Source organism: Agitococcus lubricus, assembly GCF_003051055.1.
Taxonomy (GTDB): Bacteria; Pseudomonadota; Gammaproteobacteria; order Pseudomonadales; family Moraxellaceae; genus Agitococcus; species Agitococcus lubricus.
The window spans coordinates 1-46,882 of the sequence record NZ_QAON01000020.1; the positions used below are offsets into that span (position 1 = coordinate 1).

General features: G+C 43.2%; 45 protein-coding genes and 3 tRNA genes. 26 read left to right on the forward strand and 22 right to left on the reverse strand.

The features are described from left to right. Positions 1 to 86: 86 nt before the first annotated feature. From C8N29_RS14565 to C8N29_RS14605, 9 genes are all read left to right on the forward strand, one after another. Complete coding sequence (locus C8N29_RS14565) at positions 87 to 1,037, forward strand: hypothetical protein (protein ID WP_107866806.1); 951 nt, start codon at positions 87 to 89, stop codon at positions 1,035 to 1,037. A 103-nt stretch (positions 1,038 to 1,140) separates the two neighbouring features. After that, the gene (locus C8N29_RS14570) at positions 1,141 to 1,530 is read left to right on the forward strand and encodes a hypothetical protein (protein ID WP_107866807.1); all 390 of its coding nucleotides are present in this window, start codon (positions 1,141 to 1,143) and stop codon (positions 1,528 to 1,530) included. Between the two features lie 137 nt (positions 1,531 to 1,667). Then, positions 1,668 to 2,060, forward strand: a complete 393-nt coding sequence (locus tag C8N29_RS14575) for a hypothetical protein (protein ID WP_146164478.1) — start codon at positions 1,668 to 1,670, stop codon at positions 2,058 to 2,060. Between the two features lie 129 nt (positions 2,061 to 2,189). After that, positions 2,190 to 2,690 (forward strand): hypothetical protein, encoded by a 501-nt coding sequence (locus C8N29_RS14580; protein ID WP_107866809.1) that lies wholly within the window; start codon positions 2,190 to 2,192, stop codon positions 2,688 to 2,690. A gap of 125 nt (positions 2,691 to 2,815) precedes the next feature. Then, positions 2,816 to 3,397 (forward strand): hypothetical protein, encoded by a 582-nt coding sequence (locus tag C8N29_RS14585; protein ID WP_107866810.1) that lies wholly within the window; start codon positions 2,816 to 2,818, stop codon positions 3,395 to 3,397. Positions 3,398 to 3,562: 165 nt separating this feature from the next. Further along, a complete protein-coding gene (locus C8N29_RS14590) occupies positions 3,563 to 3,805 on the forward strand; it encodes a hypothetical protein (protein WP_107866811.1) in 243 nt (80 codons plus the stop codon). Between the two features lie 462 nt (positions 3,806 to 4,267). Then, on the forward strand, positions 4,268 to 4,792 hold the full coding sequence (locus C8N29_RS14595; protein WP_107866812.1) for a hypothetical protein: 525 nt from the start codon (positions 4,268 to 4,270) through the stop codon (positions 4,790 to 4,792). Positions 4,793 to 4,869: 77 nt separating this feature from the next. After that, the gene (locus C8N29_RS14600) at positions 4,870 to 5,454 is read left to right on the forward strand and encodes a hypothetical protein (RefSeq protein WP_107866813.1); all 585 of its coding nucleotides are present in this window, start codon (positions 4,870 to 4,872) and stop codon (positions 5,452 to 5,454) included. Between the two features lie 222 nt (positions 5,455 to 5,676). Beyond that, positions 5,677 to 6,027: a hypothetical protein gene (locus C8N29_RS14605; RefSeq protein ID WP_107866814.1), complete on the forward strand. Its 351-nt coding sequence runs from the start codon at positions 5,677 to 5,679 to the stop codon at positions 6,025 to 6,027. 127 nt (positions 6,028 to 6,154) lie between these two features. On the opposite strand, the gene C8N29_RS14610 is transcribed toward C8N29_RS14605, so the two are convergent. The 7 genes from C8N29_RS14610 to C8N29_RS14640 form a co-directional block, all read right to left on the reverse strand. Then, positions 6,155 to 6,231, reverse strand: a tRNA-Met gene (locus tag C8N29_RS14610). Positions 6,232 to 6,320: 89 nt separating this feature from the next. Then, positions 6,321 to 7,547 carry an alpha/beta hydrolase family protein gene (locus C8N29_RS14615; RefSeq protein WP_107866815.1) on the reverse strand — a complete coding sequence of 409 codons (1,227 nt, stop codon included), beginning with the start codon at positions 7,545 to 7,547 and terminating at the stop codon, positions 6,321 to 6,323. Between the two features lie 211 nt (positions 7,548 to 7,758). After that, positions 7,759 to 8,769: an RNA 3'-terminal phosphate cyclase gene (gene rtcA / locus C8N29_RS14620; RefSeq protein WP_107866849.1), complete on the reverse strand. Its 1,011-nt coding sequence runs from the start codon at positions 8,767 to 8,769 to the stop codon at positions 7,759 to 7,761. Between the two features lie 118 nt (positions 8,770 to 8,887). Beyond that, positions 8,888 to 10,108, reverse strand: a complete 1,221-nt coding sequence (locus tag C8N29_RS14625; protein ID WP_107866816.1) for an RtcB family protein — start codon at positions 10,106 to 10,108, stop codon at positions 8,888 to 8,890. Between the two features lie 633 nt (positions 10,109 to 10,741). Then, positions 10,742 to 10,831: transfer RNA gene (locus C8N29_RS14630), tRNA-Ser, on the reverse strand. Next, the gene (locus C8N29_RS16795) at positions 10,793 to 10,963 is read right to left on the reverse strand and encodes a hypothetical protein (protein WP_170107007.1); all 171 of its coding nucleotides are present in this window, start codon (positions 10,961 to 10,963) and stop codon (positions 10,793 to 10,795) included. The genes C8N29_RS14630 and C8N29_RS16795 overlap by 39 nt, the downstream gene beginning before the upstream one ends. A 53-nt stretch (positions 10,964 to 11,016) precedes the next feature. After that, positions 11,017 to 12,573: a TROVE domain-containing protein gene (locus tag C8N29_RS14640; RefSeq protein WP_107866818.1), complete on the reverse strand. Its 1,557-nt coding sequence runs from the start codon at positions 12,571 to 12,573 to the stop codon at positions 11,017 to 11,019. 417 nt (positions 12,574 to 12,990) lie between these two features. Here C8N29_RS14640 and rtcR point away from each other — a divergent pair, with 417 nt between their 5' ends. Further along, on the forward strand, positions 12,991 to 14,568 hold the full coding sequence (gene rtcR, locus C8N29_RS14645) for an RNA repair transcriptional activator RtcR (RefSeq protein ID WP_107866819.1): 1,578 nt from the start codon (positions 12,991 to 12,993) through the stop codon (positions 14,566 to 14,568). Here the strand turns inward: rtcR and C8N29_RS14650 are convergent. After that, complete coding sequence (locus tag C8N29_RS14650) at positions 14,565 to 15,440, reverse strand: metal-dependent hydrolase (RefSeq protein ID WP_239987185.1); 876 nt, start codon at positions 15,438 to 15,440, stop codon at positions 14,565 to 14,567. The genes rtcR and C8N29_RS14650 overlap by 4 nt on opposite strands. Positions 15,441 to 15,617: 177 nt before the next feature. On the opposite strand from C8N29_RS14650, the gene C8N29_RS14655 reads away from it, so the two are divergent. Then, a complete protein-coding gene (locus C8N29_RS14655; RefSeq protein WP_107866820.1) occupies positions 15,618 to 16,298 on the forward strand; it encodes a TetR/AcrR family transcriptional regulator in 681 nt (226 codons plus the stop codon). A gap of 66 nt (positions 16,299 to 16,364) precedes the next feature. Here the strand turns inward: C8N29_RS14655 and ychF are convergent, their stop codons facing one another. Then, complete coding sequence (ychF, locus tag C8N29_RS14660) at positions 16,365 to 17,456, reverse strand: redox-regulated ATPase YchF (protein ID WP_107866821.1); 1,092 nt, start codon at positions 17,454 to 17,456, stop codon at positions 16,365 to 16,367. A 74-nt stretch (positions 17,457 to 17,530) separates the two neighbouring features. Between ychF and C8N29_RS14665 the strand changes: the two genes are divergently transcribed. Continuing rightward, a complete protein-coding gene (locus C8N29_RS14665; protein ID WP_107866822.1) occupies positions 17,531 to 18,289 on the forward strand; it encodes a glutathione S-transferase family protein in 759 nt (252 codons plus the stop codon). 57 nt (positions 18,290 to 18,346) lie between these two features. Here C8N29_RS14665 and pth read toward each other — a convergent pair whose 3' ends face one another. From pth to C8N29_RS14700, 7 genes are all read right to left on the reverse strand, one after another. Continuing rightward, a complete protein-coding gene (gene pth, locus C8N29_RS14670; RefSeq protein WP_107866823.1) occupies positions 18,347 to 18,931 on the reverse strand; it encodes an aminoacyl-tRNA hydrolase in 585 nt (194 codons plus the stop codon). A gap of 13 nt (positions 18,932 to 18,944) precedes the next feature. Next, positions 18,945 to 19,523: a 50S ribosomal protein L25/general stress protein Ctc gene (locus C8N29_RS14675; RefSeq protein ID WP_107866824.1), complete on the reverse strand. Its 579-nt coding sequence runs from the start codon at positions 19,521 to 19,523 to the stop codon at positions 18,945 to 18,947. 131 nt (positions 19,524 to 19,654) lie between these two features. Further along, a complete protein-coding gene (locus C8N29_RS14680; protein ID WP_107866825.1) occupies positions 19,655 to 20,605 on the reverse strand; it encodes a ribose-phosphate pyrophosphokinase in 951 nt (316 codons plus the stop codon). A 30-nt stretch (positions 20,606 to 20,635) separates the two neighbouring features. Next, positions 20,636 to 20,710 (reverse strand) — tRNA-Gln (locus tag C8N29_RS14685). 15 nt (positions 20,711 to 20,725) lie between these two features. After that, a complete protein-coding gene (ispE, locus tag C8N29_RS14690) occupies positions 20,726 to 21,580 on the reverse strand; it encodes a 4-(cytidine 5'-diphospho)-2-C-methyl-D-erythritol kinase (protein WP_107866826.1) in 855 nt (284 codons plus the stop codon). Next, on the reverse strand, positions 21,574 to 22,254 hold the full coding sequence (gene lolB, locus C8N29_RS14695) for a lipoprotein insertase outer membrane protein LolB (protein ID WP_107866827.1): 681 nt from the start codon (positions 22,252 to 22,254) through the stop codon (positions 21,574 to 21,576). Before lolB ends, ispE begins: the two co-directional genes overlap by 7 nt. A 3-nt stretch (positions 22,255 to 22,257) precedes the next feature. Beyond that, complete coding sequence (locus C8N29_RS14700; protein ID WP_107866828.1) at positions 22,258 to 23,928, reverse strand: tetratricopeptide repeat protein; 1,671 nt, start codon at positions 23,926 to 23,928, stop codon at positions 22,258 to 22,260. Between the two features lie 291 nt (positions 23,929 to 24,219). On the opposite strand from C8N29_RS14700, the gene hemA reads away from it, so the two are divergent. From hemA to C8N29_RS14725, 5 genes are read left to right on the forward strand one after another with little or no spacing between them, the layout of a single operon-like run. Then, positions 24,220 to 25,479 (forward strand): glutamyl-tRNA reductase, encoded by a 1,260-nt coding sequence (hemA, locus tag C8N29_RS14705; RefSeq protein WP_107866829.1) that lies wholly within the window; start codon positions 24,220 to 24,222, stop codon positions 25,477 to 25,479. Positions 25,480 to 25,505: 26 nt separating this feature from the next. Further along, on the forward strand, positions 25,506 to 26,591 hold the full coding sequence (prfA, locus tag C8N29_RS14710) for a peptide chain release factor 1 (RefSeq protein ID WP_107866830.1): 1,086 nt from the start codon (positions 25,506 to 25,508) through the stop codon (positions 26,589 to 26,591). A 6-nt stretch (positions 26,592 to 26,597) separates the two neighbouring features. After that, complete coding sequence (gene prmC / locus C8N29_RS14715; RefSeq protein ID WP_107866831.1) at positions 26,598 to 27,422, forward strand: peptide chain release factor N(5)-glutamine methyltransferase; 825 nt, start codon at positions 26,598 to 26,600, stop codon at positions 27,420 to 27,422. Next, positions 27,416 to 28,177, forward strand: a complete 762-nt coding sequence (locus tag C8N29_RS14720) for a HesA/MoeB/ThiF family protein (protein ID WP_107866832.1) — start codon at positions 27,416 to 27,418, stop codon at positions 28,175 to 28,177. Before prmC ends, C8N29_RS14720 begins: the two co-directional genes overlap by 7 nt. Then, on the forward strand, positions 28,177 to 29,502 hold the full coding sequence (locus C8N29_RS14725; protein ID WP_107866833.1) for an ABC1 kinase family protein: 1,326 nt from the start codon (positions 28,177 to 28,179) through the stop codon (positions 29,500 to 29,502). Before C8N29_RS14720 ends, C8N29_RS14725 begins: the two co-directional genes overlap by 1 nt. A gap of 34 nt (positions 29,503 to 29,536) precedes the next feature. Here the strand turns inward: C8N29_RS14725 and C8N29_RS14730 are convergent, their stop codons facing one another. Then, positions 29,537 to 30,730, reverse strand: coding sequence for a fatty acid desaturase family protein (locus C8N29_RS14730; RefSeq protein ID WP_107866834.1), 1,194 nt, complete (start codon positions 30,728 to 30,730; stop codon positions 29,537 to 29,539). A gap of 74 nt (positions 30,731 to 30,804) precedes the next feature. Beyond that, positions 30,805 to 31,410, reverse strand: coding sequence for an HvfX family Cu-binding RiPP maturation protein (locus C8N29_RS14735; RefSeq protein ID WP_107866835.1), 606 nt, complete (start codon positions 31,408 to 31,410; stop codon positions 30,805 to 30,807). A gap of 121 nt (positions 31,411 to 31,531) precedes the next feature. Between C8N29_RS14735 and C8N29_RS14740 the strand changes: the two genes are divergently transcribed. Further along, positions 31,532 to 32,599, forward strand: coding sequence for a calcium/sodium antiporter (locus C8N29_RS14740; RefSeq protein WP_107866836.1), 1,068 nt, complete (start codon positions 31,532 to 31,534; stop codon positions 32,597 to 32,599). 45 nt (positions 32,600 to 32,644) lie between these two features. On the opposite strand, the gene gatB is transcribed toward C8N29_RS14740, so the two are convergent. The 3 genes from gatB to gatC all read right to left on the reverse strand — a co-directional run bounded on the left by gatB (position 32,645) and on the right by gatC (position 36,063). Beyond that, positions 32,645 to 34,084 (reverse strand): Asp-tRNA(Asn)/Glu-tRNA(Gln) amidotransferase subunit GatB, encoded by a 1,440-nt coding sequence (gene gatB / locus C8N29_RS14745; protein ID WP_107866837.1) that lies wholly within the window; start codon positions 34,082 to 34,084, stop codon positions 32,645 to 32,647. 144 nt (positions 34,085 to 34,228) lie between these two features. Next, a complete protein-coding gene (gatA, locus tag C8N29_RS14750; protein ID WP_107866838.1) occupies positions 34,229 to 35,686 on the reverse strand; it encodes an Asp-tRNA(Asn)/Glu-tRNA(Gln) amidotransferase subunit GatA in 1,458 nt (485 codons plus the stop codon). Between the two features lie 89 nt (positions 35,687 to 35,775). Next, positions 35,776 to 36,063, reverse strand: a complete 288-nt coding sequence (gatC, locus tag C8N29_RS14755; RefSeq protein WP_107866839.1) for an Asp-tRNA(Asn)/Glu-tRNA(Gln) amidotransferase subunit GatC — start codon at positions 36,061 to 36,063, stop codon at positions 35,776 to 35,778. Between the two features lie 369 nt (positions 36,064 to 36,432). Between gatC and C8N29_RS14760 the strand changes: the two genes are divergently transcribed. The 8 genes from C8N29_RS14760 (at position 36,433) to C8N29_RS14795 (ending at position 46,362) form a co-directional block, all read left to right on the forward strand. Further along, entirely contained in the window at positions 36,433 to 37,476 is a 1,044-nt protein-coding gene (locus C8N29_RS14760; protein ID WP_204509370.1) for a rod shape-determining protein, read from the forward strand. Further along, entirely contained in the window at positions 37,476 to 38,378 is a 903-nt protein-coding gene (gene mreC / locus C8N29_RS14765; RefSeq protein WP_107866841.1) for a rod shape-determining protein MreC, read from the forward strand. The genes C8N29_RS14760 and mreC overlap by 1 nt, the downstream gene beginning before the upstream one ends. Beyond that, positions 38,375 to 38,848 carry a rod shape-determining protein MreD gene (gene mreD / locus C8N29_RS14770; protein WP_107866842.1) on the forward strand — a complete coding sequence of 158 codons (474 nt, stop codon included), beginning with the start codon at positions 38,375 to 38,377 and terminating at the stop codon, positions 38,846 to 38,848. Before mreC ends, mreD begins: the two co-directional genes overlap by 4 nt. Positions 38,849 to 38,897: 49 nt before the next feature. Continuing rightward, positions 38,898 to 39,467, forward strand: a complete 570-nt coding sequence (locus tag C8N29_RS14775; protein ID WP_107866843.1) for a Maf family protein — start codon at positions 38,898 to 38,900, stop codon at positions 39,465 to 39,467. 89 nt (positions 39,468 to 39,556) lie between these two features. Then, entirely contained in the window at positions 39,557 to 41,029 is a 1,473-nt protein-coding gene (gene rng, locus C8N29_RS14780; RefSeq protein WP_107866844.1) for a ribonuclease G, read from the forward strand. Beyond that, positions 41,010 to 44,861: a YhdP family protein gene (locus tag C8N29_RS14785; protein WP_107866845.1), complete on the forward strand. Its 3,852-nt coding sequence runs from the start codon at positions 41,010 to 41,012 to the stop codon at positions 44,859 to 44,861. The genes rng and C8N29_RS14785 overlap by 20 nt, the downstream gene beginning before the upstream one ends. Positions 44,862 to 44,919: 58 nt before the next feature. After that, positions 44,920 to 45,747: a carbon-nitrogen hydrolase family protein gene (locus C8N29_RS14790; protein ID WP_107866846.1), complete on the forward strand. Its 828-nt coding sequence runs from the start codon at positions 44,920 to 44,922 to the stop codon at positions 45,745 to 45,747. A gap of 150 nt (positions 45,748 to 45,897) precedes the next feature. Further along, positions 45,898 to 46,362 (forward strand): cyclic nucleotide-binding domain-containing protein, encoded by a 465-nt coding sequence (locus C8N29_RS14795; RefSeq protein WP_107866847.1) that lies wholly within the window; start codon positions 45,898 to 45,900, stop codon positions 46,360 to 46,362. On the opposite strand, the gene C8N29_RS14800 is transcribed toward C8N29_RS14795, so the two are convergent. After that, positions 46,363 to 46,767, reverse strand: coding sequence for a pilin (locus tag C8N29_RS14800; RefSeq protein ID WP_107866848.1), 405 nt, complete (start codon positions 46,765 to 46,767; stop codon positions 46,363 to 46,365). It lies immediately after the preceding gene. Positions 46,768 to 46,882 lie beyond the last annotated feature (115 nt).

A 46,882-nucleotide genomic window follows, 5' to 3' on the forward strand; every position in this document is an offset into this window, starting at 1 on the left:
GAACAAGGCGAATGGCGGGAGACCGCCAAAGCAAAAGCTGGCTCTAGTGGCCTAAACCTCTACTTTTAACTTCGGTTAAAAAGGGGATGATTACCGAGCAGCTTCATGCAACTCATCATTCAATTTCTAACTTTGAAAGAGATTCCTTAGAATACCTCATATTTAACAACCAAACTCATGAGTTTTATCGTGAATGCAGCTTATCTTTACAAAAAATTATTGAGCTGTGTAATCGCCTAACAAGAGATGGTCAATATCATGTTCTTGCCGGCTTATTTACTGATATATATGCCTCAGTTCTTCTATTTAAGGGTATACATAATTCAAGAGGATCAAAGGAATCTATCGAGTTCTTAGGTTTTTGGCATGAAAGTATGGCTTCGCTGGTGATGGCATATTGCATCATCACGAAAGACTTTTTTAAAATTAAGCGTTTATACCTTCTAATGTCGACGTCGCTTAAAGAAGACCCGCAAGCGACACAAGAAGCGCGGAAATTAATACTTTCTAGCTTGCCTGATTTTGAAGAAGCTTTAGATTCTATTGAAGAATCTATTTTATCTGTTGATGATAATAAGGATTTTTACTCTCTAAGTATTGAGGAACAAAAAGCTTATTTTACCAATATGGCTAAAAATCTTGGAATGGACCCGGATGATCCAGAAAGTGAATATGGTCACATTGTAGAGATGGGTCTAAAAAACTATGATCCCAGCAGTATTATGAGGAACTGCGAAAGCTTATTTGTTCATTATCGCCCAGGTGGAATTATAGCTCAGTCTCTTAGGATGCACTCTACTGGTGGAATGCACTTATTAGTATGCTTGAAACACGGTTATGCTCACGGAACTGGAAATCTATTAAGCAGGCTATATGATGATTCAGATGGCCCAAGTTTTGGGCATAGTTTTAAAGAACAGCATTGTGATAAATGCTCTGATTGCAAGCCAAGACCAAAAGAGTGGAGATGGAGTCTTAAATGGTATGAAAGTGCTGTAGAAGATAACAGAGATATTTTAAGTAAGTACAAGTTCTAGTAGCGCAATAAACACATAACAAGTTGCTTCACGCGGAAAAATTACTCGCTGCGCTCCCAATTTTCCGGTGGGCAAGGCGTTAGGTTCCTGCAAGGAGGCTGGGGTGCCAAAGATATATTCTTACTATTCCGAAGAACTTCTCTTTAAGTTTTCTATTGATAACGTGGTCGGAGCTGATCAGCCTTCATGGCCAGAAACTGAAGATTACCCTCCATTACCACCTCGTGAAGCCATCGAAATATCTAAGCGTACTCTATTGGTTCTCCTCAATGATTACCCATGGGCAGAGCCTGAATTTCATTCTTGTGCATTGAAAAGAACTAGCAAATACGAAGGTGGCTGGTGGTACTACGATATAGACTGGATGGTTTGGCCGCCTGAACAGGATGGTAGCGACAGAAGCGGAGTAAATGTGCCAGTAATGTTAAATGGTAAAGTTCCTCCATATGAGGTTTTTAAATACGAAGATCGGGCTTTGGCATGGAAAACCTAACTTTCGGTTCAAGTCTGATAACAACCCAGCCACTTATGGGGCAGTTTTTGATGGTTCTGAGGTACGTCTCAGTTGTTTATTTTGCTGTGGGGACGTTACCCCTTAGCGCAGGTAGTTAGAATTTAATGGAATGGAAAATGAGTGAGAATAAACAAGAATATTTTCCATATATTGATGGTTTGCCATTGTTAAGTGGCTTCTTGGGATGGATGGTTCTTTCTCTCATCACATCTTTTGGTCTTGATATTATAAAGGCTGCTTTAATTTGTTTGCCATATGGGTTTGGTTTTTACTGTCTGAGTCGAGTAAGAGCTAATAAAAGAAAAATATTGAACGAAAAACAGAAGATTAGCCTGATTTTTATACTTGTTCCAGTAATGGTTGGTATAGATGAATTTAGTCGTAATATTTTTGGTATTAACGATACGAGTATTCGTTTAGGCTTTAAGATATTTACGATTGGTATGTTGCTTTGGTCTTTCTCGTTGGGAATATTATTTTCTTCACATTTAGAAAATAACCAAGATTAATTCTAACTCAACGCTCAAGTAGGATAGCACCCCGCGCGGTTTTGGTGTATTTTTCAATGGTTCTGAGGTCAATCTCAGGTTGTAGTTTGTTGAGGGGTGCTACCTCTTAGCGTTAAAGTTAGGCATTTTATGAATCGCCCGAAATTTGATTTCATAACCATTGAGCGATGGGCATACTCTTCGGAGCTTGATGAAGAGTTTGAGTCGTATCAGGATACAGATGCTGACTGGTTTGATCGTGCAATTGGTAATGAGTGCACAACAGAAGATTTGTTTCGCTTCGCGGCTGATTCTAGATGTCTGAAGAGGTTTTATTTTGTTCAGCTATTAATTCCACAGCTTTGCTGGATATACAGAGCCAACAAAGAACTGCCATTTCATTTTTCTAGACTGCAAGGGATTATGAAGTACGATGAATATATTGCCAAAGTCACAGAACATGCCAAGGAAGTATATGAAATAGCTGCAATTATTGAAAAAATGAGGCTTTCTAGTGATCCTGCACTTCAGGCACTTGCAAAAGCACTTTTAGACTATCGCCATGAATTATTAAAATCTGAAGCGAATGAGTATACGAATTTACTTCGTTCTATTTATGAAAATGTCCTTCCGTTGTTTGAAAGTGCCTAACTCGCACTTCAACAAGGACAATGCCCCAGCCAATTATGGGGCAATTTTTGATAATTTTGGCCACCTCGCACATTTCCATTTTGTTGCGGGGCATTGCCTGTTAAGTTTTAAGTTAGAAATTTATTATGGATGCTCATATTAAATGTCCAAAGTGTAATAGCATTTTTGTAAGTGAAAGTTCTCCTTTGTCGAAATTTACAAATAAAGAAGGGAATTTTATAAAGCATTACTACGAATGTGAAAAATGTTCAGAGAACTTCAGCGTTGATACTAAGGATGTTTATACGATTTTAGATTTTCTTATTGGGCAAGCGCGAAGGGCAGTGTTTGGCATTTTTGCTTTATCATTTGCGTTTCTAATAATTAGCTTTTGTATTCCAACTATTTGGGGTTTATTATCAATTGGTATCGGGATTTTTGTAGTAGCAATAGTGAAAATTGCGACATTAAAACTTAAATGTCCTAAATGTGATGCTTCTCTTACGTTTGCTGCAACTGAATTAGCTTCGATAGGGTTAGAAAGACGAAAAATTAACTATTGTCCTTGTTGTGGCTTATCGCTTCATGATGAGTTCAAAACCGAAAACATAAATAAAAATAGTCGCATGCCACAGTATTTTTTAAGTGCGAAAATGCCTAAACTGATTATTGTGTTGTTTGTATTTGTAACAATTACTGTGATTTTTTGGAAAGACCATTTATTGTAGTTAGGCTTTTTATTAAGTGTTTTGTATATTTCTAACTTTTGCGTCAAGTGTGACAAGCACCCAGTCGATTATGGTGTTATTTTTTACGGTTTTGAGGTACTCTCAGTTTTTAATTTTGTTATGGCTACAATCAATTTTTGTTACTAAGTAACAAGAGTAAAAGCTATGGCCAAAACCAACGCAGAACGACAAAAAGCCTATCGAGAAAATAAACAAGGGGATAAAGCCCTACACGTTTGGATTAGCGAAGAAGCCAGTCTTGCCCTAAAACGGCTCTCCTCTCATTATGATGAACCTCAAAAAAATATCATCCAAGAAATGATCTTATTAGCCGATAAAGCGATTATTAATTCACTAGAAACAGACTCTTACCAGTGGCAAGACTATTTTTCGGTAGATGATAAATAGCTGTTACTTAGTAACGTATATTTAGGGGTGTGTCCAGTTTTGGACGTGCCTCTTTTTTATGCCCTCATGTTTATTTACTGGCTCAAAATCGACACGTTTTAGGCTTATCTTTACGGCTTAAACATAGCCTAATCACTGGAAAAAACAGGGGTCAAACTAATAGTGAGCCTTTTTCCAATTTTTCGGTATTTTTCAAGTGCTTTTTTCGGTATCAAACCCTTAGCTATCAATACTTAGACCACTATTGAAATACTGGAAAAATCAACTATCAGTTAAAAACAATCAGTTTGCTTGTTATTTTTATCCTATCTGTAAAAAAGCCTTATTTTTCAATACTTATAAGCCTACCTGATGTTTTGGTGGCGGTGTACTGGAACACCTATGAGGGCGGTGTCCTTGACCCATGCGAAAATATCCTTAGACCCAAACTAATAGTTATCTTTTCGGTAAAAAGGTGATGTCATGCCTAGACGTACTTGGACAAACGAACAAAGAGCCGCGCAAGCTGAAAAAATGCGTAAACAAAAAATATGGGAATTATCGACAGGGCCTAAAACCACCAAAGGCAAACAAAAGGTTGCTCAGAATGGCCGTAAAAATGCCACGGGTAAGAATTTAACCAAAGATGAATACATTGCCCTCATTAAGCAAATGAATCCTAAATTGGTTGAAGATTCAGAACTACTGGAGGAGATGCTTAGCGGTATTACCTTTAAAGACGACAAGGCCACTAAAAAGCCGAATAAAGACATGACGGTGGTTAATGGTGTGTTTCGAGAGGTTAAGCGCGATATGTGGACGATTAAGGACGTAGAGACCGCACGTAAAAAAGTTGATGTGATTATTAAAAGGTTATCTCAAGTCGTGAATATGACGATGGATACTTGCCAACAACTGCATAACCTACACAAAAAATATGAATATGAATATGAAGCGGCACAGATTAAAAAAAGAGCCTCGTTTAACAATCCATTCCCTAAGTGCTAACTGGAACTATCAGCAAACTGGTAGAGACAAACTGAGTGACAATACTTGCACCTAAAGACCTTTAGAGAGTTATTTTTATGTCCGCTTATATGTCCACTTACCAATCAAACCATCAAGCAGGTGAAGCCTACGCCTTTGCAGCCATGCTATTAGAGCAGCAAGCTAACATTACTCGTCTTGGGGGTTATCATCCGTTGGTTGATACCTTACTGGCAATCGTTAAAGAAAAGAACATTGCCACCGTTGAAGCCTTTTATATTGTGCAAAACCAACAAAAGCAGCTATTTGCTAAAACAGAACAGGACGCACAAAAAGCAATGGCGGCTTATGATGAATATATTGCCAAGCACGCCGAGCCTCTCAAGTTTTTACGCGCTAAGAAAAACGACCTAGAGGCAAAACTACGCGCGGTGATTGGCAAAATAAAAAGCTATCCAAACGTCAAAAAGAACAAAGAGGCGATACTCAATCAACAAGGCTTTAGCAAAGAGCAAATTATTCAGATTATTAGCCTAGATGATACCTTGCCCCAGTTACAGCAAGAACAACAGGCCATTAGTCAAGAGCTGGCAGAAGTGTCGGCAGACTTTCAAGGCATTTATGACACGGCTAATAAAATTAAGAGTGACTTGTTTTACAGGCTATCGAGAGAATCCGCTTAATGGCTAAGGGTCGCGTTTGAAACGCGACCCTTTGGCTAGTTTTTGAATCTAAGCAAGTTGACGGTAGGCAACCGTCAACTCAGCGTTGCTACCATTGCAGCCATTGATAATACTCACTTTAGCCGTTTTTAGTTGACGGTGTAACCCTCATCTTAGTTGACGCTAATCACACCTTAAACTCTATTTTTAAAACAAACTGATAGTTATTTAGTGGGGTGAGTCATGGCTGCAAGACAATGGACAGAGGAACAGCGTAAGGCGCAAGCTGAAAAAATACGTCAACACAAAATATGGCTTAAATCGACAGGGCCAACCAGTGAACAAGGTAAAGCCATTGTTTCTCAAAATGCGTTTAAGACTGGAGAGCATACTGCTGATAAAGTGGCAGAGCGAAAACGTAAGGCGGCTAATAAGAGACCGCTATATAAAGGCGGTATGATTTTAGACACGTATGGTGATAAGCGTTTTAGATGGAATAGATCAATAAATTATTTTGGTTCTTTTAAAACAATCAAAAAAGCGGATAGAGAGAAAATGATAAGTAAATTAAGGGCTGTGGCTTATCCATCTTAAGGAGTTTGCATATAAGCCTAAAAGGATGTTTTTCTTTCTACTGTAGCCCCCGTGTAGCCCAGAAAAAAACAACTAAAAATAAAAAAGCCCTGCATATTTGCAAGGCTTTGATATATATAGAGAATTCTGGTGGCTATGGCGAGACTCGAACTTGCGACCCCAGCATTATGAGTGCTGTGCTCTAACCGACTGAGCTACATAGCCAAGAGAGGCGCATATTCTCTTTAGCAATCGACTTTCTGTCAAGTCTTTGTTGTTGTTATTTTAGGCAATGACATCAAAAAAGCTAAAAATTAGCGATTAAATTCAATGTCGCGTAAAAATTGTGCCATATCGCGTAAATATTTCCCTTGGTCTAAGTGCAAAATGTGATTCCCCGGAAACCAATGTAGACGACATCTATCCCAATGTTCCCATAACAGGCGACTATGTTTGGGTGGCGCTAGTCTATCTCCCGCACCACTAATAATCATCAGTCGCTCTTTGGGTAGTTTAGGTGCGTAAGTCAGTGGACATTGTACCGACAGGGTATGTCTGGCTTCGTGAATGTTAATACCCGCAATGCGTAATCCTGTTTTTACTAAAGGTGCAACAGGAAACCATTCATATAACAAATCGACTAAGCTGACGACAGGTACATTAGGCATCGAAAATTGTAATCGATCCTCAACAGCCGCTAAAATTGCACTGGTATAGCCACCCAAGGATATCCCTGTGACGCCTATTTTTTCTACGCCTGTGCTTTCTAAGTAATCCATAAACAGCCTAAAGTCATAAACAGCATGAGCTACGGCCTCGTTAATGTGCAAAATACCGTGTGCAAAGTAACCATAACCCCCAAATGGTTCAGTCGGTGCGCGACGGCGACCATGAAAAGGTAAGGTATACAGCAAAATATCGTAACCTTGTTTATAAAACCAAGGCAATGCTAACCACTTACTATTAAACCAGTAAGGGTCTGCCATAAATCCGTGAATCATACAGATAGTGGGTCTAGGTTTATCGCCATGTCGCCAATGTTGCGCCCAAGCGGTTTGGTTATGTGTCAGACTGGCATACGCAACTCTTTTTTTGGGATTGACGGCTTCAAATGGGCTGCTAAACGACAATAACTCACAGACACCACCATCTGTCGGTTTGTATGCCATCATGCCAGCAGAGTGTTTGTGTACCACTACTTTTTCGCTTGGTTTTTTGAAAAACTGAGTGGGGTCATGGGTTTCACCAATTTTTTGATAAAAATGGCGGTCGCTAAAATCTTCAGCTAATTGCTTGGGTGCGAGTGTAAAGGGTAAACAACAGACGCTGGCTAAGGATGCCATAGCGGTGCGTAGTCCAATATCTAAAGCGGCAGTCCCTTCGACCATCATCTGGGTTTTGAAATCAAGATAAAAGTCATCAGGAAATTTATGAAAACTTGGTTCTAAAGAATTCCACCACGGCTGTTGTGGGGCAAAATGGCGGGATTGGCCATACGTTTGATTGGCGACTCGCGAGACGATAGAACTCAATTTTTCCATAATATACCTACGATAATGAGCTATTGTGGACGAGAAATCATCTGGCACTGAATAGAAGCCTTTTTCTATATAAAGTTTTATCTGCATAAAACCATGATTGGCATCAGTTCTGGGTATTAGGCGTTGGATGTTCTCGTCTTAGAATGTAACTTTTTGGACGATAGTACGGTAAAATAGCGGGAAAAAGAGAAACTAGCAAGAAAAACGGGCGCTATAAACTCATTTTTACTAAGTCTGTGCCAAATCGCTCAATGATAAATTGACAGTCCAAAAATTGTTCAATCACATGAATATTACTTAAGCAATGGTTGCTGAGTATGTGGGTGGTAAAACTCCCACCGTTGGCTAAAGCGATGGGGAGTAATAATTGGTCGGCCAAATATTCATCAACAGCCGCTGAGCTGCTCAAAAAATGTTTGGCTTCTTTGGCTAATAGCGTTGCGACTTTTTCAGCACTAACTCCATATTCGCCAAATCCTGTAAAAACATTAGTCACATGTTCATTTGCACACGCTAATAACAAGACATTGCCATGACCTAAAGCCCGTACCGTTTGGATGCGACATTGTTCCGCAGTTAAACCCAATGTAGTTTGTAAACTGGCTAGTTCACGTTCAGCAATATGGCTTGGCAAATTACTCAAAACACTGATGGCAAAACGTTGTTGTTCTTGGCCACGTTCAATTAACACTAAAGGTTTTAATTGTTTACAAGGATGAACCGTGACATTAATCTCGCCGCCGCCCGCAGGAAAAAAGCCATGTCGGCGAATAGTTAACTCAATATGCGCACCCATTTTGGCGAGTTGTGGCAAAAAAGCTAACTGTAAAAAATCAGCAGGTGGCGCAGATTGGTTGTGTGTGCCACCTGTAATGGTAATGGTGCTAATATCATCGGCAAATAATAAAGCAGGCAATATGGCTTGTAAGACGAGGGTCGTGCTACCCGCTGTGCCAATCTCAAATTTATAGTTGCCGTGTTTAATCGCTTGCGGAATAAAGGTGAGTTGTAGGCTGTTGAGTTCTGCACCTGTGACTTCGGCAGAGCAAATTTGTTGGGCTGCTTTTACCGCCGTTAAATGTTGGCGTAATAAACCTTTTTTACTACGTTTGGCACGAATGCTGTGCATGGTAAAGGCTTGGCCAGTTACCATACTTAAGGCAAGGGCAGAGCGGAGCATTTGACCACCGCCTTCACCATAAGAACCGTCGATTGTTATCATAAAAAATCCTTTGTATTCATCATCATGGTTTCGACTACGCTCAACCACCACGACTAAGCTCAACCACCAAAATATCCTCCGCTCAACGAGTGAATGCTCCCTGAGCGCAGTCGAAGGGTTACCCCTTTACACAAACCACTTGTTTTAAGGTATGAACCACTTCCACCAAGTCACGTTGAGCGTGCATAACTGCCTCAATCGGTTTATAAGCAGCAGGGGTTTCATCGACCACTTCTTTATCTTTACGACACTCCACGCCCTCAGTCGCTTTGGCATGATCCTCTATGGTAAAGCGTCGTTTGGCTTCAGCGCGTGACATGGTTCGTCCTGCACCGTGTGAACAGCTCTGAAAACTTTCTTCGTTTCCCAAACCACGGACAATAAACGAGCAAGCACCCATACTCCCTGGAATAATCCCTAATTCATCTTTGCGCGCACTTACTGCACCTTTACGCGTCACTAAGACGTTTTCACCATAATGCATTTCACGCGATACATAGTTATGATGACAATTCACCGCTAACATATCGGCACTAAACGGTTTGCTAATAATAGCACGAGCTGCTTTAATCACATTTTGCATCATTAACTCGCGGTTAGCCTTAGCAAAACGTTGCGCCCAGTCAACCGCATAACAATAATCATCAAAATGTTCGGTTTGTTCGGCAAAATAGGCTAAGTCTTTATCGGGTAAATGAATAAACCAACGTTCCATATCGCGTTTGGCTAAGGCAATAAAATGCTCACCAATCGCATTTCCCACACCGCGTGATCCACTATGCAACATAAACCAGACTTGCTGATTTTCATCTAAACACACTTCAATAAAGTGATTACCTGTTCCTAATGTCCCAATATGATTACGGTTATTGGTGTTTTTTAAGCGTGGATATTTATCGGTGATTTTTTTAAAATCATCGGCTAACACTGACCATGCCGCATCCGCTTCAGCAGGTGGATTATGCCATGCACCTTCATCACGTTTACCAAAGGTTTTTCCGTGTGGCACTGCTTTCTCGATAGCAGCGCGTAAGGGGGCTAAATTATCGGGCAAATCTGTGGCATGTAAGGAAGTTTTAACCGCAATCATTCCACAACCAATATCCACACCCACCGCCGCAGGAATTATTGCCCCTTTGGTTGGAATCACACTACCAATGGTTGCGCCTTTACCTAAATGTACATCAGGCATAGCCGCAATCCATTTATAAATAAAAGGTAAGTTTGCTGCATTTAACAGTTGTTTTTTTGCGGCATCTTCTACGGGCACACCTTGTGTCCACATTTTAATCGGTGAGCTTTTATCGTGTTGTAATACGTCATAGTTACCAGTTTTCATGTTGATTTCCTTTTTAAATAAAATAGCGACTAAGGGTAATGAGATGTTTTTGCCATTTTCGCCACTTGCTAAGCAAGTCGGGATTCGAACCCGAAAAGAGAGGGATTTTTAGTCCCTTGCGTATGTAATCCCATCAAAGCATTCGCTATAATTCATTAACTAAGGACAGAAGTCGCTTAGCATAAACATGACTTACGCATTTCATCTAAATTACCGCGTAAGTCCTAAAATAGATGCAACAACGAGTTTTATGTGAAATTTTTACACTAACCAAATGTAATTCCACAGGCATTTGCTGCAAATTGAGAGTGATGACTAGAGTTGGTGAGATACGCGTACCAACGGCACACTGATTACGAGTCAGATGTATTCCCACCGAGCATTCATCACCTATTTAATTAACTAGCAACTAGGATTAATGAAACAGTCCTGCTCTACCTGCTGAGCTACAGTCTTATGCCAACTTGGTGATAAGACTGGCGGGAATTGAACCCGCGACACGGTCGTTTTCAGCGATGTAGTTCCATAAGCATTTGCTAGTTAAACTTTAAGAATACGACTAAAAGACTTAGATCGTCGGTACGCTCGTTCCGACTAATAGCGATGTAATCCAAGCTGCATTCGTATTCAATTTGGCGGAGACGGTGAGATTCGAACTCACGAATCCCGTTAGGGATTAACTCTTTAGCAAAGAGGTGTGTTAAGCCACTCCACCACGTCTCCAAATTTAGATGGTGCAACAAATAGGCGTGAGAGTTTCACCTTGCCTAAAACAAGGTGTTGGATTCGAACCAACAATACACCAATGTACTCCCACAAGGCATTTGCACCACATTCTGTCGTATAGGTAGCCATTGTAGCTATCCTACAAAATAGTTGTCTTAATTGGGCAGCCATAAGGGCTGCCCTTACAACACCACTTTATCAATGACCTCAACCCAATGATTGGCACTCAATTGATTGTTGGCGAATAGCCCAATCAACTTAAATACTTCATCACTAAAGCCGCCAATGTTTAAAACATCCTCACCATCTAAAGCTTGTGTGCTGGCATAAGGTTGGATATCAATACAAATCAATTTGGCTTTTGGATTGCGTTGTTTGATGATGGCCCACTGACGCATGGTTTCGCTTGCCCCATAAGCATAATTGCGTAGCCAAGACTCGTTATCAGAGACAAAAATCACCACATCAACCGCCGATTTTTGCTTGTTTAACCAAGTCAACGGTGCGCTACAATCTGTGCCACCACCCCCAATACTTGCCAAACGTTTGGCATTGGTTAGAACGCTATCACGGCTATTCAAACGTATGTCTACCACCTTGTTTTCAAAAGGCAACACAACGGTTTGTGGGTTATTACGCAACATTGCCGCAGAGACCAAACCCGCCACATCAATACAACGTACAGAACTGGTTGCGCCTTTGCGATAACCTGTGACTACCGATTGCATTGAACCTGACACATCAGGGCAAACCACAACTTTCTTTCCTTGCAAGTCTGGGACATTGCTTAAAGCAACTTCCAACGCATCTTGCAAAGCATCGACAATGGGAGCAGGCATCTCTTGTTTAGCCGCTTGGTAAGCCATCATCAGTTGATAGGGGAAAGCATTGCTTTTGCGAATGCTCTCTTTATCACGCAAACGATCAGCGACCCAATTCACCATCTTCGCATCATTAAACACGCTATGACGTAGCAGGGTGTTTAGATTGATACGCAAGGCTTGCCAACCCATATTTTTGCCAATATTTGTCCATTGCTCAGTGTTCAAGGTCAAATGAGTCAACATTTGAAAAGGCACATCAGGCAAATCGATGCTGACACCACGTTTAACTAATTCATAATCTTGAATCACTTTAGGCAAGGCGTTGACATCAAAAGGCTTGCCAATTAACCAAGCAAAAACAGCGGCTTGCTCTGCATTTTTAGGTTGAGGGTGAACCATCTTCACCACATCAGCCAACGAAGGATCATTACCCACAGCCGCATTAAGCAGTTTTTGGGTAGAGGCTTCGTTTAACCATGTTTGCACCAAACGTTTTGGGCGAGAACCCAAGGATTTTCGACCAGTTACGCCAGAACGCACGATTTGTACAAAGTTACGCAACATCTTGCCGTTGTTAACCACACGAGCAAAAGCCACTGCAAAATAAGCACTTTGACGTGCTGCCAAGATCGCCAACAACACGGCTGGCATATCTTTCATTGCCCCTTGTTCGCGGCTATAAATCGCCAATTTAGCCAAGAACTCATCATCAATTTCTTGCGCTGTGGTTAATACCTTTTCCAACTGCATCTCGGCAGAGCTATAAAAGGTATGACTCAAACAACCTGTCATGGCATATTGTGCAAGGGCATGACGAGGGGTGAAAGCATAAGCATTGCCGCCTGCTTCATTTTTTGTATTGGTTGATGGCAACAACTTTCCAACCATTGATTTAAACAAGTTTGCATTTGCCATGTTAAAAACTCCTGTTTTTATAGACTTTGTATATTTAAGTCATTTTGAATTTTTTGATTTTCGCTTGCTGTATAATTTGCATGGCATGTGCCAACTTTGAAAAATTATCAAAATATAATTTGTAAGATATTGATTTTTAATAATTAAAAATTTTATTTTTTCTTGTTTAAGGTTTTTTGTGCTGTTTAAAAATTTAATTTTTATATATTTATAGATAGTATATTATAAAAATATATAAATCTTTATGATGGTTGAGCGGAGTCGAAACCATTAAGATTAGATACAGTCGGTAGCCTGTGTGGAGTGTAACGTAACACAGGATTACTCAATTTAACGCGTTGTTTTTCCTGTATTTCGCTACGCTGCATACAGGCTACAAATATTTAACGTAACTCTGAGGAATGGTATAAAAAAGCCATGAAAACCATTGTTTTTAGTTTTTTAGGTTCACAATTAGATGCAGCCAAAGGTCGTGGACGGTGGGAGAAATGGCGGCCAAATGTGGCCTTATGTCAACATGATGATTTTATTATTGATAAACTGGTTTTGTTTTATAACGAGCAATATCTCGATTTATTAAACGTGGTGATGGATGATATTGCCTTTATTTCGCCAGAAACCGTGGTTGAACCCTATTTAATGCCTTTGGAGAATCCTTGGGATTTTCAAGAGGTTTATGGCGCATTGTATGAGTATGCGCGTGCTTATCAATTTGATATTGATAAACATCAGTATTTGGTTCACATCACCACAGGCACACATGTCGCGCAAATTTGTTTGTTTTTGCTGACCGAAACGCGTTATTTCCCTGCCAAAATTTTGCAAAGCTCACCACCACGTAAACAACAAAATGGCGAAAGTGGTCGTTTAGATATTATTGATTTGGATTTGTCTCGCTACAACTTATTAGCTAGCCGTTTTGCCGATGAACGTTTAGAAATCCAAAATCACTTAAAATCGGGTATTGCCACCAAAAATCCGACTTTTAATGTGATGATTGCCGAAATTGAGCAAGTGGCATTGCGTTCACGTAGTCCTGTGTTGTTGTTGGGGGCAACGGGGGTTGGTAAGTCATTTTTGGCACGGCGTGTCTATGAGTTAAAAAAGCAGCGTCATCAGTTGCGCGGTGAATTTGTTGAGGTCAATTGTGCGACTTTGCGCGGTGATAGTGCCATGTCTACCTTGTTTGGTCATGCTAAAGGAGCTTTTACAGGGGCGGTGAGTGCAAGGGCGGGTTTGTTGCGTAGTGCTGATGGTGGCTTGTTGTTTTTGGATGAAATTGGTGAATTGGGTGCAGACGAACAAGCGATGTTGTTAAAAGCCATTGAAGAAAAACGTTTTTATCCTGTTGGGGCAGATAAAGAAGTACAAAGTGATTTTCAATTAATTGCAGGTACGTGTCGAGATTTGGCGGAAGAAGTGCGTTTAGGCAATTTTAGAGAAGATTTGTATGCACGATTGAATATGTGGACGTTTCATTTGCCACCTTTAAGCGAGCGTCGTGAAGATATTGAGCCAAACATCGAGTTTGAATTAGCGCGTTTTGCCCGTGAACAAGGCCGAGAAGTGCGTTTTAACAAAGAAGCACGGCAAGATTATTTAGCTTATGCCTTACAGCCAAAAGCCTTGTGGTCGGGAAACTTTAGGGATTTATCGTCATCAGTGAGTCGGATGGCAACCTTAGCGAATGGTGGACGTGTCACTTGTGAGGATGTGAATAAAGAAATTCAGCGTTTAGAAAAATTGTGGTCAAATCAACAACAAGAGGCATTTAGCTTATGTAAGCAATTTTTACCCAATACATGGCAAACATTTGATGATTTTGATTTGTTTCAGTTGGAAGCGGTGTTAGCGGTTTGTCAGCAAGCAAACAGTTTATCAGAGGCAGGCCGACAGTTGTTTGCTCAATCACGGCAACAAAAGGCCAGCACTAATGATGCTGACCGTTTGAAAAAATATTTGGCAAAGTTTGATTTGCAGTGGGGTGATATTTAATTGATGGTTGATAGTTTAAGACGTTGGTGCCATGTTTTTTCTAAGTCTTTAGTGTCATGATTAAAGGGATGAAAACTGGGTTTATAATAATCTATAAAGGCTTGAATCGTTTGCCAAGTGAGCAAGCCCCCTTTGCCAGTAAAGTCTTTAATAAACTTAGCGATGCCTTTGACTGATAAAGCCTTATCAGCTCTTAATAAACGCTGCATATTGTTAGCAATCAAAAAGGCGAGCGCACTGCCTGCCATTGTCATATAAAACACTCTGGACAAATAAGTGCCGTTACAAGCGACGTAGGCATCAAAAAATACCGCTTTATGTTCATTTTCTTCTACCGCATGCCATAACCATAATTCGCCAACCGCACCGTGTAAGCGATGATTCCAGTCATCACGGCGTAACAGTTCTGCGCCTAAGGTGGCGGTAATATGCTCAATCGCACAACCAATGGCCATAATATGCATTGGTGGCAAAAGTTTTTGCATCCATTGATATAACACCTTTACTTCTTTTTGCAGACTGTCGAGGTCAATTTGTTGCGCTTCGGCATAACGATTAAATGCCATATGCTCTTTGGCATGCATTGCTTCTTGACCAATAAACGCACTGATTTCTGCTTGCAAAATAGGGTCGTTAATACTGCTTCTAATATTGCGTAACGCTTCAATCAGCATCAATTCACCTTGCGGAAAAATAGCTGACATCGCATTCATAAAATGCGTGTAATAAACATTGCCATCAAACCAATAACGCTCTGAGTGCTGAAAATCAAAACTTAACCGTCTGACGGGAAAAGAGGCTTTTAAGCGATTTGTCATAGAAGAAAAACTCGACACGGTTGCTTGTACTGGATTTAAGTTTGTGTTCATCATGCACCTTAATCTACAAAAGAACTATATGGTTCTTTTGTAGATGGATTTTGCCCATAAGTCAAGCCTAGGTATGGCGAGAGGATAAAAAATCTTCAAAAAGTCAACAGCCCCTAAACTTGTACTATCAACACGAGAGTGCTAATTTTGCGTTTTTCTAAATGAGAAAGAAGAAAAACTGTGGAAAAATTATCTGGCATATATGATGCGCAAGCTGTGGGCTTACCTAGAGGACGCACCAGTAATTTATTAAGTTCAGAAGTGCGTGAACAGCAACGTAGACGCTTGGTCAAAGCAGCGATTCATGTGTTTGCTGAAAAAGGTTTTGTCGCAGCCACGATTGCCGATATTGTCAAAGGGGCGCGTGTCTCTAGACAGGTATTTTATGAGCTATTTGACAGTAAAGAGGATTGTTTTTTAGCGGCTGACCAATTGGGACGAAAAGCACTCATTGAGACGGTGTTGATAGATTTGCAAAAAACTCAATCTGCATTGGCAGATGATAGGTGGTTGAGGTCAGCAGTACGTGCCTATTTGCAACTGTGTACACAAGAGCCAGAGTTTGCCAAAGCATGGGCAATTGAGTTTCCTAATGCGGGTGCAAGATGTCTGATACAGCGTAACCTATTCTTTACTGAACTTGGTCAACGACTCAAAGTGATGCACAGTCGCATTAAAACCAGCCAACCAGAACAATGGCGTGATGTACCTGATTTATTTTATCAAGCGGCCATAGGTGGTGCTTACGAAATTGTCTTTCGTTGTATTTGTCAAAACAGATTTGAGCAGTTACTAGCCTTAGAAGATGTTTTAGTTGATTTTATTAACTGTGCGTTGGGTTATCGTCAGCCTATCGCCTAAGCAGGTAATAGCCAACAACAAATCAGAGTTATATCTGATTTGTTGTTATGCGCAACAGCAAAAAATTTAGACATTAAATCTAAAATGAACCACGTCGCCGTCTTTCATAATATAGGTTTTACCTTCTAGACGCCATTTGCCTGCGTCTTTTGCGCCTTGTTCACCTTTGTATTGAATATAATCATCATAGGCAATGACTTCGGCGCGAATAAAGCCTTTCTCAAAATCGGTATGGATTTTACCTGCGCCTTGAGGGGCAGTTGCGCCTACAGGAATCGTCCATGCACGCACTTCTTTAACGCCCGCCGTAAAGTAAGTGTGTAAGCCCAACAGGCCATAACCCGCACGAATCACGCGGTTCAAACCCGGTTCATCCATGCCGACGGCTTCTAAAAATTCGGCTTTTTCGTCTTCTTCAAGTTCCGCAATTTCGGCTTCTAATTTATTGCAAATCGGCACAACAATGGCATTTTCACTGGCCGCTAATTGGCGTACCGCATCGAGATGAGGGTTGTTCTCAAAACCATCTTCATTAACGTTGGCAATATACATGGTGGGTTTTAGGGTAAGTAAACCATAGACTTTTAAGGCTTTTAAGTCATCGTCGCTCAAGTCGGCGGCACGTGCAGGACGACCGTCATTGAGCAAAGGTAATACTTTTTCTAAGCTATTTTTGAGGATAATCGCTTCTTTATCACCGCCTTTAGCACTTTTGCTCACGCGCAATAAGGCACGCTCTACGGTGTCTAAATCCGATAAGGCTAATTCGGTATTGATGGTGGCGATATCATCTAAGGGGTCAATACGGCCAGCCACGTGAATGACGTTTTCATCTTCAAAACATCGTACCACATGGGCAATGGCATCGGTTTCACGGATATTGGCTAAGAATTGATTCCCTAAACCTTCACCTTTAGAAGCCCCAGCCACTAAGCCCGCAATATCGACAAACTCCATAGTCGTCGGAATAATACGCTCAGGTTTGACAATCGTGGCCAACGCATCCAAACGTGGGTCGGGCATAGGCACAATCCCTGTATTGGGTTCGATGGTACAAAAAGGAAAGTTTTCGGCAGCAATTCCCGCTTTAGTCAAGGCATTAAATAAGGTAGATTTACCCACATTTGGCAAACCTACGATGCCACAGTTAAACCCCATGAAGGACTCCTCGTGTTAATTTCACAATGGCGCGCATGGTACACCAAAACCCCTTTTTTTGCTGAGGTATCTGCATGAATCGCACGCTCTATCAGTTTCCCTTATCGCATTATTGTGAAAAAGCACGTTGGTTATTAGATTTTAAGGATTTAGACTATAAAGTAACGAATCTTTTTCCGGGTGCACACCGTGTCTTAACTGTTTGGAAAGCCAATAGCACCACCGTTCCCACACTCAACGATGGTCAGGAGTGGATTGGTGACTCTACAGAGATGGCCTTTTATTTGGATGCAAAATATGTATTGCGGCCATTATTACCCTCAGACCCCGAGCAACGCCGACAAGCGATTATTTTAGAAGAAAAAGCCGATAAAGCAGGTATTCATGTGCGGCGGTGGGCATATAGTCAACTCTTGGCAACGCCACAAGTCACCGACTTATTGTTTGATGATTACCCGTTGATTAAACCTTTCAAAAAGCCCTTAGCGCCCTTTATTCGACGGGGGATTGCGCAAATGTACCAAGTGAATCCCGAAAAAGGCGCACAGTCATTTGCCAAAATGATGATGATGGCAGAGGAATTTGAGACAGTATTATTAAAAAACGGTGGACGTTATTTGGTCGGTCATCATTTAGGCTTAGCGGATATTGCGGTTGCGTCTTTATATGCGCCACTCATGACGATACCCGAAACGCCGTGGGCGAGTTTGCACGCAAGTACGGAGGCTGTGCAACAATTACAACATGAGTTAAGTGCACGTCCATTGGGGCAATGGCTATTACGCCTATACCGTGAAGAACGCCATGCGCGGGGGAATTGGCGCGGGCAATAGCGTGAGGGACTCTAACAAACGAACTTCTGCATCATAGACTGGCATGTAAAAGGTCGATTAGGCTTTAAAACCATTTAACTGATTCATAGCTTTGTTTAGATTGCCGTTAATCATTAAATCGCTGACTTTCACGGCAGCTAAAATAGCCGATTCTATTTTTTCTTGTTCGGCAGTAGGCGCTTTGCCTAATACATAATTAGACACCAGTTTTGCATCACCAGGATGTGCAATGCCAATGCGTAAACGGTGAAAGTTATTTTGATTGCCTAAGCAACTGATAATATCGCGTAGACCATTGTGCCCACCATGACCACCGCCCGTTTTGAGCCGAATACTGCCCACAGGTAAATCCAGTTCATCGTGAGCAACGAGCATATCGCTTGGCGGAATTTTGAAAAAATTGGCTAAGGCAGAAACCGCTTGGCCAGAACGATTCATAAACGTGGTGGGGATGAGGAGACGAACTTCTTGTCCATTGATTTGACCTCGACCGACTAAGCCAAAATACTTACTGTCAGAGGTCATGCGGATATTGAATTGGTCAGCTAAAGCCGCCACATACCAAACACCCGCATTATGACGGGTTTGCGCATAGTCTAGTCCTGGATTTCCCAAGCCAACAATTAATTGCAAACCCGCCATCGCTTAATTCACCTTAGGCTTTGTGAACGTTAGCAATAGGTTGGTCATAGTCATGACCTTGAGCTAATAACGGAATCTCTACGCCTGCTGGTAAAGCGATATCAGATAAGTGTAAGGTTGTACCAATATGTACCGCAGCAAAGTCTACCGTTAAGAACTCTGGTAAGTCTTTTGGCAAACAGGCGATTTCAACGTCGTTAGCAATAATAGAAATTGCACCACCTTCGGCTTTTACACCCACACAAGACTCTTGGTTGATGTAGTGTAAAGGCACTTTCATGGTAATTTTGTGTGCAGCATCAATACGTAAGAAGTCAGCATGCATAGGAATGTTTTTAGCAGGATGACGTTGTAAGGCTTTGATAACCGCTTGTTGTTCTTGACCATCAATAGTTAAGGTCAAAATATGAGAGTAAAACGCTTCGTTTTCTAAGGCTTTAACCAATTCTTTGAATGGAATTGCGATAGATTGCGGGGCTTGACCTGCACCGTAAATTACAGCAGGTACTTGTTGCGCGTGGCGAAGGCGGCGGCTCGCACCTTTCCCTTCGTCTTTACGGCTAACAGCCGTTAAATTGAAGTTTGCGGACATGATAGTCTCCAAAAATTCAGTAGCTTGCGACCAGATACTGAGGGTTAAGCTCACCATCTATAAAGGGTATGGTGAGCTGTTAAAAACTAAGGCACTGTAAAAACAGTGCCCTAGCAAAATACATCTTTGTGTTAGAACAAATCAAACATGGCGCTGATGGATTCTTCGTTGTTAATACGACGAACTGTCTCAGCCAACATGGGCGATAGCGATAATTGACGAATACGACCTGTGGCAACGGCTTCCGCAGATAAAGGAATCGTATCGGTCACGACCAATTCGTCCATGTCTGAATTTAAGATATTCGTGATGGCTGCACCTGATAATACAGGGTGAGTACAATATGCCACGACACGACGCGCACCGTGCTCTTTGAGTGCGGCTGCGGCTTTACATAGTGTGCCTGCGGTATCGACCATATCATCAACAATCACGCAGTCACGGCCAGCAACGTCACCAATAATGTGCATGACTTGTGATTCGTTAGCACGGGCACGACGTTTGTCAATGATGGCTAAATCGACTTCACCTAATTGTTTGGCAACAGCACGCGCACGTACCACACCCCCCACGTCGGGCGAGACAATCATCAAATTATCAAAGGCACGTTTTTGTAAATCCGTTAATAAGACGGGCGAACCGTAAATATTATCAACAGGGATATCAAAAAAGCCTTGAATTTGGTCAGCATGTAAGTCGACTGTCAATACACGGTCGATACCGACGGAGGTAATCATATCGGCAACTACTTTGGCGGTAATCGGCACACGGGCAGAGCGTGGACGACGATCTTGGCGAGCATAACCAAAGTAAGGAATAACGGCAGTGATACGGCCTGCACTGGCGCGACGTAACGCGTCTGCCATGACAATGAGTTCCATTAGGTTGTCATTGGTGGGTGCGCAGGTAGATTGAATAATAAAAACGTCTTTACCACGCACGTTTTCATTGATTTCAACAGAGATTTCACCGTCAGAGAAGCGTGTCACTTGCGCAGAGCCGAGCGGGACATGAAGGTGAGCAACGACTTTTTTTGCAAGCTGAGGATTGGCATTGCCAGTAAAGACGACCAGATTAGGCATTTTTCTTTACACTGCGAGCTAGAATAAGAATGGCAGGGGCGGCTGGATTCGAACCAACGCATGGCGGGATCAAAACCCGCTGCCTTACCGCTTGGCGACGCCCCTATAGCGTACAGCTTTTTAGCTGCTGTTTTTAGATATAAGCGCAAGTGCTTGGTGAGTAGGTGATATATTCTGACCTGTTGCAACAAACCCTGCAAAGGGACAAACATGTAACAATGTTTGTGCATGTTGTATTGAGTCACATGCTAGAAAGACACAAGAACCTGTTCCTGTTAACTTTCCATCACCGTACTGCCTTAGCCAACACAAGGCATCATCTACGGCAGGATAAAGTGCTTTTACGACACTTTCGCAGTCATTTCGACCACCCTGCGCTTCGGAGGCCGCTAATTTAATCGGGACGGAGTCTCTTGTCAACGCTGGATGCGAAAAAATTTCACGAGTGCTTATTTTACAATCAGGTGTGATGACTAAATAAGCAGTTTCAGGCAGTTGCAGTGGGCTTAGCACCTCGCCAACACCTTCTGCCCATGCAGAAACGCCCTGAATAAAGATGGGTACGTCTGCGCCTAAGCGCAATCCCAACGCGGCTAATTCGGTCAAAGAGTATGTTAAGTCCCATAATACATTGAGTGCTAAGAGGGTAGTGGCGGCATTAGAAGAGCCTCCACCAATCCCTCCACCCATCGGTAAGATTTTATGTAGTTGGATGTCTACACCAAAACGGCAACCACTGTCTTGCTGTAACATCCGCGCCGCTTTGACAATAAGATTATCTTCATGGGGTACATCGGTTAAGTCTGGGCTTAAATGAATCTGACTATCATCGCGCCAACTAAAATCTAAGGTGTCGCCGTAATCTAAAAACTGAAAAATCGTTTGTAGATTGTGATAGCCATCTTGACGGCGACCTGTAATGCGTAGCATCAGATTTAATTTGGCGGGTGAGGGTAAGCTAAACCGAGTTACCATTTTTCGGCCTGTGGTTTCCAATCACTGACTAAAACTGTCATGGTCAAATTAGGGCCTGTGATAATGATTTTTTGCGGTAAAAACGCATTGTTGACATAACGGTAGTTTTTGAAGTCTGCTTGCCATGCGCCTTCTTGGGAGCTTTGTAGCGTGCCATTTTCGGCATAAATATCTTCTGGATGCGCGGTTGCAGGTTTACCATTTAACCATTGACGCAAATAAGACACGGGAGCTGTCCAGCCAAAGGCTTGTTCAAACAAGGCTTCGGGGGTGTCGGCTTCTAAATAACCCGTTTTTTCGCTGTCGATACTGATGTTATCGGTCGAGCCATTCAGTACGGTACGGCCTTGCCCCAAAGGGCCACTGAGGGTAATCCGATAGTCTGTCATCAGTTGTTGCCAAACAAAATAGGCACTACCGCCTTTTTTGCTACCATCGGCATCGGTCATTTTGACAGAAAATTTGCCCATCGCTGTCCATGCTTCGGTAGGTTGCGGCGCTGGAAATTGTGCGCTATCTACGTCGTCTTTGATATCCATTTTAGCCAATGGAATGGCTTGTTGCTCGGTATAAGGCGTCGGTACTGGCACAGGTTTTTTAAGGCTGAGTACCGCAGATTGACTCGCACAGCCACTTAACATCACTAAAGCTGCTGTCGTGTAAAAAATTCTCACGCTTCATTTCTCCCATTGCGCGCGGTGTTTTAACACAGGTTCACTGTTTGGCTTTTTTTGCAGAAGTTTTTGCCATACTTGCTGTGCTTCTGCTTTATAACCACTGACCCATAAAATTTCGGCCAGATGTAAACCAATCTCCTCATCGGCTGAGGCTTGAAAAGCCTTTCTAATATACGATAATGCTTCAAATAAACGCCCTTGTTTGTATAACAACCAACCCACACTATCAATAATAGCGGGGTCATTGGGTTTGAGTTTGATGGCTTGGCGCAAATAAGGCTCAGCTTCAGCAAGACGATTTGTTTTATCCGCTAAAGTATAACCATAGGCATTCATATAACTGGGATTTTGCGGGTCACGTCGCAATAATTCCTGCATATCGGTTTCGAATTGCACCAAGTTATTGAGTCTTTCGGCCATTAAGGCACGGCTGAATAATAGCAAATTATCTTGGGGAAATTTGTTGATGGCATCGGCAAGAAGCGCATAAGCCAGCTCTGTTTGTTTATTATCGTTCAAAACTTCAGCTTCTAGCGCATAGAGCGTATTGGCTAAATCGGGATGATGTTGCCGTGCTTCAGCAAATTGTTGGCGTGCTTGATTGAGACGATTATCGTGTATACGTAGGGTGGCTAGTTCGACTTGTGCGGTTAAAAAACGGTCGCCTTCATTGATGTGGCTGAGGTAGTTTTCGGCGGCACTGATTTGTTTTTTACGTTTAGCAATTTGGGCAAGGTAGTAATAGGCTTCATCTTGATTACTTTCCAAACCAATCAGTTTGTTGAGGCTGTCGCTGGCAGCGTCATCGTGTTTGTTGTCGTAAGCCAGTAGCGCATGCATCAACAAAATTTCCGTATTGTCGGGCATACTGACCAATAAATTCGCTAGTTTAGTTTCTGCACTTAAATAGTCACGGTTGGCAATTAAGGCGCGAATATAGTGTAGATTTAATTGTTGACTCGTGGGATAGAGTGTTAACGCCTCAGCTAACACTTGCAATGCCTTTTTTTCTTGTTTGTTGAGTGTCAGTAGCCTTGCTTCTAATAAGACAATAGGAATACTCTTTTTCTTAGCATAAGCCTGCTCTAAATAGTTTAATGCAAGGGCATAATTTCCATTTTCACCTTCTAATAAACCATGGGCAAACAACAAGTTAGCATTGTCAGGAAAGGTTTTTTCAAGTTGAGTGAGGGCAGTCAGCAACTCTTTACGCGCACTGACTTGTGCGGGATACGCAGTCAGGAAGAGTGTTTCTAGTTGTGCTTCGGGCTCTAAAATGAGCAATTGGTCAATTGCTTTCATGGCCTGCTCATATTTTTGTTTTTTGAGCGCATGATAGGCTAACTGATAATAAGCCTTCGCCGATTTATTATCGCTACTTACCCATTGTTCGGCTAAGGGTAAGCCAATCTCACTGTTTTGTAGATAGTTAGCAATTTGCATTGCTCGTTCAATCACCCCGTTGTCTTGAGTGCTTTTGCTCTGTTGATAATATTCGTTTAGTGCAAATTGTGTTTGGCCACGTTGTAGCGCAATTTCAGCGAGTAGGAGGTGATATAGACTATCAGCGCTAAACTGAGGACTGCGCGTAGGTGTCACCGTCGCTGCACTCAAGCAAGGTAAAGAAAGGAAACCCACCAACACAGCATATCGACTAAATAGAGACGGCATAGTAATCAAATAAAAATTAAAGTGGTTATAAGCGGCTATTTAGGGGCAGTTGATGCCAAGTGACTATGACCATAGTCCCTAAGTCGCTGTTGCGATGTCATTGACTCAGCCAAATAGACCCTAACATGAGCAGTGTCTAAAACGCTAGTCTTTCTGTCGAGTACAATTGCGTTTCAATTCGTTGATAAACTGTGATGTTAAGAATTTTCAACTTTATTGTGAATCAATTTGAAAAAAATATCATCATCGCGCACAATATTGCACCCTAGCCAATCTTAGTTTTCCCCTTCTATGGGTCTTATCGCGCTCGGCATCAATCATAAAACAGCGTCTGTGCAATTACGCGAGAAAGTCGCCTTTTTGCCAGACACCTTAACACAAGCTCTACAGGCGGCTTGTGATAGTACAGGTGTGTCTGAATTAGCCATTTTATCCACCTGTAATCGTACAGAGTTTTATGGCTTTGGTGATAACAGTCAGGCGGTATTATCGTGGTTAAGCCAACAACGGCATTTATCTTTGCATGAATTAAAAAGCAGTGTGTATGTCTATGAAGAACAAGATGCCCTCCGCCATTTGATGCGAGTCGCTTCGGGTTTGGATTCGATGGTCTTGGGCGAACCGCAAATTTTTGGTCAGGTCAAGGTGGCCTATCAGCACGCGCAGCAAGCAGGCACATTAGGCCAAAAGTTAGATAGAGTATTTCAGCAAACGTTTTCGGCAGTAAAACGGGTACGTACAGAAACGGCGATTGGCGCCAATCCTGTTTCTATTGGGTTTGCGGCAGTACAACTGGCCAAACAAATTTTTAGTGATTTTCAACAAACGAAGGCCTTACTGGTAGGCGCAGGTGAAATGATAAGTTTGGTGGCAAAACACTTAAAAGAGCAAGGGGTGCAACAAATTACCATTGCTAACCGTAGTTTAGAACGTGCAGAAAACTTAGCGCAGGAACTCGGTGGTGCGAAAGTTGTTTTGTTATCCGACTTGGCTGATGTGTTGTCTCAAGCCGATATCGTGATTAGTTGTACAGGCAGTCAACTGCCTGTCATTGGTAAAGGGATGGTGGAGCGAGCGCTCAAAAAGCGTCGTTATCGTCCGATGGCCATGATAGATATTGCCGTGCCTAGAGATATTGAGCCTGAAGTTGATGACCTTGATGATGTCTATTTATACACCGTTGATGATTTAGAAAGCACCATTGAAGAAAATCGTCGTGCGCGTCAACAAGCAGCACAACAGGCTGAACAACTGATTGAGCAATGTGCGGCGCAATTTTTACATGAGCAAAGAGCACAAGCTGCACAAGGTTTGGTGACGGCTTATCGGCAACAAGCAGATGAGTTTCGTGTCGCAGAGTTAGCCAAAGCGCAACAAGCCTTAGCACAGGGCGCTAATCCTCACGAGATACTGGAGCGTTTGTCGCGTAGTCTGATGAATAAATTAGTGCATAGTCCCAGTGTGCAATTAAAACAGGCCGCTGCACATAATGAGCATGAAAAGCTCAAATGGGCAGCACAATTATTAGGCCTGAACTCCAAAGATAACTAGCCTAGATTTTAGATAGAGTATTGATGATGAAAGCATCTATCCGCGCGCGTTTAGAGCAATTAAGCGAACGCTATGAAGAAGTCACTGCCTTATTATCCGACAGTAGTACGATTAGCGATAATGACAAGTTTCGTAAATTATCGCGCGAACACAGTGAGTTAGGTGAAATTACCCAAGTATGGCAGGCTTTTGGTCAGGCCGAAGCCGACTTAGCAACAGCGCATGAGATGAAATCTGACCCAGAGTTCAAGGAAATCGCGGAAGAGGAAATTGATGCTGCCTTAAAACGTATTGCACAATTAACTGAGCAGCTCAATGTTTTAATGATTCCCAAAGACCCTAACGATACCTGTCCTGTATATTTGGAGGTTAGGGCTGGAACGGGTGGCGACGAAGCCGCTATTTTTGCGGGCGATTTATTTAGGATGTATTCGCGTTTTGCCGAGCGTCAAGGTTGGCAAGTAGAAGTGATTTCCTGCAACGAAGGCGAACATGGCGGCTATAAAGAAGTCATTAGCCGTGTCAGTGGCGAAGGCGTTTATGGAACACTCAAGTTTGAGTCGGGCGCGCATCGGGTGCAGCGTGTGCCCGAAACGGAGTCTCAAGGCCGTGTACATACGTCAGCATGTACGGTGGCGGTGATGCCTGAACCCGAAGAACAAGCCGCGATTGAAATTAATCCTGCCGATTTGCGTGTTGATACTTACCGTTCGAGTGGTGCGGGTGGTCAGCACGTTAACAAAACCGACTCTGCCATTCGGATTACGCATATACCGACAGGTATTGTAGTTGAGTGTCAGGAAGAGCGTTCACAACATAAAAACCGTGCTAAAGCGATGAGTTGGTTAGCGGCCAAATTAGAGTCACGTCAACGAGATGCGCAACAACAAGCCACGGCCAGTATGCGTCGCGATTTGGTGGGCAGTGGTGACCGCTCGGAACGGATTCGTACCTATAATTTTCCACAAGGGCGTTTAACTGACCATCGTATCAATTTAACCTTGTATCGTTTAGATGCGGTGATGGAAGGGGATTTAACAGAGGTAGTGCAAGCCTTAGCGCGTGAGCATCAAGCTGACCAATTAGCGGCATTGGCCAATGATGAAAGCTAATCAGGTATGACTTTAGGTATTCAGCAATTCCAACATCTCGCCCGTCAACGTTTAAGCAACGAAGATGCTGCTTTAGAAATAGAGCTCATGTTATGTCAAGTGCTCAAGAAGAGTCGTATTTTTTTGCGTACTTGGCCAGATACGCTACTCACAGAAGCGCAAGTTACTCAGCTTGATGCCTATTTGCAACAACGAGAACAAGGTGTGCCCTTAGCCTATATTCTAGGTGAGCGCGCGTTTTGGACGCTCAATTTAAGCGTCTCTCCAGAGGTATTAATTCCACGACCAGATACCGAGTGTGTGGTCGAAAAGGTGTTGGCACTGGCGCAAGGTAAACAATGGCGTGTCGCCGATTTGGGCACAGGCAGTGGCGCGATTGCTTTAAGCCTTGCCAAAGAACATCCCGAGTGGTCCATAGTCGCAACGGACTTATATCCACAAAGCCTAGCGATTGCCAAACACAACGCCCAAAAAAATCAAATTCGCCATGTTGAGTTTGTGCAGGGTTCATGGTTTGAGCCATTAACAGGTTTATTTGATTGTATCGTCAGTAATCCCCCTTATATTGTTGCCAATGACCCCCATTTAGCCCAATTGCGTCACGAACCACAACGTGCCCTTGTTGCGGATAAAGAAGGCTTAAGTGATTTGGCACATTTGGTGCAGCACGCTGCTGACTATGTGGTGCAGGGGGGGTGGTTAGTATTGGAGCATGGTTTTGACCAAGGCGCTGTGGTGCGACAGTTGATGCAAGCTGCGGGTTGGATACACACGATGACAGGCCAAGACTATGGTGGAAATGACCGCTATACGGTAGGACAACGATGCTAAGTGATGTTGAATTGTTACGTTATAATCGCCAAATTCTGCTTGGGCAATGGGATATTGCCGCGCAAGAAAAAATCAAGGCAAGTAAAGTCTTGATTATTGGCATGGGAGGATTGGGCTGTCCTGCGGCGCTGTATTTAGCCAGTGCAGGCGTGGGTGAGCTGCATCTGGTCGATTTTGATACCGTTGAATTGAGTAACTTACAGCGGCAAATTTTATATCGCCTCAGTGATATTGGTCAGCCTAAAGCAATCGCTGCCGCCCAGCACTTGCAGCAAGTCAATCCACATTGTCAGATTAAGCCAATGTCAGTGGCTCTGAATGACGATAACCTATATGACATTATCCAGCAGGTCGATTTGGTACTGGATTGTACCGACAATTTTGCCACCCGAGATGCCATCAATCGTGCCTGTGTTTTGGCCGATAAGCCCCTGATTTCAGCTGCTGCCATTGGTCTGAATGGTCAGTTAGCTAGTTTTTATGGTAGCCGTGAATGGCCGTGTTACCGTTGTTTATATCCCGAAGCCAATGAGCAAGCATTAAGCTGTAGTGAAGCGGGGGTATTAGCCAGCGTTGTCGGTGTGATGGGTAGTTTACAAGCACATGAGGCGTTAACATGTTTAAGCGGATTAGGAAGCGGATTGTTCGGCAAGTTAACGATTTGGGAAGCCGATATACCCGCATGGCGCACCGTCAAATTGCGCAAAGACCCCCATTGTCCCGTTTGTGGGCCACTAAAAAACGAGGTGAAGTGATGAATCGTTATGCCACATTTGCTAATGCCTTAAAGGGTATTGTCCGTATTGGTGAAACCAGTGCGGTATTGGCTACAACTGGCATGAGTTGGTTAAGAGGTAATCGTCCGCCAACGCCCCGATTAGTCCGTCAAACATTTGAGCGTTTGGGCGCAACCTACGTTAAGTTAGGTCAATTTGTGGCGAGTTCACCGTCGTTGTTTCCTGCGGACTATGTTAACGAATTTCAGTATTGTTTAGATAAAACGCCTGTCTTGCCATTTAAGTACATCCGTCGCGTCTTAGAGCAAGAGTTAAAGCAGCCAATAGACCAAATTTTTGCCTCGATTGACGAAACCCCATTAGCATCGGCTTCGATAGCGCAGGTACATGCAGCGACCTTAGTGACAGGCGAATCCGTCGTGATTAAAGTTCAAAAGCCCGATGTTGAAAATATTCTATTAACAGACCTCAATTTTATTTACTGGGCAACCCGTATTTTTGAGCGCTTATTTCCCAAAATCAAATTTGCTTCTTTGTCGGCGATTGTCTCCGAAATTCAAGAATGTATGATGGAAGAAGTCGATTTTTATAAAGAAGCTGAAAACATCAAACAATTTAATGAGTTTCTTAAGGCGACCAGTAATCCTTTAGCCATTGCCCCGCAAGTCTATCCACAGGCTTCTAGCCTACGCGTATTAACGATGGAGCGTTTTTATGGCGTACCCTTAACCGACTTAGAAACCATCAAAAAATATGCCAAAGACCCTGCCAATACGCTGGTGGGGGCGATGAACACGTGGTTTTCCAGTCTCATGTTTTGTGAGTCATTCCATGCGGATTTGCATGCAGGTAACTTAATGGTGTTAACCGATGGTCGGATTGGTTTTATTGACTTTGGCATTGTTGGGCGCATCAAACCCGATACATGGACAGCGACTATGGCGTTTATGGAGTCGATTGGGACAGGCGATTTTGAAAAAATGGCTGATGCGATGATGCGTATTGGCATGACCAGCCAAAAAGTCAATATTGATGATTTAGCCAAAGATTTGGAAGTGATTTACCAAGCCTTTACGGTGGTAGACCCTGCTAGTGTGCTGAATGGCTCAGTCAATGATAATGAAATCAATCAATTGATGTTAGAAATTGTCGCTGTTGGTGAAAAACATGGTATTCGTTTTCCCCGTGCGTTTGCCTTGTTATTTAAACAAATTTTGTATTTTGACCGTTATATCAAGATTTTAGCGCCAGATATGGAGTTGTTTAATGATGACCGCTTACAACTGTTTGGTCAGCTAGAGCAAACGGCTAAAGCCAAACCCAAACCACGTACGTTACACTGATGATAAAAGACACGCCAAGGCGTGTCTTTTTTACTTATAGGCTCGTTGCTGCAAGCACTTGGGCGTCGGCAGTCGTTTTACGCACATTACGACTGACTGATGTTTGACGTGGCATAGAGCTATTACCCACCATCACATCAACAGTTTTCTTTAAGCGTTTCCAAACCGATTCTTGTACATAAGGAATACCATATTTTTCACACAAGGCTTTGACCTGTGGCTGTAAGCGCTGATATTCACTCATCGGTAAGTCTGGCCATAAGTGGTGTTCAATTTGATAATTTAACCAACCGTGTAAAAAATCATTGAAGTCGCCGCCTGTCTTAAAATTCGCAGAGCCTGTAATTTGTCTTAAAAAGAATTCACTTTTGTTGGTTGCCGCTTCTTCGAATAATAAAATATCGTCACCGACATGGTTAGGCACAATCACTAAAAACGCGTGTAGGTTACTGATAATTTCGGCTAGTAGCGTATTTATCCAAACATTGATGACCGCAATAGGCCCAAGAGGGATAAATAATAGGGGAATCAATACAAACTTAACAAAAATATAGGGTAATAAACATTGAGACCATAAGTCACGCGCGGCAGGATTTAAGGGATTCCATAACGCTAATTGGGTTAAGGTGGCAGAATCGCGCTCTTGGCCTAACACGTTATTTTTATTGCTGCGTAAGTGTTTTAAGGTATTAGGCGCGTAATATAACGGTTTCCATGTTGCGGCAAATAAGCCAACAATCGCATAACGTACAGGCATGGGTAAATTAGAATGACGTAACCAGTCTAGGTTGAGTTCTACTTGGTCGGGGTCTTGGGCTTCGCCTAAATTATAATGATGTAATTTGTTATGTTCGTTGCTCCATGCGTCGGGTAGTAGCCAGTCATTCCAATCCAAAAAGCGTCGCCAGCCTTTGGCAAAGCCCTGACTGGTATAACGTGTTGGAATCCCCTCAATTTTGTCAAAACCTTTATGTAAAACGTGGTGAGCAATCGTTGTCCAACGTGTCACATTGCCTTGACTGATTAAAAAGGCAGAGACAGGGTTGGGAGCAAGCCAAGCTGTGCCATAGCCTGCTAAAGTGGACAATCTGCCCCAACGTTCAATTTTTTGTAGATGCTTAAAGTCTTCTAATCCCATTCGCTCATTGGCGGCACGACGCAATGCCATAATTTCTTGGGTAAAATTGTCGACATCTTGGTCGTTTAAGGTAAAGGGGTAGGTGGTCATGGTGAAAGCTCTAAGTCCACAGAAAAAGTGCGGATTCTACAGCTTTTTGGCTGTTTGTCAGCGACCTAAAAAAATTATTTTTGTTGCCAATAGTTGGCTAACCAATAATCAACACTCACATAACGGCCACCACCACTAAAAAACAAACATATCAGCATAATTAAATACGTGGCGGCAAACTCAATGCCGTTATTAAGTACGACAAAATTCCCACTGGATGTTAACCAATCATAGTTGCCATGCGCTTGTAATAATTCGCGTGCTTTGCCAAGTTTTTCGGCGGAATCAATCACTTGTTGATTGGCAAAAGGCGCATGAGGGTCGGCAATGGCTTGCCAGCCATTAGGCAAGTGCACGGTAACAATCGCCACAATCATGGTGATAATTAAAGGTAAGCTAATCCAACGTGTGGCTAAGCCCAGTGTTAATAATACGGCACCTGCCAGTTCGGCACTGGTGGCTAAAAATGCCATTAACCACGGAAACGGCAAACCTAAGCCATAATCAGCATTACCAAACCACTCAACAGTATCGGCAAAACTTTGGTATTTATGAAAGCCTGCCATCCAAAAAATAGGGACTAAATACAGTCTTAGCGCGAGTGGAGCAAGACCATCAAGGTGTTTTAAGTAGTTAAACAGCGTGGTGTGAAAGTGATTGTAAAGGGTGATTAGTTTCATTGGTTAGTTACTCTAAGTTTTACATTAGATAACTATTCAGACTGTTTGTTACAGATGACAATCAGACTTGTTAATGGGTATTTGTATATTCACTTCATGTTTTACAGCAGCGAGGTCAACGATGGATGTTATAACCATACTCTTATTAGTAGCAGGCTTAGTGATACTGACGTTTGGTGCAGATTTTTTGGTTAAAGGGGCTTCAAGTTTAGCAGGCTCTTTAGGTATTAGTCCTTTAGTGATTGGTTTAACGGTGGTCGCTTTTGGTACGAGTGCCCCCGAAATGTCAGTCAGTATCTCTTCTGCGTTGCGCGGTGAGGCGGATATTGCGGTCGGTAACGTTGTTGGGAGTAATATTTTTAATGTGCTATTTATTTTAGGGGTATCGGCTATCGTTGCCTCGTTAATGGTGCAAAAGCAACTGGTTAGATTTGATATTCCGATTATGATTTATGTGTCATTGATTGTGTTATTGATGGGCATAGATGGTCAAATCAGTCGTTTTGATGGTTTTTTATTATTTGCAGGGATTATCGTTTATACCCTCTTTTTAATTAAAGAAGCACGGCGTGAGGGGGTATTAGTGGCCGAGGGGAGTGATGATATTGAACCGCCTCAACCCTTATGGAAAAACGCAATTTTAATTATTGTTGGTTTAGCCATGTTGGTATTAGGTTCACAATGGCTAGTTGATGGGGCAGTGGCGATTGCCAAATATTTTGGTTTAAGTGAATTGGTCATTGGTTTGACCATTGTTGCGGCAGGTACGTCTTTACCCGAGTTGGCGACCAGTGTCATGGCGAGTATTAAAGGCGAACGTGACATTGCGATTGGGAATATCGTTGGCAGTAATATTTTTAATATATGTGCGGTGTTGGGGTTGTCGAGCTTAGTGTCGCCAGAAGGTTTGCCAGTTGCTCAGTCCTCGCTGCTCATAGACATTCCTGTGATGATATTAGTCGCGTTGATTTGTTTACCTGTCTTTTTGGCTAATTACACCATTACTCGCCTTGATGGGATGACGTTTGTGGTGTGTTATGTGGCTTATGTGGTGTATTTAGTATTGGCTGCACAACAAAGCACTTGGTTAGTCACTGTTGTACCATTTTTATTAGCGATTGTTGCTGTGTGTCTTACATGGTGGATGTTGGAGGTAGTTAAATACTTACGCCGTCAGGTATCTGCTTAATGGATGACGCATCCCTCTCCGTGTTTGGAGAGGGATGATGAACCTTTAACCTGCTAAGATTTTTTTCAACAAATCATTTACTTGTGCAGGGTTGGCTTTGCCTTTGGAGCGTTTCATCACTTCACCGACAAAGAAACCAAACAATTTGTCTTTACCGCTACGATAATCGGCTAATTGTTGTGGGTTAGCGGCAACCACTTCGTTAATTACCGCCTCGATAGCACCGGTATCGGTTTCTTGTTTTAAGCCTTTTTCGGTAATAATCTCATCGGCAGATTTGCCTTGAGAGTCAAACATAAAACCAAATACTTGTTTGGCAATTTTGCCCGAAATCGTGTTGTCATTAATACGATTAATCAAACCACCTAATTGTTCAGCACTAATTGGCGATTCGGTGATGTCTTTTTCGGCACGGTTTAATGCGCCTAATAACTCTACCATCACCCAGTTAGAGGCTTGTTTAGCTTGATTATTGGCAGCTTTAACTACTGTTTCAAAATAGTCGGCTAATTCGCGTTGAGCAACCAATACACCTGCATCATAGTCAGGTAAGGCATAATCACTGATAAAACGGGCTTTTTTAGCGGTGGGCAATTCGGGCAAAGTTGCTCGAACCGTGTTAATCATGTCCTCACTCACCACCACAGGCAACAAATCGGGGTCTGGGAAATAGCGGTAATCATTCGCTTCTTCTTTGCTACGCATGGCGCGGGTTTTGTTGGTGTTTGGGTCATACAACACAGTTGCTTGTTGAATGGCACGACCAGACTCTAATTCGTCCATTTGCCATTCAATTTCGCTGTTAATCGCTTTTTCAATAAACTTAAAGGAGTTAACGTTTTTGATTTCACGGCGTGTGCCAAATTTTTCTTCGCCTTTATAACGCAACGACACGTTACAGTCACAACGCATCGAGCCTTCAGCCATATTGCCATCCGAAATACCCAAATAACGGATAATCGAGTGAATGGCTTTTACATAGGCAACGGCTTCTTTAGCAGAGCGCATATCGGGTTCAGACACGATTTCTAATAACGGTGTACCTGCACGGTTTAAGTCAATGCCAGACATACCTGCAAAATCTTCATGTAAAGATTTGCCCGCATCTTCTTCTAAGTGAGCGCGAGTAATACCAATACGTTTGGTGCTACCATCTTCTAAAACAATATCCAAATGACCTTTGCCAACAATCGGGTGTTCAAATTGTGAAATTTGATACCCTTTAGGTAGGTCAGGATAAAAGTAGTTTTTACGGGCAAAAATACTGGTTTTGCCAATTTGTGCATCAACGCCTAAACCAAAACGAATGGCCATATTCACGGCTTCTTGGTTAAGGACAGGCAATACACCGGGCATACCTAAATCAATTAAGCTGGCTTGGGTGTTGGCTTCTGCACCAAAACTGGTGTCACTGCCCGAAAAAATTTTACTATTGGTTGCTAACTGTACGTGTATTTCTAAACCAATCACAGTTTCCCATGACATAGGATGTTCCTCTTAAAAGCTTTTTCCGTAGCCCGTGTAAAGTGTAACGGAACACGGGTGTATGGGGTTTACCTATCTTCCTGTATTTCGCTACGCTACATACAGGCTACCAAGTTTTCCATGAAGGACTTGGTGTAAAGAGCCTTATTTAAACAACTCTGGCACTTCTTGATGCCATGTGGTCACTTGTTGATAACGATGGGCAACATTTAATAAACGTGATTCTTGCCAGTAATTACCAATTAATTGCAAACCAACAGGCAATTTTTGGCTAAAGCCCGCGGGAATGCTCATCGCAGGTAAGCCTGCTAAGTTGGTGGCGATGGTGTAAATGTCGGATAAATACATAGCAATCGGGTTGGCATTCTTTTCACCAAAACCAAAAGCAACAGACGGTGAGGTTGGGCCAGCAATCACATCACATTGCGCAAACGCATTAGCAAAGTCTTGTTGAATTAAACGACGAACTTTTTGGGCTTGTAAATAATAAGCATCATAGTAGCCAGCCGATAAAGCATAAGTCCCAATCATAATACGGCGTTTGACTTCACTACCAAAACCTTCACCACGAGAGCGCTTGTATAAATCGGTCAAATCTACAGGACTTTCACAACGATAACCAAAACGCACCCCATCAAAACGCGATAAGTTGCTAGAGGCTTCGGCAGGGGCAATCACATAATACGCAGGTACAGATAACCCTGTGTTGGGTAAATCAATATCCACCAAAATTGCCCCAAGTTTTTCTAACTCTTTTAACGCGTCACGGACCACTTGTTCCACTTGGCCATCTAAACCTTCACCAAAATACTGTTTGGGAAGTCCAATGCGTAAACCTTTTAAGTCGTTATTTAAGGTGGCGGTATAGTCTGGTACAGCAGTGTTAATGCTGGTTGAGTCTTTGGCATCATGGCCAGACATGACATTCATTAATAAAGCGGCATCTTCGGCAGTTTGGGTCATTGGGCCTGCTTGGTCTAAGCTAGAGGCGAAGGCAATCATCCCCCAGCGAGAAATACGGCCATAAGTCGGTTTTAGACCTGTTAAGTTACACAATGCCGCAGGTTGACGAATAGAACCGCCTGTATCTGTACCTGTTGCCGCAGGGGCTAAACGTGCAGCAACGGCTGCGGCAGAGCCACCCGATGAGCCACCTGGAACTTTGCTTAAATCCCAAGGGTTTTTCACACCACCGTAATAACTGGTTTCGTTAGAAGAACCCATGGCAAACTCGTCCATATTGGTTTTACCCAACATCACTAAGCCAGTAGCTTCACTTTTGCTAATCACCGTAGCATTGTAGGGGCTAATAAAGTTATCGAGCATTTTTGAAGCACAAGTGGTTTTTACGCCTTGGGTACAAAAAATGTCTTTTTGTGCAATAGGAATGCCTGCTAAAGCATGAGCTGTGCCTTGACTCCGAGCGGCATCGGCAGCATCGGCTTGACGTAGGGCTTGGTCGGCACAAACCGTAATAAAGCTATTGAGCGAGTTATCGTATTGGGCAATACGTTGTAAAAAATGTTGCGTTAGCTCACGGCTAGAAAAATCGCCACGGGCTAAGCCGTCACGCAGAGCGGCTAAGGTATAGGTGTGTAACATGGTAAACCTTAATTGGGGTTGCCAAAAAATGAAGTTCCCTGTCTTGTTAAGACGGTGAGGGGGCTAATTCCTGATAAAAACTATGTTGTTTATTCAATCACCTTAGGTACTAAATACAAACCGTCTTGTACCGCAGGCGCGATTTGTTGATAAGCATCACGTTGATTGCTTTCTGTTACCACATCAGGGCGTAAAGGTTGGGTGACATCAACGGCATGTGACAAGGGTGCAATACCTTGGGTATTTACCGCCTGTAAATCGTCAATCAAACCTAAAATATTGTTTAAGCTATCGGTATAGCGCGATTTTTCTTCATCACTTAACCCTAAACGGGCTAAGTGAGCAATTTTGTTAATATCATCAAGGGTGAGTGCCATAATGCTCTCTATCTCTCTAAAAAAGGGATGCTACTGATGACCCTGCACAATCGGCGTGCAATAAGGTCTGTATTCCGTGTTATGGGCGAAGTTTAGCTGCTGTTCAAGGCAGTTTTATCATCGCTCAACAGTTATGCCTCGCTAGGTATGGATTATTGTGGTTTTAGCGTCGATTTTCTAGGGCTATTTTGCAAGTCAGTCTCTTGTTTTAAGTGCTCACCGTATAAACTCAATGGGAGGTCACTTGTTCTTAGTCTAGGCTTTGGTTAAAGTCAACGCTTTAGGGACACCGTCATCACGCGGCGCATCCGCAAAGATATCAACTATTTCTGCATGAATCGGCCGTTTAGCTCAGACTTGAGAGCGCTTATTATGTTTAAACGTTTGTTAGGTTTTTTATCGACAGATATCGCCATTGATTTAGGTACAGCCAATACCTTAGTGTTTATGCCGAAAAAGGGCATAGTCCTCGACCAGCCGACGGTAGTTGCCATTCGTCAAGGGGATGCAGGGCGTAGTATTGCTGCGGTTGGCACAGAGGCCAAACAAATGTTGGGACGGACCCCGATGGGTTTGAGTGCGATACGGCCTCTTAAAGACGGTGTGATTGCCGATTTAGAAATGACTGAAGTATTATTGGTACGTTTTTTACAAAAAATTCAGCATAAACCCGTCTTAAAACAAAATTTACGTGTGTTGGTCAGTGTTCCCTGTAAAGCGACTTTATTAGAGCGACGTGCTATCAAAGAAGCGGCTGATGGGGCAGGTGCGAACGAAATTCGTTTAATTGACCGACCTATGGCTGCCGCATTGGGGGCAGGCTTACCTGTTGATACGGCCTGTGGTTCGATGATTGTGGATATAGGTGCAGGTACGACAGAAATTGCCGTTATTTCTTTATTGGGCAGCGTCTATTCTGATTCGATTAGAACGGGTGGTGATGTGCTCAATGAACGAATTGTCACCTATATTCGTCGACAATATGGGTGTTTGATTGGTGAGACAACCGCCGAACACATCAAACAAGAGTTGGGTATGGCGATGGTATTGGATGAGCAAATACCCGAATTAGAGGTGCGTGGTCGTCATTTATCCGCAGGGGTGCCGACGGCCATTAAAGTCAATGCCCAAGAAATCAGTACCGCTTTGCAAGAGCCGCTACGTAATATTGTGAATGCCATTAAAAATGCCCTTGAAGATATGCCCGCAGAACTCTCTGCTGATATTGCGGAGCGTGGCATCATGCTCACAGGGGGAACGGCATTATTACGGCATTTAGATAAATTTTTATTACAAGAGGTGGGCTTACCTGTGATTGTCGCCGAAGAGCCCTTAACCTGCGTCATTCGCGGTATGGGACAAGCCTTGGCCTACTTAGATAATCCTGCTTATGACAGTTTGTTTGTCCACTGATGCGCGACATTATCGATAGAGACAAACGCCGCTTTGAAGATATTCCCGCAGAGGGGTATCGCTTAGTGGTGGCTGTACTGTTGTGTACGGTCTTGATTGCAGGGGATACGTTATATCCCCAATACAGTCAGCCCATACGTCAATACAGTCAGCAGGTGATAGAGCCTTTTGTCCGTCTATTAAGCTATCCTGCACGGCTCGTACACGGTTTGACTGACCGCCTACGTAGTCAAAAAGAGTTGTACGAAGAAAATAAAATTCTCCAAGCCGAACTGCTACAAAATGCCGCTCAATTACAACAGTTAGCAGAAAGTCGTGCCGAAAATAGCCGATTACGTGCCTTGCTACAGGCCAGTTTGCGCATCAATGACCATATCCTCAATGCGGAAATCATTTCCATAGACCCTAATCCCTATCATCGGGTGTTAATCTTAAATAAAGGCACTCGCGAAGGCATGGAGCTTGGGTTACCCGTGTTGGATGCAGACGGTATTATGGGGCAAGTGATTCAGGTAACACATCGTTTGTCATCCGTCATGCTGATTTCTGACCCGCGCCATTCGATTCCTGTCCGTATAGAACGTAATGAGGGGCGGGCTATTTTAACGGGGATGGGAGATAGTCAACGACTTAAACTCGACTATGTGCCCGAAACCGTAGACATTAAAGTGGGCGATAAATTGATAAGCTCGGGTTTGGGACGAAATTTCCCCGCAGGTCACCCTGTCGCGATTGTGTCAGAGGTCAAACGTCTGGCAGGGCGTGAATTTGTCGAAGTCTATGCCCGTCCAGTCGCCAATTTAGACCATAGCCGTCATGTGATTGTCTTATTTAGACGCTCTTTACACGACGAGCAACCCACCATCACCCCCCTTGACAGCATAGAGGAGGTGAAACCATGAAGCTCGCAGAGCCTAAATCAACGCTTCCGCTGAGTTTTGTCTTGGCTTTTTTGTGGGCTTTGTATCCACTGCCACCAGAGTTAGCATTATGGCGACCCGATTTAATGCAACTGTTGTTAATATTTTGGGGCTTACATTATCCGCATAAAGTCAGTATTGGCGTTAATGTCGTGTTGGGTTTGGCGTTGGCGCTCATGTTAAACCAAACATTAGGCATTTATGCCTTGTCGTGGGCAGTCAGTGCCTACCTAAATCGACTCTATATCCGACGTGCACGTATGTCGTCTGCGTTGGTCACGACGTTATGGGTATGTTTTTTAGTCACCCTCGCGTTTAGCTTACGTTTTTTTATCTATGCGCTCATCGGGCAAGCGTATAATGGTTGGCAATACGCTTTACCCATTATCACGACGACCTTAGCATGGCCTCTTGTGGTTATGAGTTTACAACGTTGGCGACGTGATTATTAACGCATATCGGCGGTATTGTCTTCAGATAGCCGTGTAATAGGATTGACCTATGCTGTATTTAGCTTCCACTTCTCCGCGTCGACGTGACTTGTTAAACCAATTGGGTTTAGAGTTTCAGGTATTATCGGTACATGTCGATGAGTCGGTACAGCCGCATGAATTGGCGAGTCACTATGTAGAACGATTAGCACGCGCCAAAGCACATGCAGGCTTTCAACAGAGACAGTCGGCTTCCGATTTAGTGTTAGCGGCAGATACGACGGTGGTGCTAGATGGCCACATCATCGGCAAACCCGAAAATTATGCGCAAGCGCGGGATTTGTGGCAACAAATGAGTGGTCGAGCGCATCAGGTATTAACAGGTATTGCACTCGCTAATCAACAGGCCATGCGTAGTCAAGTGGTGAGTACGGAGGTCTATTTTAAGCCTCTCTGTGAAGCAGAAATGCACGCTTATTGGCATACGGGCGAACCGCAAGATAAAGCAGGTGGCTATGGTATACAAGGTAGAGGTGCATTATTCGTACAAAAAATTATAGGGAGTTACAGTAACGTGGTTGGCTTACCGTTGGTAGAAACGGCACAATTACTGACTGAATTTGACTATCCTATTTGGTAATACGAAGCATGTCTTAGTCTTAAAGCATCTCTTTTCGCTATTATAAGTAAAACTTAACAATTATCAGAATATCAACAGATACATACATTATGTCAGAAGAAATACTTATCAATATCACGCCGATGGAATCACGCGTAGCCTTAGTCGAAAATGGCACGGTACAAGAGTTATTTGTGGAGCGTACGGCCAAGCGAGGCTTAGTCGGTAATATTTATAAAGGTAAAGTGGTACGGGTATTACCGGGTATGCAAGCCGCTTTTGTCGAGATTGGTTTATCACGCACTGCCTTTTTACATGCTAATGACATCATTTGGCCTAAAAGAACAGAAGACCTTAACGAGCCACCGTTAATTACCGAGTTATTACACGAAGGACAAATGATTACTGTCCAAGTCATGAAGGATATGTTGGGCACTAAAGGGGCACGTTTAAGCTCTGATTTATCTATTCCCTCACGTTATTTAGTTTATATGCCCTTTGGTGAGCATATTGGTATCTCTCAGCGTATTGAAAGTGAAGCAGAACGCGAACGCCTGAAAAGTTTGACGCGTTTGATTCGAGAGGAACATGCAGACAGCTTAAAAGGTGGGGTGATTGTGCGTACCGCTGCCGAAGGGGTGAGTGAGGAGGAATTACGCCAAGATATGGCGTTTCTCATTAAGTTATGGCAGTACATCAAAGAAAAAAAACAAAGTACACAACAGCCAGCTTTGATTTACGAAGAGTTACCGCTCTATCAACGTATTATTCGCGATATGGTCATTCAAGACATCAGTAAAGTCTACATTGACTCGCGTGAGACCTTTGCCAAAATCTTAGAGTTTGTGCGTGAGTTTGTGCCCAGCGCCGAAGAAAAGTTAGAACATTATCCTGGCGAAAAACCCCTATTCGAGCTATATAATGTCGAAGAAGATTTACAAAAAGCCTTATCACGTAAAGTACAACTCAAGTCGGGTGGTTATTTAATCATTGACCAAACCGAAGCAATGACCACGGTTGATGTCAATACAGGTTCGTTTGTAGGTTCGAGAACCTTAGAAGATACCGTTTTTAAGACCAATTTAGAGGCCACACATGCCATTGCACGCCAATTACGCCTGCGTAATTTGGGTGGAATTATCATTATTGACTTTATTGATATGCAAGAGGATGAGCATCGTAGCCAAGTGCTAAAAGCTTTTGAAAAAATGCTCACCCGCGACCATGCCAAAACCAAAATTACTCAAGTCTCCGAGTTGGGCTTGGTGGAAATGACGCGCAAACGAACCCGCGAATCCTTAGAACATTTGTTGTGTGAAACCTGCCCAACGTGTCAAGGACGAGGCTCCGTCAAAACCGCCGAAACGGTGTGTTTTGAGATTTTTAGAGAAATATTACGTGAGGCACGTGCCTATGATGCCGCGAATGGTTATATGGTCATTGCTAATCAAAAAGTGATTGACCGTTTATTATCAGAAGAGTCGGCAGCCGTCGCTGATTTAGAACTGTTCATCGCAAAGCCCATCCGTTTTCAGGTAGAGAGTCTATATACCCAAGAACAATATGACATTGTATTGGTGTAAAGTGGCTAGCTGGCGTACATGGCGAAAAGTAGGTATTGGCCTCGCATTGGGCTGCTGCCTATTACTGTGCGTAGTCGCGTTATTGGCAACCTTTGTTTTGCCAATGGCCAGCCATTATCAGAGCCGTATTGAGCAACAACTCAGTGTTGCCATGCAGACGCCTGTCAAAGTCACCAGTTTAGAAGCCTATTGGTTAGGGATAGAACCAGATATCACCATAAAAGGCTTAAAGATTTACCACCCACAACACGCGAATGTCGTGTTATTAGAAATCCCTTATATTCATTTGGAATTGGCACTGTGGCAAAGTTTATGGCATTGGGATATTCGTCTTGATGCACAGGCGAAAGGTATTTCCCTACAACTGGCACAACAAGCCACAGGTGAGTGGGTTATTAAGGAGTTATTGGCACTGGGGCCAAGTCGCCCAGAGGTGCGTAAAACAGCAGTGAATTGGCTGCTAAAACAAGCAGATTTACGGTTTGACGAACTGAAAATCCACCTGCAGCCTTATCAAGCACCGTCTATCCAACTCGACGACCTCCGTCTTATCAACCGTAATCGGGGTCAACAACACGATTTTAGACTGTATGCCAACTGGCAACAGCAACCGCTAAAGCTGTTTGCCAATTTGACTGCAAAAGCGGATTTTTTACAAGCCAGTGCATGGTCTGGTCAGTTATATACCCAATTACCAACACAGGCTTGGCAGCCGTGGTTGCATCGTAGTTTGACTCCAAACTTGGGATTAGAAAATCTTTTAGCTGGCGCAGAAGTGTGGGCAAGCCTGCGGCAAGGGCAATTAACAGGCCTAAATGCTAAATTAAATATCGCGCATGTCCGAGCAAATTATCAGCAACAAAACATAGAGGCACAAATAACAACGCTATTCTCATGGCAACAACAAGCACAGGGTTGGCAACTGGACGTTGACCATGTGACGGGCAATATCAATCATCACCCTGTACAATTACCTAATTTTCGTTTGTTGCAATCTGCTGCACATTATTATCGTCTCGATACTTCACGCTTTGATATTAAAGACATCGTGACCATAGGGCATGTGGTTGCCCCAACAGTATTCAGAGATTGGCTACGACAAGCCCAACCACAAGGCACTATTGATCATTTGGCACTCGCATGGCAAACAACCGAAGCCGCACCTACCTTGTTACTAGCGCAAGTACAAGCCAAGGCCGTTACTGTCAAAGCGACAGCGAGCAGCATAGGTGTACAAAATGCCGACTTCTGGTTAACACATCAACCAACAGGTGGAGTGGGGGCATTAACCATTAAACGGGGGGTATTAGACCTTAAACAGGCGTATCGAGTACCAACACCCGTCAATCAGCTACATGCCAAACTGCGTTGGTCTGCCGATGAGCATGCGTGGTACGTCGAAACTAACAAAATTACCGTCGCTAATGCCGATGCACATGGCGAAGCCTTACTGAAATTAAGAATTCCCAAACAAGACCCTTCGGCAACAGAAATGCGTTTATTAGCCAGTATTGATGAAGGTAATTTGGCCAGTGTGTGGCGTTATGTGCCGTGGCCACCCGCAGGTGACGATACGTTAGCATGGTTAAAGTCGGCCTTGGTTGCAGGACGGATTAAACACGGTGATTTTTTGTATGACGGGGTGCTTATAGATACCCCTCAGCGTGCACCAAGCACCATGCAAATGAATTTTTGGATAGAAGATGGCCAACTCGCCTATCAAGCAGGGTGGCCAATGCTGAAACAACTGGATGCAAAAGTCAGTATTTATAATCGACGCCTTGAGGTAATGGCTAGTCAAGGTCAAATCTATCAAAGCATTCCACGTCATATTCATGCGGTGATTCCTGATTTGAGTCAGCCCGTCCTAAATCTGACAGCCGATATCGATGCCACAGGCGATGATATGATGCGTCTGTTTCAAGAAACTCCACTCCAGTCAGATACAGGACGAGTAGCGCAATTGTTGCATATAAACGGAGAAATTGCGGGTCAACTGGCGTTAAGGATTCCGTTAACAACGGCGAATCAAGACGATGTGTATGTGAAAGTAAAAGCCGATTTAACAGGCAATCCTGTCATTCTAAAACAAAGTAGCGAGTTTGACTTATGGTTAACAGGCACAGTGAATTATGAAACGGGTCGTGGTTTGACAAGTCAAACGATACAAGGCTATTTTTTGAGTCAGCCTGTCTCTGTCAAATTAGCGAGTTTATTAGATAATCAAGACGTAGCCGCCATACAAATTCAAGCTAATGGACAAATTGCCCCCAATAATCTCAAACCGTGGCTAGGCGATTTAACCCGCTCCATGAAAGGAAAAACACAGTATCAAGCGGCATTGACCGTGCCTGTGTCTGATGAGCCTGTTCATATTTCGTTAAGCTCCGACTTACAAGGCTGGACGATAGACTTGCCCGAACCGTTAGGTAAAAAACAGTCGGCTATCCCGTTTCACTATGAAATGCAATTAGATAATCAACAAGAGCAAAGTGCGTATTTGATGTATGGTACCCGTTTACAAACTGGTTTTGCCATTAAAGATGGCAAAATTACGCGCGCTTTAGTCCAATTGGGAGAAAGCTGGTTAGGCGATTTGCCACCTGAAGGCTTATGGGTGAAAGGGCGTTTGGGCAGTGTGGATATTGGCGAATGGTTGCCGTGGTTGAGGCCAGCTGCTAATAATATTGCGCCCAAAAATGTGGCAACCGTCTTGCCTGAATTACAAAGTTTTGCCGTGGATATTGACCGTTTGAGTTATGGCAATTATTTATTACGCGATGTACGTTTGGGCTTAGAGCAAGAATCCAATCAACAATGGCGCTTACAGATATTGAGTAATGATTTGAGTGGCGAGGCCTTATTACCGCATACGGCGCAACAGCCCTTAGTCTTACGTATTCAAAATTTAAGTTTGCCGTTTGAAAACACAGGCCAAGTGCAATCAATGATGCAGCTTAAAGGCCAAGACAGTTGGTCTATTCCTAAAATTGAGCTGTATCTGGCAGATGTTAATTTTAAGTCTTGGCCTAAGCTCGCACACTCCGAAATCAGAGCGACTGTCTTACCGACCTCTAAAGGGATTCGGCTCACCCAAGCCAGCTTAAAAAATGCCTTATTTACGATAGACAGTACGCTAGACTGGCAATGGCGTGGCACAGAGTCAACTAGTTATTCTGGCCAATTAGTACTCAATAATGCCGCTAATTTGTTTACAGCGTTTAACCGTGACCCCTTATTAAGTAGTCAACAAGCGAATGCCCATCTGAGTTTACAATGGGCTGGTAGCCCTACCGCCTTAGATTTGGCACACTTAAACGGTCAATTGAGTGTGAGTTTAGATAAAGGGCGTGTATTAAACCTAAATCGTTTAGTCAGTTTGTCGCGTTTATTAGGGGTACTAGACACAGATAACTTTAAGCGCCGACTCAAATTCGATTTTAGTGACATTACGCAAAAAGGATTAGCCTACGACAAACTGACCTTCAAAGCGCATATCAGTGAGGGGGTACTAAAGAATCAATTAGCGTTTATTAGCCCGTCCTTAAAAGCACAGGGGCAAGGCGAAGTGAATCTAGTGACCCAAAGTTTAGACCAACAAGTCGATATTTCTGTGCCTATTAGTAGTGCCGTTCCTTATGCTGCCGCCGTCGTTGCAGGCCCTGTGGTGGGTGGCGCTTTGGTAGCGGCCGAAGCCTTATTGGATGACCCTCTCACCAAGGCCACCACCTTGCATTATCAGTTACAAGGTAATTGGCAAAACCCTACCATTCATCGTCTCAAAAAACCGATTTTACCGTGGCGTAATTGGTTTAAGTGGGATAAACCCTAACGAGTTTCAAAGACAGGCATGAGCTGCCGAGTCAGTGCTAAGAAGAAAGGAGAACTGCATGTCTGTCCGTGTTGCAGCCATTCAAATGTTAAGCAGTGAGCAATTAGCGAGTAATTTACAAACAGCTACCCAGTTATTTGCGCAAGCCAAAGCACAAGGCGCGTGTTTAGTGGTACTGCCTGAAAACTTTGCCATGTTTGCCGCAGGGGTGCAGTATCAAACAGCGGTTACGCATTTTGTCGAGATTCAACAATGGTTGGCTGAGCAAGCAAAACAACAGCAATTATGGATTATTGCTGGTAGTATACCTTGTGCATTCAGACCTGATGGCAGCCCTGTACCCGATAAAAAAGTGCGTTCTTGTTGTCTTGTCTATAACCCACAAGGTGACTGTGTCGCGCGTTATGATAAAATTCATTTGTTTGATGTACAGGTAAACGATGCCCAAGGCAGCTACCAAGAGTCGGCCACCTTTGAGCAGGGTACAGACCTCGTCGTCGTAAAAACCCCCTTTGCTAATATCGGCTTAAGTATTTGTTATGATGTCCGCTTTCCTGTGCTTTATCAGCGATTACGTGATTTAGGCGCAGAGATAATAGTCGTACCCGCTGCTTTTACCTATTTAACAGGCCAAGCCCATTGGCAGACCTTATTACGTGCGCGCGCCATAGAAACACAATGTTTAGTCATTGGTGCAGGGCAAGGCGGACAGCATAACGCGCTACGTCGTACTTGGGGACATAGCCAAATTATTGACGCATGGGGAAATGTGTTGGCTGAACAACAGGAAGTGGGTGCAGGCGTGGTTGTCGCTGATTATGATTTAGTCGAGCAGTACAGAATTCGTCAACAAATGCCACTTTTGCAACACCGACGGCTATGCTAAAACACAGTGCTAGCGTATATTTAACAAGCATATACAGACAGAATCTTGCAATCATGCAACACAGTCGACAGTAATAAAACTTTTTTTTTATAGAATGATGAAGCCAGTCTTGCATTGGTATAAGCAGTAGCAGAATGATGGAGAGCAATAATGAGCGATAGCTTGGCGGATTATTTAGGACAAGTCCCTATCTTTTCTAATCTCACATTGCCTGAGCTGCAAACTATCGAAAAATATATGTTTTTTAATAAAGTAGAATCAGGTGAGTTTGTTTTCAAAGAAGGCGAAAAAGGCGACTATGTGTGTTTTGTCATGCACGGTGCTTTAGATGTGATTAAACTAAACCAACATGCCCAGCCTGTGGTGATTACTACCTTGGCAAAAGGAAGTTCTATTGGTGAAATGGCACTGATTGATAAATTAACCCGTTCAGCCTCCGTGCGTGCGTGTACAGCGTCTGGTTTAATTGTGTTAACCCGTAAAGGCTTTGAGATGATTCTGAAGTTACACCCAGAAATTGGCATTAAAATTTTGAAGGGGATAGCATCCTTGCTCAGTATTAACTTGCGCAAAACCTCTGACAAATTAGCCGAGTTTATGCCGCCGTTGGCTTAATTAGCGGCATTCAGCAGGAGCTAAATTTGCAGGTACACTCCCGATGGGAGCCCCGAGCATGCCCCTGTCATTGGCTGTATTTTGTGTGGCAGAAGAACAAGCCCAGTCAATAGCCCCAGAGGTACCATGGTCGATGGCGTCAACGAGCTTCTCGGATGCTGTTGCAGACGTTCTGATATACGGGGATAAGTAAATAATATTGGCTGAAGTGCCGAGACCGACAAAATCACTATTGAGGGTGATTTCAATTTCGCCTGTATCTCTATCAATATGTATTTGGTCAACAAATTTACTGTTGGTGCCTGTACCCCCCGCTTGGGCATTCCAAAAATCGGCAGTGCGTGCCAAATCGTCCAAAGAGGAAGCGCCTTCACTCGCCACCAGTGTCGTAACGCTTTTGGCCAAATTGAGAGACTCAGTATGATCCTAGCCAACTAAATGGACAATTATTCCCTCTAAAGCTAATTTAAGAATTATGTTTGGAGAGAAGAAATGGCAAAACGTTTTAGCCCTGAATTTA

Coding starts and splice junctions, on each gene's coding strand:
- C8N29_RS14565 (WP_107866806.1), top strand. CDS start 87: ATGATTACCGAGCAGCTTCATGCAACTCATCATTCAATTTCTAACTTT.
- C8N29_RS14575 (WP_146164478.1), top strand. CDS start 1,668: ATGAGTGAGAATAAACAAGAATATTTTCCATATATTGATGGTTTGCCA.
- C8N29_RS14580 (WP_107866809.1), top strand. CDS start 2,190: ATGAATCGCCCGAAATTTGATTTCATAACCATTGAGCGATGGGCATAC.
- C8N29_RS14585 (WP_107866810.1), top strand. CDS start 2,816: ATGGATGCTCATATTAAATGTCCAAAGTGTAATAGCATTTTTGTAAGT.
- C8N29_RS14590 (WP_107866811.1), top strand. CDS start 3,563: ATGGCCAAAACCAACGCAGAACGACAAAAAGCCTATCGAGAAAATAAA.
- C8N29_RS14595 (WP_107866812.1), top strand. CDS start 4,268: ATGCCTAGACGTACTTGGACAAACGAACAAAGAGCCGCGCAAGCTGAA.
- C8N29_RS14600 (WP_107866813.1), top strand. CDS start 4,870: ATGTCCGCTTATATGTCCACTTACCAATCAAACCATCAAGCAGGTGAA.
- C8N29_RS14605 (WP_107866814.1), top strand. CDS start 5,677: ATGGCTGCAAGACAATGGACAGAGGAACAGCGTAAGGCGCAAGCTGAA.
- C8N29_RS14615 (WP_107866815.1), bottom strand. CDS start 7,547: ATGGAAAAATTGAGTTCTATCGTCTCGCGAGTCGCCAATCAAACGTAT.
- rtcA (WP_107866849.1), bottom strand. CDS start 8,769: ATGATAACAATCGACGGTTCTTATGGTGAAGGCGGTGGTCAAATGCTC.
- C8N29_RS14625 (WP_107866816.1), bottom strand. CDS start 10,108: ATGAAAACTGGTAACTATGACGTATTACAACACGATAAAAGCTCACCG.
- C8N29_RS16795 (WP_170107007.1), bottom strand. CDS start 10,963: ATGGCTACCTATACGACAGAATGTGGTGCAAATGCCTTGTGGGAGTAC.
- C8N29_RS14640 (WP_107866818.1), bottom strand. CDS start 12,573: ATGGCAAATGCAAACTTGTTTAAATCAATGGTTGGAAAGTTGTTGCCA.
- rtcR (WP_107866819.1), top strand. CDS start 12,991: ATGAAAACCATTGTTTTTAGTTTTTTAGGTTCACAATTAGATGCAGCC.
- C8N29_RS14650 (WP_239987185.1), bottom strand. CDS start 15,440: ATGATGAACACAAACTTAAATCCAGTACAAGCAACCGTGTCGAGTTTT.
- ychF (WP_107866821.1), bottom strand. CDS start 17,456: ATGGGGTTTAACTGTGGCATCGTAGGTTTGCCAAATGTGGGTAAATCT.
- C8N29_RS14665 (WP_107866822.1), top strand. CDS start 17,531: ATGAATCGCACGCTCTATCAGTTTCCCTTATCGCATTATTGTGAAAAA.
- pth (WP_107866823.1), bottom strand. CDS start 18,931: ATGGCGGGTTTGCAATTAATTGTTGGCTTGGGAAATCCAGGACTAGAC.
- C8N29_RS14675 (WP_107866824.1), bottom strand. CDS start 19,523: ATGTCCGCAAACTTCAATTTAACGGCTGTTAGCCGTAAAGACGAAGGG.
- C8N29_RS14680 (WP_107866825.1), bottom strand. CDS start 20,605: ATGCCTAATCTGGTCGTCTTTACTGGCAATGCCAATCCTCAGCTTGCA.
- ispE (WP_107866826.1), bottom strand. CDS start 21,580: ATGGTAACTCGGTTTAGCTTACCCTCACCCGCCAAATTAAATCTGATG.
- C8N29_RS14700 (WP_107866828.1), bottom strand. CDS start 23,928: ATGCCGTCTCTATTTAGTCGATATGCTGTGTTGGTGGGTTTCCTTTCT.
- hemA (WP_107866829.1), top strand. CDS start 24,220: ATGGGTCTTATCGCGCTCGGCATCAATCATAAAACAGCGTCTGTGCAA.
- prfA (WP_107866830.1), top strand. CDS start 25,506: ATGAAAGCATCTATCCGCGCGCGTTTAGAGCAATTAAGCGAACGCTAT.
- prmC (WP_107866831.1), top strand. CDS start 26,598: ATGACTTTAGGTATTCAGCAATTCCAACATCTCGCCCGTCAACGTTTA.
- C8N29_RS14720 (WP_107866832.1), top strand. CDS start 27,416: ATGCTAAGTGATGTTGAATTGTTACGTTATAATCGCCAAATTCTGCTT.
- C8N29_RS14725 (WP_107866833.1), top strand. CDS start 28,177: ATGAATCGTTATGCCACATTTGCTAATGCCTTAAAGGGTATTGTCCGT.
- C8N29_RS14730 (WP_107866834.1), bottom strand. CDS start 30,730: ATGACCACCTACCCCTTTACCTTAAACGACCAAGATGTCGACAATTTT.
- C8N29_RS14735 (WP_107866835.1), bottom strand. CDS start 31,410: ATGAAACTAATCACCCTTTACAATCACTTTCACACCACGCTGTTTAAC.
- C8N29_RS14740 (WP_107866836.1), top strand. CDS start 31,532: ATGGATGTTATAACCATACTCTTATTAGTAGCAGGCTTAGTGATACTG.
- gatB (WP_107866837.1), bottom strand. CDS start 34,084: ATGTCATGGGAAACTGTGATTGGTTTAGAAATACACGTACAGTTAGCA.
- gatA (WP_107866838.1), bottom strand. CDS start 35,686: ATGTTACACACCTATACCTTAGCCGCTCTGCGTGACGGCTTAGCCCGT.
- gatC (WP_107866839.1), bottom strand. CDS start 36,063: ATGGCACTCACCCTTGATGATATTAACAAAATTGCTCACTTAGCCCGT.
- mreC (WP_107866841.1), top strand. CDS start 37,476: ATGCGCGACATTATCGATAGAGACAAACGCCGCTTTGAAGATATTCCC.
- mreD (WP_107866842.1), top strand. CDS start 38,375: ATGAAGCTCGCAGAGCCTAAATCAACGCTTCCGCTGAGTTTTGTCTTG.
- C8N29_RS14775 (WP_107866843.1), top strand. CDS start 38,898: ATGCTGTATTTAGCTTCCACTTCTCCGCGTCGACGTGACTTGTTAAAC.
- rng (WP_107866844.1), top strand. CDS start 39,557: ATGTCAGAAGAAATACTTATCAATATCACGCCGATGGAATCACGCGTA.
- C8N29_RS14785 (WP_107866845.1), top strand. CDS start 41,010: ATGACATTGTATTGGTGTAAAGTGGCTAGCTGGCGTACATGGCGAAAA.
- C8N29_RS14790 (WP_107866846.1), top strand. CDS start 44,920: ATGTCTGTCCGTGTTGCAGCCATTCAAATGTTAAGCAGTGAGCAATTA.
- C8N29_RS14795 (WP_107866847.1), top strand. CDS start 45,898: ATGAGCGATAGCTTGGCGGATTATTTAGGACAAGTCCCTATCTTTTCT.